This window comes from Geobacter grbiciae (genome assembly GCF_018531165.1).
Lineage (GTDB): Bacteria > Desulfobacterota > Desulfuromonadia > Geobacterales > Geobacteraceae > Geobacter > Geobacter metallireducens.
The window spans coordinates 1-57,671 of sequence record NZ_JAHDIW010000009.1 but is presented as its reverse complement, the minus strand read 5'-3'; the positions used below and the strand labels follow the sequence as shown (position 1 = coordinate 57,671).

Below are 57,671 nucleotides of genomic sequence, written 5' to 3'. Positions count from 1 at the left end.
TGAAGGGATTGATGTCAAGGTTGGCCAGGAGGTTCTGGTCATCGGGAAGATGGGAGGCGTCAATGGCGATAGAGGTGATCCCCGCCTCGAACATGGTAGGGATCTCCACCTTGGCGGCGGCCAGATCCTTGTCGTTCTTGATGCCGTAGTGGTCGGCATGAATGGCGACCGGCACGGTGATGCCGAGTTCGTTGCAGAGGGCATCCACGATGCGGGCCATGTTCCAGTAGTTGACCGCGCAGTATGCCTTCTGGCCACCTTCCGACTTGGCGATTTCGATGATGATGGGGCAGTTGGCCCGCTGGGCCGCCATGAGAGCGCCGCGGATCACGAAGTAATTCCGGCCGTTGGCGGCCATGGCTATGGCCTTTCCCTTGACGAGCATGGCCCGGTCCACCACCTTGCCGCTCACGATGAGGGCCTTGGAGTTGGGGAAAAGCTTCTGAATGTTGGGTGGGCGGCCCACCTGGAGGGCCTTCTCGAAATCTGCGGAGTACGGTGCCATTCATATCCTCCTTCAGTTTTAGTGAAATTTATTCGGCAGACAAAAACGGCATTTTATAGCATGTTAGCCGGGACTAAGGCAAGGAATAATCAACGTTTCCCGCCTATTCCGCCTCTCTCCCTCCACAAGGATGTGATCAGGTTTTCCCGGTTCGAATGAAGTGACGGAGGCCGGCACCTCTCCCGACAGCAAAGAACCTTCATCCGGGGGCGTACCGCCCCATCTGCCGCACTACAGGCACTCCGCCCCTTGCCAAAGCTCTGCCTTCCCCCGTATAATAACCTGCTTTACAAGGAGATTTCCGTGACCAGAACCATTTCATTCCATGAATCACTCCTCGACACCCATCTGGTGGTCGATGCCCGGACCCCCCTCGAATTTGAGGAGGATCACATCCCCGGCGCCATCAACGTGCCGCTCCTCACAAACGAGGAACGGGTAGAAATCGGCACCCTCTACAAGCAGACCGGCCCCCTGGAGGCCAGGCGCCGCGGGCTGGAGCTGACCGCCCACCGCTTCCCGGCCATGGTGGAGAAAATCGCCACAGCCGCTGCGGGACGTACCATCCTCGTCTACTGCTGGCGCGGTGGGCTGAGGAGTAAGACCATTACCGCAATCCTCGACCTCACCGGCTTCGACGCCGTCCAACTCGTGGGAGGCTACAAGGGGTTCCGCACCATGGTGACGGAGTATTTCGAGTCCTTCCACCCCCCTGCCCCCCTTGTGGTGCTCCACGGCATGACAGGCGTCGGGAAGACCACCTTTCTCCTCCAACTGGCCGAGGCGGGCCACTCCGTTATCGACCTGGAAGGGCTTGCCTGCCACCGGGGTTCGGCCTTCGGCTCCCTGGGGCTCTCCCAGGACCTCTCCCAGAAACGGTTTGAAACCCTTCTCTGGGATGCCTTCCGGAAACTCCCGACCGACAGGCCGATCCTCCTGGAGGGAGAAAGCAAGCGGATCGGCAGGATCAACCTGCCGGGAAACCTCTACGATGTGATGCGGGAGAGCGTGAAGGTCTGGTGCAATGCCACGGTGGAAACGCGGGTGGAGCGTCTCATCGAAGAATATGGCCTCCCCGAATATCGCCAGGGGATGTCTGAGGCACTGGAGCGTATCCGCAAGAAGCTGGGTGGCGACAAATTCGAAGAGATTTCAGGGTATCTGGAGCGATGGGAGCTGACTCCCTTTATGGAAGGGCTCATCCGGCACTATTATGACAAGCTCTACTACAAGACGCGGGAATGGACCGAGGACGCAATCGTGTCACTGGAAGACTTCACCGCCGGACGCCGGGAACTGGAGGAGTTTCTCGATGCCCGGCAGTGGCGGTTAGTGAATTGACGGAATGACAGCTACGGGGGGTAAGGAACACGCACGATTCAGTGCAAAGATCTCCCCGCAAACGTGACAAAGGCCGAAAGGAGCCCCAGAGCGAGCGCTACGGCCGTCGCCAGGATGCACCCTCCGGCCAGGAACTTGTGGAAGAGATTCTCAGCCCGCCGCTCCCGGTAGCCAAGCAGGAACCCCAGGACGATCCCCCCCACAACGCCGCCGCCGTGCCCCCAGTTATTGATCCCTGGCACGATGAGGCCGAAGAAGAAAAGCCCCACCACCCAACCCCATACTTCCTTGAAGACCGCCTGCCCGTAGACCCCGCCCCGGCTCTTGCCGTAGTAAAGCAGGGAGCCAATGAGGCCGCAGAGGGCCGCTGAAGCGCCGATGGTGTAGCCGACCCCCGCCAGGTATGACAGCACGTAGCCGCAAACTCCTCCGAGGGTATAGATGGTGAGCATCCGCGAGGTGCCGTACTCCTGGGCCACCAACGGCAGAAGCTGGCGCAGGGCCATCATGTTGAAGAAGATGTGGAGCGGCCCCCCATGGAGGTAGTTGGCGGACAGGAGCGACCAGGAACGGTCGTAGCGATCAATGGGGACAACGCCAGTGGCCCCCAGGGCCAAGAGGCTCCCCTGATCGGGCGAGAGCGCAGAGAAGAGTCCCCCGTGACCGGGAGAGTGATTGCTGATCAGCAGCGACACCAGGTACATCACCATGTTAACCGTGATGATGATGGTGACGAGCCGGTCGGCGCTCCCCACGCTCCGGGTGAGGGGGTTGTTCTTCAGCCACGAACCGGGATGGGAGGTGCCGCACCAGGGGCAAGAAGGCTCGTCGCGACTGATGAGCCTGCCGCAGTTTGGGCAGAGGATCGAGCGGCGCTCGGGAGTTGTCATGGTGACCTCATGGTAGAATGGCCATCGGCTCGTCGATATGTCTCAGACGTTTCTGTATCCTACCGCGGAGAGCTTGCCGGTGCAAGAAACCTCACGATATCGTAGAAAATTCCATAGATTTTGACCCACTCGAAGGCCGCGTCTGTGGCCGATTTCCAAGGGGGACTACTTTGACATTCCCCCCAAGGATTACTATACTGATTATGAAAGAAGTGATCTTTGACAGCTACGGTGCTTCGTGAAGCGACGCGGAATACGCAGTGCTGAATTCCATCCGCCAGGAGCGTGAAACCTCTTGAAAAAGGGGAAACGGAACGGATACCATCCGTCATGGCCCTGCAAGGAGCATGGCGGAAAGGTTCGCGATATTTCCACCGACGGATTGGAAAAAAGAGCCTCGACGAAGTACCGCATAACCAAAGCCCCGGAAGCAATTCCGAGGCTTTTTCCGTGCTTCCCTTTGCCGGGTGTCATGCCCGCGGGTTGACAGGGAACACCAAGCGCGTTTATAGTTATCGGGCCGTTAGCGGCATTGAATCCCACAGAGGAGGAGACTGGCATGCTCTACTTCGTGAAAGAAAAAACCATCCACACCTTTCCCGTGTCGAAAAGGTGCACCGTACAGCGCGAGAAGGAGCAACTGCGGGATACCATCCCCACCGACGTTGAGCAGTGCCCTTACTGCATGCACAGTTGGCCCGGCGAGAAAGAGTAACCGTCTATCCCTCTACCAGAGGGGAATGACCCATGAGCCTTGAAATCAACGCCATCGCAATCGACATTCCCGACGACTGCAACCTCATCCTCGGCCAAACTCACTTTATCAAGACCGCCGAGGACCTGTACGAGATTATCGCCACCACTGTCTCCCTGGCGCGGTTCGGCATCGCCTTTACTGAAGCGTCGGGGCCGTGCCTCATCCGCACCGAGGGTAACGACGATGAATTGACCCAGGCCTGCGTGCGCAACCTCCAGGCAATCGGAGCGGGCCACGTTTTCTGCATCCTGCTGCGCGACGCCTATCCCATCAACATCCTGAACCAGATCAAGAACTGCCCCGAAGTGTGCGGTATCTACTGCGCAACAGCCAACCCTCTCCAGGTGATAGTCGCCTCAACGGCCCAGGGGTCGGGGGTGCTCGGCGTCATTGACGGATTCCCTCCCAAAGGGGTCGAGTCAGACGATGACCGGCAGAAACGACGCGATTTCCTGCGTGCCATAGGGTACAAACGCTAGGGATTGGGCCAAAATCTCAACATTACAAGGGACATCCGCGGATATCGCGTGGTGTCCCTTTTTTATCCATCTACCGATCAACCTTACCGATGAACTCTTCCGAAAAGGTCATGAGCGCCGGATAAAACCGGCTAAAATCATCCCGCAATCCGTCATAGCAGCGCAGGAGCTCATCGGCGCCGTCAGCCAGGGGGTTCGGTCTCCCAACCCGCACCGCCATCCGGCGGAGAACCCGGTCTATGCCCTCATGCTCGGCGTAAGAGGGGAGCCACTCGCCGAAGATAGCAGGGACGACCCGCACCAGGCGTTCGGGCAGGTGCACGGCACGGCTCCGCACCACGGCCTCGGAGCAGGCGATGAATGCCTCGATGGGTTCTGCCGAGTACTGTCGCCAGTTGGCAGCAAGGAAGTGATCGTAGAAGAGGTCGACCATCACCCCGCGGTAGAGGCCGAAACGCGGTTCGATCCGCCGTCGGCTGGCCTGAAAGGCGGGATGCCGGGCGGCAAAGGAATCGATCCGGCGGTGGAGTTCCAGGCCTAGGGTAACGCGAGGGGGGAAACGCCCTTCGAGGCGTCCCTTGACGAAGTCTCCCATCATGTTGCCGGTGAGGATGTCGGGGTCGTCGCCCGACAGGTGGAGGTGAGCGAGAAAGTTCATGATAGTGGTGTACCGCTGCCCCCCGGTTGATGCAAATGAAAAAAGGCGATCTTTGAGGATCGCCCTTTTCCCGGTGACCAATTCAACACCCCAAAGGGTGGATGGAGTTACCCTTGGGACGCCGCCAATGCCTGGTCGATGTCGGCAATGATATCAGCCACCTCCTCAATGCCAATGGAGAGGCGGATATAATCCTGAGTGACGCCGCTCGCCAGCTGTTCCTCCTCGGAGAGTTGCTGGTGGGTGGTGGAGGCGGGGTGGATCACCAACGACTTGGCGTCGCCGATGTTCGCCAGGTGGGAGAGCAGCTTCACGCTGTCGATGAACCGTCTTCCCGCCTCGAGCCCCCCGTTGATGCCGAAGCCGATGATGGCGCCTTCCCCCTTCGGCAGGTACTTCCTGGCATTGCCGTGGTCTTTGTGGCTCGCAAGGCCGGGATAATTCACCCAGGAGACAAGGGGATGCTTTTCGAGCCATTGAGCAACCGCCCGGGCGTTCTCCACGTGGCGGGCCATCCGTACCGGGAGGGTTTCCAGCCCCTGCAGGAAGAGAAAAGAGTTGAACGGAGAGATGCAGGCTCCCATATCGCGCAGGAGCGTGATCCTCATCTTGAGGATGTAGGAGAGATTCCCGAGGGCTTCCCAGTAGCGGAGGCCGTGGTAGGAGGGATCAGGCTCAGTCATCTCGGGGAACCGGCCGTTATTCCAGGGGAACTTCCCGCCGTCCACCACTGCGCCGCCGATGCTCGTGCCGTGGCCGCCAATGAACTTGGTGAGGGAGTAGACAACGATGTCGGCACCGTGCTCCAGGGGCTTGAACAGGTATGACGTGGTCACGGTATTGTCGACCACGAAGGGGATGCCGGCTTCGTGGGCGATGCGGGCAATGGCCTCGAAGTCGTCCACGTTGTTCTTGGGGTTCCCCACCGACTCGGTGTAGACGAGGCGGGTCTTGTCATCGATGGCCCGCCGGACGTTCTCCGGGTCGGAGGTATCGACGAACTTCACGGTAATCCCCAGTTTGGGGAGGGTGTAATGGAAGAGGTTGTAGGTCCCCCCGTAGAGATAGCTGGTGGAGACGATGTTCTGCCCCGCCTGGGCAATATTGAGCACGGCGTAGGTGATGGCCGCCTGGCCCGAGGCGACGGCAAGTGCTCCAACCCCACCGTCCAGTTCGGCAAGGCGCTTTTCCAGCACGTCACTGGTGGGATTCATGAGCCGAGTATAGATGTTGCCGAACTCCTTGAGCCCGAAGAGATTGGCTGCATGCTCTGAACTCTTGAAGGCGTAAGACGCGGTCTGGTAGATGGGAACCGCCCGGGAAAGGGTTGTGGGGTCGGGTTCCTGGCCGGCGTGCAGGGCGAGGGTGTCGAAGCTTATTTTCGTATCGGTCATTGATGCCTCTTCTCCCGGGGTTAAGAAATATAACCCACCTTTATTGTTATATACAGTGGCTAAAAATGTAGTTAATACCTACCGCGTCTGTCAAGAACATTTATACCACGAGTAAAGCTATTCTCCCCGCTTTCTCCCAAAGAGCGTCGTCAATTCGTGGAGCCGTTCAGCATGCTTCTCCGCCAATGCCCCAGCAGTGAAGCGCCACGACCAGTTGCCGCGGGGGGTTCCCGGAAGGTTCATCCGGGCGGATCCATCGAGGCCGAGGATATCCTGAAGGGGGAAAATCGCCAGATCGGCTACCGACGCAAGGCCAAGCCGTACCAGTTCCCAGTGAATCTCCTTGCCGGAGGTACCCGTGTAGGCAAGGACACCCTTGCGGTTGTGGGGGGAAAGTGTTTTGAACCAGCCGACGGTGGTGTCATTGTCGTGGGTACCGGTGTAGGTCACGCAGCCAGGGATGTAGTTGTGGGGGAGATAGGGATTCCCCGGACCGGAATCGAAGGCGAACTGGAGGATTTTCATGCCGGGGAAACGGTATCGGTCCCTGAGTTCCTCCACTTCCGGCGTGATCACTCCCAAATCCTCGGCGATGATGGGGAGTTGCCCCAGGGCGCCGATGACGGCGTCGAAAAGGGGAGCCCCCGGCCCCTGGACCCATTGGCCGTTGACGGCGGTCTTCTCCTTGGCCGGCACCTCCCAGCATGCCTCGAAGCCCCGGAAGTGGTCGATTCGGACCATGTCGCACAGGGCGAAACAGCTGCGGAACCGCTCGATCCACCAGCGATATCCCTCGGCGGCCATGGCGTCCCAGTTGTAGAGGGGGTTGCCCCACCGCTGGCCGGTCTCACTGAAGTAGTCAGGGGGAACCCCGGCAACGACCGTCGGCTTTCCCTTCTCGTCCAGTTTGAAAAGATGGGGCGCGCTCCAGACGTCAGCCGAGTCAAAGGCGACGAAGATTGGGATGTCGCCGACGATGCCGATCCCCTTGCCGTTGGCATACTCCCTGATATGGCGCCATTGACGGTAAAATTGCCACTGGGCGTACTTCTGCTCTCCAATGGCCACACCGAGCCGAACCGAATACTTCTCCAAGGCCGCCGACTCCCTGCGGGCGATCTCCTTGGGCCAGGAGGTCCAGCTTTTCCCCCCGAAATGCTCCTTGAGCGCCATGAAGAGGGCGTAGTCGTGGAGCCAGGGGGTTGTGTCGCAGAAATGCCAGTACTCCTCCTTCCGCTCACGGTCGCCAAGGGCGTAAAAATGGGCGGACGCCGCCTTCAGCAGGGGAATTCTGTAATTTTCCGCCAGGGCGAAATCGACGTATTCCGCAGGGAACACGGGGACCGGCGCGCTTTCATCCAGGTCTCCCTCGTCCACAATGGCAGCAAGATCAATAAGAAGTGGATTCCCCGCAAAGGCCGAATAGCATGAGTAGGGTGAGTTGCCGTAAGCGGCCGGACCGAGGGGAAGAATCTGCCAGAGGCTCTGGCCGGCGGCCTCAAGGAAATCGATAAAGTGTCGGCACTCCTTGCCGAGGGATCCAATTCCCCCTGGACCGGGAAGAGATGTGGGGTGAAGGAGGATGCCGCTTTTTCGCCGGTGATACATTGGTACCTCGCTTTCTGTTAAAAGCGTTGCCAACGGGGCTCTCAATTATATACAGTAAACCTTGACAGAGTCGGGCAGGTAGTCCCATGAGCCAGTTTCAGTCGGTGCATCGAAAAAATTTCCGTCAAGGAGCACCCCTACCATGGAAACCATCAAGACCGCTCTCTTCGAAACTCTGATGGAGAGTGCCGTACCCGACGGCGACGACGGCTATATCTTCACCCTGGAAGGAAAGACCTACCGGATCAGGGACACCCTGGAGATATCCAAAATTGCCCAGGACCACGGCTACATCATTATTTACTGACGCTCCGCCAGACCGAGCAACCCATTGATCCGCTTTCCGTCGAGGGTTTCCTCCTCGATGAGGGCCTCTACGAGAATATCGAGCTTGTCCCGATTCCCAGTGATGATCTCTTCGGCTTTGGCCTCAGCCTCCTTGATGACGACAGCGATTTCCTGATCAATGAGCCACGCCATCTGCTCGGAAAAGGTCTTCTCCTCCGCCAGCTTGCGCCCGAGAAAGGGATGTTCCTCGCCGCGCCGGAAGGTCATGGCGCCGATCTTGTCGCTCATTCCCCACTGACAGACCATCTTCTCCGCCAGATCGTTCACCATCTTGAGATCGTTCTGGGCTCCCGTCGAGAGATCGCCGAAGACGAGCCGCTCTGCTACCCTCCCTCCAAGGGCCACGGAAAGCCGGTTCACGAGATACGTCTTCGAGTAGTGGTAGCGGTCATCCTCGGGGAGCTGCTGCGTTACCCCCAGAGCCTGCCCCCGCGGGATGATCGTCACCTTGTGGACCGGATCGGTGCCGGGAAGCAGCTTGGCCACCAGCGTGTGGCCCGCTTCGTGGTAAGCGGTAATCCGCTTCTCCTGGTCGGTGATGTACATCTTCCGCTCCCCACCCATGAGAACCTTGTCCTTGGCCCTTTCCAGGTGATCCATGGTAACTGTGGAGGAATTCTCCCGCGCCGCCAGTATTGCTGCCTCGTTCACCAGGTTCTCCAGGTCCGCGCCGGTCATCCCCGGCGTCCCCCGGGCAATCACCGCCAGGGACACATCTTTGTCCATGGGAATCTTACGGGTATGGACCTGGAGTATCTTTTCCCGGTCCCGCCAGTCGGGCCGATCGATCACCACGTGCCGGTCGAAGCGGCCTGGACGGAGCAACGCTGCATCGAGGACATCGGGGCGGTTGGTGGCCGCCATGACGATGACCTCGTCATGGGGATCGAAGCCATCCATCTCCGAGAGAAGCTGATTCAGGGTCTGCTCCCGCTCGTCATGGCCTCCACCGAGGCCGGCTCCGCGACTCCGACCAACGGCATCAATCTCGTCAATGAATATAATGCTCGGCGCCGACTTCTTGGCCGTGGCAAAGAGGTCCCGCACTCTCCCCGCCCCGACGCCAACAAACATCTCGATGAACTGCGATGCGGTAATACTGAGAAACGTCACGCCCGCCTCTCCGGCAACAGCCCTGGCAAGAAGCGTCTTCCCTGTTCCGGGAGGGCCGACCAGCAGAACCCCCTTCGGCACCTTTCCCCCAATCTGCTGGAACTTTTTCGGGTCCCGCAAGTAGTCGACAATCTCTCTCAACTCCAACTTGGCATTTTCCATGCCTGCCACGTCGTCGAACGTCACCCTGCTCTTTTCACCCGGGGTATACATCTGTGCTCCGGACTTGGCAAATCCCCCCATCATCGCGCCGGGGCTCTGCCCCCGCATCCCCCTCATGGCGAGCCACCAGACACCAATGATGAGAATCCAGGGGAGCAGATAGAGAAGTCCGCTCAAGAGGGGTGAGACTTCAGTTGTAATAGCAGTAACATCCACCTTCTTGCTTTGTAAATCGGCCATGAGGCTTGGGTCCTCAATGGCCGGCTTTATTGTAGTAAACTGGGTGACCTCCCGAACAACGGGCTTTCCGGAAACCGAATCGGTCAACGGCACCTTGTTCCTGAACTCTCCGCTGATCGAATTGCCCTTAAGGCTAATTTTCTTGATGTTGTCGGCGGCCAATTCATCCTTGAAACGACTATACGAAATGGAAACCCCACCCTCAGCAGTCTGCCGGGCGAAGTATCCATAGACAAAGTTGAATACAATAATGAGTGCAAATACCCATATCAGTGGTTTCCAGACAGACTGCCCCATGGGTGACTCCTTGACGCCGAAACTCGATTCTCGGTCAAGTTTCGGCAGATCATATCATTGCAATATCAGTAAAGTGGTAACACACACTCCTTGATTTGCAAGGCTTTACGGGCAATTAACACCAACAGAGAAGCGACCGAGGCCAAACGCCGCACCTTTACCCACATTAAGGAACTCACCTAAGAGCAAAAACGGGATAAATTCCTCGGGCACGCTGCTCAATACCGCCTCTCCGGTCAAGCCGGCGAGTTTTCCCCGCTGTTTGCCCCCATCCCATTCAACCCACTGAATCGAACTGCCCGATACGGTAACCGTCTCACAGAGGGACGCCAACCACCTAAAGTCCACCAAAATCTCGTCGTCGCAGTAGTAGGAGGCAAGGGATGAAATTCGTCGTATGAGGGTGCGCATAAAAAGAGGGAAAGAAAAGGTCCGACTCGGTCTGCCATCCTGCATAATCTTCAGTGGCGTGAGCAGTCGGAGGGGCACGTCGCCCGAAACGTCCACCCAACGCGTGTCACAGAGCCCCTCGGACGTCAGAAGGGTGAGGGATTCTGCAAACCCGGCCGAGTGATCTGCCGCATAAATAAGGTAAGGCTCCCCGCGATAGCCCAGGGATTCGACACGCTCCACGATAGCAGCCAATTCGTCTCTCTGGTCGTGTTTGGAGAAAAGAAGCTTAAGAGAATCCACAAACTCAGTAACGAAACGTGTCGCCGTTCCCAGGAGAGCAAGACGGATCTCGACCAGAGTGTCTGAATTCTGCTGACTGGGTATTACCGGAAATGAGAATGCAAAGGGAAGAGGGGGTTTCTGATGTCTCTTGACCGTCGCCGGATCTGAACTCAGGGCTTGGGCAAAGACGATTCGATACGGGCACTCATTACGGCGGTTGCACAGAACACATTCCTCCTCCGCGCAACCCACCACCCGCCGGAACGATCTCTGAAACCCATCACGAATGCGAAACAAAAGATACGGGTCAGATATGTCCTCGGTCAGACGGATCGTTATCCGCAGAACTGAAATGGTCATACTTACTCCCCTATCAAAAAAAATGGGGCGGATCGTTAAATCCGCCCCATCGCTCCGTGCCATTGCACGGCTTCATAATGAGTCAGGGCATCGCTAGAAGAGGGACTTCAGGTATTCCCTATTCAAGGTCGCGATGAATTTGACATTGATACCCTTCGGGCAGGCAGCCTGACACTCATAGTGGTTGGTGCAGTTGCCGAAGCCACACTCCTGAAGGGCGCCCGTCATTTCCTGAACGCGACGTTTCGCCTCGGCCTTGCCTTGGGGAAGGACCGCCAGTTGGGAAACCTTGGCAGAGGTAAAGAGCATGGCCGAACCGTTGGGGCAGCCTGCCACGCACGCCCCGCAACCGATGCACTCGGCAGCGTCCATGGCGTAGTCAGCGATATCCTTGGGAACCAGAAGAGCGTTGCCGTCGGCAACGCCACCGGTATGGGCAGAGGTGTAGCCACCAGCCTGGATGATCGTATCAAGGGCAGCACGGTCGACGACCAGATCCTTCACAATCGGGAATGCCCGGGCACGCCACGGCTCAATGTAAATGGTGTCGCCATCTTTGAACATCCGCATATGGAGCTGGCAGACGGTGGTGCGGTCCTGACCGCCGTGGGGAGCGCCATTGATGACCTGCGAGCACATGCCGCAAATACCTTCACGGCAGTCGTGGTCAAAGGCGATGGGGTCCTTGCCCGCCTTGATGAGATCTTCGTTCACCTCGTCGAGCATCTCAAGGAACGACTGATCAGGGCTGACATTCTTGGCCTCGTAGACCTCGAACTTTCCCGGATCTTTTGGGCCATTCTGGCGCCAAACATGGAGAGTAAGATTCATGGTATTATCGTGGCTCATTATTTGTAGCTCCTTATCGCCAGATGGACGTTTTCAAACTTCAGAGGTTCGATGTGGAGTTCAGGCTCTGCATTAGCCCCTTTGAACTCCCATGCAGCAGCGTGGCAGAAGTTTTCGTCGTCGCGCTTTGCTTCGCCGTCAGGCATCTGGTGCTCAACCCGGAAGTGACCACCACAGGACTCGTTACGGTAGAGGGCGTCGCGGGTCAGAAGCTCCCCGAATTCAAGGAAGTCAGCTACGCGACCGGCGTTCTCCAGATCCTGGTTGAACTGGGCGCCAGAACCGCTGACCTTGACGTTCTTCCAGAATTCTTCACGAAGTGCGGGGATCTTCTTGAGGGCTTCCTTGCAGCTCTGCTCGCTGCGGGCCATGCCGACGTTCTCCCACATGATCCTGCCCAGCTCGCGGTGGAATTCGCTGACAGTCTTCTTCCCGTTGATCGACATGAGCTTCTTCAAGTTGTTATTTACATCGTCAACAGACTTCTTGCACTCGGGGCTATCGGCCTTGACCTTGCCCGGAGCCGTCTTGGCCAGATAGTTGGCGATGGTGTAGGGAATGACGAAGTAACCGTCGGCAAGACCCTGCATGAGGGCGCTGGCGCCAAGACGGTTCGCCCCGTGAACCGAGAAGTTTGCCTCGCCCAGAACGAAGAGTCCCGGGAGGTTGCTCTCACAGTTGTAATCAACCCAGAGACCACCCATGGAATAGTGAGGAGCCGGGTAGATACGCATCGGCACCTTGTAGCCATTCTCGTCGGTTATCTTCTCGTACATCTCGAAGAGGTTGCCGTACCGCTCGCGGATCGTGTCTTCACCGAGGCGCTTGATTGAATCCGCGAAATCGAGGTAGACACCACGCCCGCCAGGACCCACGCCACGATCGTCGTCGCACTGCTCCTTAGCGGCGCGGGAGGCGATGTCACGGGGAGCCAGGTTACCGAAGCTCGGGTACTTCCGCTCGAGGTAATAGTCACGCTCTTCCTCGGGAATCTCCCCCGGCGCGCGCTTGTCGCCCTTCTTCTTGGGAGCCCAGCAACGGCCGTCGTTACGGAGCGACTCTGACATGAGAGTCAGCTTGGACTGCTTGTCACCATGCTGCGGTATACAGGTCGGGTGAATCTGTGTGTAGCAGGGGTTGGCAAAGAAGGCGCCTTTCCGGTGGGCCTTCCAGGCGGCGGTAACGCTGCACCCCATGGCGTTGGTGGAGAGGTAGAAGACGTTCACGTAGCCGCCGGTGCAGAGCACAACCGCGTCACCCACGTGGCTACGAATCTCGCCGGTCACCAGGTCACGAACCGTGATCCCCTTTGCCTCACCGTCAACAACGATCAGGTCAAGCATCTCGGTGCGGGGGAACATCTTGACGGTCCCTGCCTTGATCTGGCGGGCAAGGGCCGAGTAGGCGCCGAGCAGGAGCTGCTGCCCCGTTTGCCCCCGGGCGTAGAACGTACGGGAAACCTGGGCGCCGCCGAAGGAGCGGTTGTCCAGATAGCCGGCGTAGTCACGGGCAAAGGGAACGCCTTGGGCCACGCACTGGTCGATGATGTTGTTGGAAACCTGGGCCAGACGCCAGACGTCGGCCTCGCGGGCACGGAAGTCGCCCCCCTTGATGGTGTCGTAGAAGAGACGGTAGATGCTGTCACCGTCGTTCGGGTAGTTCTTGGCGGCGTTGATCCCCCCTTGGGCAGCGATGGAGTGGGCGCGGCGGGGGCTATCCTGGTAGCAGAAAGCCTCGACATTGTAGCCGAGCTCGCCGAGGGACGCGGCAGCGGCGCCGCCGGCAAGGCCGGTACCAACGACAAGGATCTTGTACTTACGCTTGTTGGAGGGGTTAACCAGCTTCATGTCGAAGCGGTGCTTGTCCCATGTTTTCTCAATTGGTCCAGTCGGACATTTTCCGTCGAGTATCACTTGAACCCCCTAACCTTTCAGAATGCCGGTAACGATGACAAAAGGAATGGACGCATAGCCGAGGAGAAACACAACCGCAGCGACCTTACCAATCGTGGAGAAAACCGGGCGAGATTTGTGATTGTTCCATCCCATCGTCTGGAAGAAGCTCTGGATGCCGTGGGAGAGATGAAGGAACAGCACCACCATCGCGGCGATATAGAGAACTGCGATGATGCCGTGGGAGAAGCTGTTGGTCACCATGCCAAAGACATCGACACGACCGAGAGCGTCTACTCCAACCTTTATATCGGGAGTAGCACGTACAGTGAATTGGAGGAGATGGTAAAGAATGAATGCCAACAGAAGAAGCCCTGTGTAGAGCATACTTGTGCTCGACAGGGTAGCCTCCTTGAGATTCTTGACCGCGTATGTGTCGGGGTTGGCGGCACGGTTTTCAAGGCTCAACTGGACGCCGAAGAAAATATGGATGATCGCCACACAGAGTATAACAAGGCGAAAACCCCAGACCAGGGGGGGAAGTGCGTGGAGGTGCTCGGCATATGCGTTGATGCCGCCCGGAATGAAGATGGAGGAGTTACCAAGCAGATGGACGATAATAAACAGCACCAGAAACTGGCCGGTGATCGCCATCAGAACTTTTCTTCCAACAGTACTTGTGAACAGTTGCATAATGATTTCCCTTTGCGCGTATTCGTTGTTTAGAATTCGAAACATCGCCACCTGAAATCTCAACTTCAATGAAAGACTCAAGCGGCCTTACGGAGAAAACCTTTGAACCGGTTGCGGAGGCGCCCGCCATTCCTTACAATTGTCCATAGTTCCCCCCTGCAAGGATTTATAGTGAATCACAACATTGAGAACCATCAGAACAATGTTAATAATTATTAATTTTTTTCTGTATACTGTATACTAAACGCTGTTTTAGGAAAAAGCAATAAAAAAGTAGCTCTAAGGGGGGTGCGAATGCTTCTCCCGCCTGAGATTGGAACGGCTTACAGAGATCTGAGCTGCTGGGAAGAAAGCATGATATCTGCATTCAAAGGGCCGGGACGGGATGATCTATTCGTACGTAACCCAGCAACGAATCAGAGAATTTCACGGTACAACGTGGCATTGGCCATTTGCCAAAGCGCGGTTGCTTTTTAGTGTCTGTTCTGTTAACAATGCTGGCCAACCATGCAGATAAAAACAGGTCTCAACTGAGTAACCACTAATCTTCGGGCTTTGTAATCCAATTATTCAGAAAAGGCAACATGAAATTTACCCTCAATAAAAAGGACAGGAAGACCGCTGCCCGGCGGGGGACATTGGTAACGCCGCACGGCACTATCGAAACTCCTATCTTCATGCCGGTGGGCACCCACGCAGCCATGAAGGCAATGACACCGGTACAGGTGAAGGAGACCGGCGCCCAGATCATCCTCTCCAACACCTATCACCTTCATCTCCGTCCTGGCGAGGAACTGGTGGCGAAAGCCGGCGGACTCCACAGCTTCATGGCCTGGGACGGACCTATCCTGACCGACTCCGGCGGGTTCCAGGTCTTCTCGCTCCCCAACAAGCGGATAACCGAGGAAGGCGCCTACTTCAAGCATGAGGTTTCCGGCGAGGAGGTCTTTCTCGACCCGGCCAGAGCCATCGCCATCCAGGAAGACCTGGGCGCCGACATAATCATGGCTTTCGACGAGTGCATTCCCTACCCCTGCGACCGCAAGTACGCGGCTAAATCGACCCGAAATACCCTCCGCTGGGCAGAGCAGTGCAAGAAGGCCCAGACACGGAAAGATCAGGCCCTGTTCGGCATCGTACAGGGAAGCGTCTTCGAGGATCTGCGCGCCATGTGCGCCAAAGAACTCGTGCAGATGGATTTCCCCGGCTACGCCATCGGCGGCGTCTCCGTCGGCGAGGGGCTGGATCTGCTAAAGAAAGTGGTGGAGTACACAGCGCCCTACCTGCCGGAAAACAAGCCCCGCTACCTCATGGGCGTTGGACTCCCCGAGGATATCCTCGAAAGTGTCGAGCGAGGGATGGACATGTTCGACTGTGTTATCCCAACCCGTTACGCACGCAGTGCCACCCTCTTTACAAACCGGGGGAAGATTCGCCTCACCAACCGCAAATACCGGCGCGACTTCTACCCCATCGAGCCGAACTGCACCTGTTACACCTGCCGGAACTTCACCAGGGCATACATCCATCATCTCTTCAACGCCAATGAAGTACTCTCCGCTATCCTTGCAAGCATTCACAACGTTCACTTCTATCTGAACATGATGGCGGAAATTCGCCGTGCAATCGAAGAGGGACGTTTTACAGACTATAAGCGGGAATTTCTGGAATCATACCTGAAGGGCGCTTAGAGAAGAGGTTTACATTTCAGCAATCAACGGGGCATCCAGGCGGATGCCCCGTTACGTTTCACGGACGGGAGAGAGTCACCATGAAAAACGAGGGTGCGGGATTTGAAAGAATTATGGAGATCATGCGCCGGTTGAGGGGACCAGGGGGATGTCCCTGGGATGCGGAACAGACCCATGAGTCCCTCAAACGGTATCTTTTGGAAGAGGCTTATGAGGTGATTGAGGCGATTGACGCGGGGTCGGCGGCGATGCTCCGGGAGGAGTTGGGCGATCTGCTCCTCCAACCGGTATTCCACGCGGTGGTCGCTGAAGAGCGTGGCGCGTTCTCCATGGCGGAGGTGCTTGAAACGCTGGCTGAAAAACTGGTGAACCGCCACCCCCATGTTTTCGGCGATCAGGTCATAAAAACCAGCCAGGAGCAGTTGGAGAACTGGGAGCGCCTCAAGCAGCAAGAAAAGAAAGAAGAGCGGAAGTCAGCCCTGTCAGGGGTCCCCCCTCACCTCCCGGCCCTCATGAAGGCTCAGAAGGTAACCGAGAAGGCCGCGCGTGTCGGCTTCGACTGGTCTCACGTGGATGAAGTTTTTGCCAAAGTCATGGAGGAACTGCACGAGTTCGAGGAAACCATGCTCGCCGGCGACCAGGAACGGATGGAGGCTGAACTGGGGGATCTCCTCTTTGCCATCGTGAATCTGGGGCGGTTTCTTGCCATCGACCCCGAGGAGGCGCTTCGCAAGACCATCACCCGCTTTACGGGGCGTTTCGGCCACATCGAGGAAACCCTCCACGGTCGTGGCGTCTCGCTGAAAGATGCCTCCCTGGCCGAGATGGAAGCTCTCTGGAAAGAAGCGAAACGGATGGAACGCGGGGGAGAATGAGAAGGTTGCTGCAACTCTTAGTTACGTTTTTTCAACGCTGTAACCGATTTTCCACACATTCTGTGGATAACCTGTGAACAACGGTGTTGACAATTGTATAAACGGATACAGTATCGAATGGTTTTCGCTTCTTGCCCACTTTTTAATCACACTATAACCATTTGATTTATATATACTTTCGCCTTTATGGCCACAATTCGACGCGTTAGTAAACCGAAGCACTCCGCCAAGTCCTTTTCAGCTGTGCGGCAACACTATCCCTGTTCATAATTGCGTGTAATCCCGCCTTTGCGACACGCCCCCCGGAGAGCGTCCCCGCACACGGAACGATTACCGTCCCAACCTCCTCCGGACCTGGCTCACCACCTCACGGGCCTCGTCGCACCGGAGCACGTGTGCAACCGTCATAAAAATCGCCACCCCCACGCCAATCGACCCCAGAAGCACACAAGCCTTGACGATCTTCCCTCCCGGTGCCGCCCAATCGGTCAGCCTCATCCCCCAGAAGACGACAAGCGCCATGGGAATGGCGGCCAGGAAGGCCTTGAGACCGGAGATGACGATCCTCCGCCCGCCGAAGGGACCGATCTTCCGCCGCAGGAACCAGAGGAGAAGTCCCATGTTGCCCAGGGCGGAGAAGGATGAGGCGAGGGCGAGCCCTCCGTGCTTCAACGGCCCCATGAGGAGAAGGCTGAAGGCCACATTGAGCACAAAAGCGGCAAAGGCAATGGCTACCGGCGTCTTCGTGTCCTTCATGGCATAGAAGGCGGGAACCAGTACCCGCACCAGAGCCACCAGAGACAGCCCCAGGGAGTAGTAGCAAAGGGCCTCGGCCGAACTTGACGCCTTGGCGTAATCGAACTCCCCCCCCATGAAAAGGAGGCTGAAGATGGGGGTCGCACAGACCATGAGCCCGGCGGTGGCCGGAATGGTGACGAAGAGGGTGAGCCGTACTCCAAAAGAGAGGGACTCCTTGAGCTGGTCAATCTCCCCCGCGGCTGCCTGGCGGCTCATGGAAGGAAGGACTGCCTGGGCCACGGACACGGTAAAAATCCCTTGAGGGAACTCGAAGAGACGCTGGGCATAGTAGAGATAGGAAACGCTCCCCTGGGGAAGGAGGGAGGCAAGGATGTTGCCGACGGTGATATTCAGGTAGTAGACGCCGACGCCGAAGACCGAGGGCCCCATGAGAAGAGCGATCTTGCGCACCGCCGGGTGCCCCGGGTTGAAGCGGGGGCGGATGGGGAACCCCTTGCGCCAGAGGGTCGGGAGCTGCAGCGCCAACTGGAGAAACCCCCCGATGATGACGCCGATTGCCAGGGCCGTGATGGGGACCTGGAAGCGGTCGTGGAGAAGCCACGCGCAGAGAATCATGGAGATATTGAGGAAGACCGTGGATATGGCCGGGGTGAAAAAGTGCCGGACGGTATTGAGTATCCCCATGCAGAGGGCCACGAGGCTCACGAAGAAGATATAGGGGAACATGAGCCGGTTCAGGAACACGGTCAGCTCGAACTTGGCGGGTTCCACCCTGAAGCCGGGGAACATGAGGGAGACAATGGCCGGCGAGAGGATGATGCCGGTCAGGGTCACCGCCGCCATGACAATGGTGAGGAGAGTGAAACAGGCGTTGGCCAGTTCCCGCGCCTCCTCCTCACCCTTCTGGGTGAGCCATTCGGAGAACGTGGGGACAAAGGCGGAGGTGAGGGCTCCCTCGGCAAAGAAACGGCGGAGCATGTTCGGTATCTGGAACGCGGCAAAGAAGGCGTCGGTGGCAAGGCCGGCCCCGAAGAGGCGCGAAACCACCATATCGCGCACCATTCCCATGATGCGCGACAGGATCGTGGCAAGGCCCAACACACCGGCGGCCCGGGCGATCTGCTTTTTTTCGGACATTGGTTCACCTGGATGTATGACGTCGAGGGGAGGTTATTATCACAAACAGAGCGGAGGAGTCACGGTTTTTGCTGAGGTGAAGGATAGCCCTCGTCCAGGACCCGATCGAGAATCCCCCCCAGTGCGGCAGGGGATTCGACGGGGATGTGGCAGGCACCGGCAGCGCAGACCTGGGCTGTCGCCCGCCGACCCTGGTCCGGCTCCCCTCTCAGGACAAGGCCCGGAATGAATCTTTTTCCGATCTCAGCGAGCATACCCCGAACCTCGCCACGAGATCCGCCGCTTATGGCAACCTCCACCTGCGGCCCCCGGAGGAGGTCAAGGGCCATGAGGGTCTGGAGATGGGCGACGGGCTGACGCTCGGCTCCGGCCATGAAGGCACGGATGATTTCCTCTCCCGCCTCGACGAAGCGCTCCTCGTCGGCCATTCTGCCGAGCCGGATGAGCTCGGTTGCCGCCAGGCCGTTCCCCGACGGCATGACGCCGTCATAGTCCTCCCGGCTCCGCATGAGGACCGTCTCGGCATCGTTTCCCGTATCGTAGAGCCCCCCGTCTTCGCCGGGAAAGAGCCGGAGCATGTCACGGGCCAGGGAGCAGGCCTCTTCCCGGTACCGTGGATCCAGGGTCGCGTCGTGGAGGGCCAGGAGCCCGTGAATGATGGCAGCGTGGTCTTCAAGGAAGGCCGGCACCTCCCCTTCCCCCCGGTGGATGCTCCTGAGGAGCCGTCCGTCGGCCCGGCGCAGATCCCGAAGGATACGAGCAAGCGCGGCCTCCGCCGCCACGAGGAACCGCTCCCCGCCCCCGGCAAGGAAGAACCGCGCCAGGGCCGCGATCATGAGCCCGTTCCAGGCGGTCACGATCTTTTCGTCCCTGAAGGGGCGCTCCCTTTTCGCCCGCTCCGCCAGCAGCAGTGACCGCCACCCTTCAACCTTCTCCCCAAGATTTTCGGGAGGCACTCCCTCCCGCTGCGCGAATTCGTTGAGCGGGACCGGCAGATTGAGAATGTTCGCCCCCTCGAAATTCCCCTTTTCGGCCACGTCGAACAGGCGGCAGAACATATCGCCGTCCGCTTCGCCAAGGACAGAGCGTATCTGGGCGGGGGTCCAGAGGTAGTACCGCCCCTCCTCTCCCTCCGTGTCCGCATCGAGGGCCGAATAGAAGCCCCCCTCCGGCGCAGCCAGCTCGCGAAGAGCAAAATCGCAGAGCTGCTCCGCCATCTCCCGCAAGGATTCCTGCCCCGTGGCCTGGAACGCCTCCACTGCCGCCATGGCCACCAGAGCCTGGTCGTAGAGCATCTTCTCGAAGTGGGGGACGAGCCAGCGGCTGTCGACGCTGTAGCGGTGAAGGCCGAAGCCGAGCTGATCAAAGATCCCGCCCCGGCGCAGCGCCTCCAGAGTTGCCACGGCCATGGCGGTGGCCCCGGAATCGCCGAATCGCCGACCATAGCGGAGGAGAAACGAGAGGTTGAGGGGCATGGGGAATTTAGGCGATTGACCGAAACCGGCATTGACCGGGTCGAACATGCCGGCCAGCTGGCTCCGGGCAGCCCGGAACGGCTCATCGCCGGATATCTTTCCGGGCTTCGCAACGGACAGGTTCCGGAGGCTATCGAGGATGGCGGTGCAGTTCTGGCGCACCAGTTCCCGGCGCGTTTTCCAGACCTCGGCGATGCGACTGAGGATTTCCACGAGCCCCGGCATCCCTCCCCGTGAATGTTTGGGGATGTACGTGGCGACAAAGAAGGGTTCCCGTTCGGGGGTCATGCAGACGGTGAGGGGCCAGCCGCCGCTGCCGTTCATGAGCTGGGGCACCCGCATGTAGGTGTCGTCGATGTCGGGCCGTTCCTCCCGGTCCACCTTGATGGCCACGAAGTCCCGGTTCAGCACCGCTGCCACCTCATGGTCCCCGAAGGACTCGTGGGCCATCACATGGCACCAGTGGCAGGTGGCGTAGCCGATGGAGAGAAAGACCGGTTTGTCCTCGGCCCGGGCGCGGGCAAAGGCCTCGTCCCCCCACTCGTACCACGCCACGGGATTGTCGGCATGCTGGAGAAGATAGGGGCTCGAGGCGAACACGAGCCTGTTGAACCCGGGCCCGCCGTCAGGGGGAAGGGCGTCGCGGTCCGCCGAAACTATCCGCTTGAGCCGTGCCTCCCCTCCGTTGGATGTGTGCTCCTTCATGGCACCCTCCGCAATCACCTCGTCAGAGCGTCACAAAAAACGAAAGGCGGAGTGAGCACCCCGCCTTTCCCGTCAGACCTGTCGCGGCAACTCTACCCCAGCATCCTGGCAAGCCGCGACTTTTCCTTCTCCAGTCGATCCTTCCCTTCCTCGAAGGCCTTGATCAGGTCCTTTTTCACGTCTTGGGAAATCTCTTTGCCCCGGGCCAGGATATCCTGGGTCTTGTCGTTCAGGTTATCCACCACGTCGGTGACCTTATCGGTGAAGTCCTCCACCATCTCCTCGGCCTCGCTCCGCGCCCGGCGTGCGATCTTCTTGATATCGCGGCGGGTCTTCTTTCCTGACTGGGGAGCAAAGAGCAGCGCGGCCCCGGCCCCGAGAATTCCACCGGCAATGAGCATCAGCGAGCCAACCATCAGCGTGTTGTTCTTGTCTTCGGACATGGATCATCCCTCCTTCCGGGAAATAATCTTCGTTAGAGACAATGGTACCGCACTTCAGCCATTAGTCGAGCCCACTTCCGCCCTGAGACCTTCGAGCACTGCCTGCACCTCGGCAACGGTTTCCTTGGCCTGGGGAGACTTCTCGTGCCTGAGATAGAGTTCCAGGTACCTGATGGCGTCCTTGACCCGCTCGTTATCCATATAGAGGCTGCCAAGGGTGAGATACGACATGCTGAAGGCGGGGTCGAGCCGCACGGCCTCCAGACACTCATGCTCGGCCTCATCGTGCTCGCCCAGGTCATAGTAAAGCTCACCCAGGTTGAAGTGGGCCGCGGCGTCGTCCGGGTCCAGTTCGATCCCCTTCTGGAAGGCGGCGATGGCTTTCTCGTGCTCGTCGAGGCCATACCAGGCATCGCCAAGGCCGTTGTAGGCAAAGACGTTGGCCGGGTCTATCTCAAGGGCCTTCTCGAAGGCCTTGATCGCCTCCTGGGTCCGCTCCAGGCTATTGTAAACAAGGCCGATGTTCACATGGGCATCGGAGTTGTCAGGATCGAGCGCCACCACCCGCTGGTAGGCCGCCAGGGCCTCCTTGTACTGCGCCAGCTCGAACTTGATGTCTCCCACAGCGGTGAGGGCGTCGAGGTCATCGGGAGCAAGCTTCAGCCCCTTCTCGTATTCCTTGAGGGCGTCCTGGAGCTTCCCCTCCTCGCTCAATGCTTCTCCAAGGTAAAAGTACCCCTCGGCATTGTCGGGTTCGCGCTCCACGCACTCCCTGAACTGCGCGGCGGCACCCGTGTAGTCGCCCGCCTCAGCGAGACTGATCCCCTTTGCCAGAAGTTCGTCGAACGTATCCGCCATGGTCCCTCTCCTTTTTCCCGGTATACTTGGGGCACACTATACCAGAGGAATACGGGCGGCGCCACCGCCGCAGTCACAGAAGGATGATTTTCCCAACTCCGGACTTTCCATTGACCGATTCATGGCTTATAATTAAGTCACTTTATCGTCAAGGGCATCTACATGGCCGAAGAACAACTGGAGACGACCGGTCTGCGGACACTGGAGGATATCAGCACCCTCATCCTCAAATCCCACGACCTCCCCGACACCCTCGACAACATCGTCCATCTGGTTGCAAAACGGATCGGCACCGATGTCTGCTCCATCTACCTGCTGGAAGATGACGGCAAGACCCTCCGTCTCGCGGCCAGCAAGGGGCTTTCGAAAAGCTCCGTCGGCAAGATCACCATGCAGACCTCCGAAGGTCTCGCCGGTCTGGTAATCGAGACCAAAGGCATGGTCACCGCCGACAACGCGCCGCTCCACCCCCGCTACAAGTATTTCCCCGAAACCCGCGAAGAACGGTTCAACTCCTTCCTCGGCATCCCCCTCATGCTGCGGGAGTCCCCCATGGGGGTCATCGTCATCCAGACCAGGGAATCGCGCACCTTCCAGCAGGAGGAGGTGAGCACCCTCACCACCATCGCCTACCAGATCTCCAGCATCGTCATCAACGCCAAGCTCCTGGATTCCATCCGCCTGAAGGAGGCGGAACGGGAGCGGCTCGAACGGGAACTGGAAAAATTCAAGGCCATCGGGGCGCCGGCGGGAGCGGAACCATCCGGTGACAAGCGCAAGCGGGAAAAACGTTCGCTCCTGCTGATGGGGACGCCGGTTTCAGCGGGTTTCTCCCGGGGCAGGGCCGTCATCATCGACCGCCGGGACGAACATGACGGGATGGGAGTGGCGACGGTGCGGCCGCGCCCCGAGGAGCGAAGCCGATTCCAGACCGCCCTCGAAAAGGCGAAGATAGAAACCATCTGCATGGAAAAAAGGGTAGCCGAACTCCTTTCCAAGGAGGATGCCGCCATCTTCCACACCCACCTGATGATCCTGGAAGATCGTGGGTTCATCGCCAAGGTCCACGACCTGATCGAGGAGGATTACGGTGCGGTACGGGCCGTGAATGAGGTGGTGGCCCATTACGTGAGCGCCTTCTCCCGGATGGAGGACCCTTATCTCAAGGAGCGCTCTGCCGACATGGAGGATATCCGGCGCAGGATCATCGCCTTCCTGGACGGTTCGGGCCATGCGCGGCTCAGGCTGCGGGAGAAGCGGATCCTCGCAGCCCACGAGATACTTCCCTCGGACATGGCCACCCTCGACCACGAGAAGCTCTTGGGGATCGTCACCGAAAAGGGGGATCTCAACTCCCACGCCGCCATCATGGCCAAGTCCCTCGGCATACCGGCCGTGGTGGGGGTGGAGGGAATACTCCAGAAACTGGGGCTGCGGGATGAAGTGATCGTCGACGGCAACTCGGGACGCATCTACATCAACCCGAGCGAAAAGATAAAGGGTGAGTACGAGCGGCTGGAAATCGACTTCGGGGTCAGGAGGCGGGAGCTTGAGGGGTTGCGGGACCTGCCGGCGGTGACCCGGGACGGCGTGGACGTGGCGCTCAAGGCCAATATCGGCCTCTTGAGCGACATCCGGGTGGCCCTCGCCAATGGTGCCGAGGGGGTGGGACTCTACCGGACCGAGTTTCCGTACATGACCCGCTCCGCCTTTCCGACCCGCAGCGAGCTCGTCGGACTCTACCGCAAGGTGCTGGAAGGCTTCGCTCCCCATCCGGTCACCATCCGCACCCTCGACATCGGGGGGGACAAGACGCTTCCCTACTTCCCCATGGCAGCGGAGGACAACCCCTTCATGGGATGGCGCTCCATCCGGGTGTCTTTGGAGCGGGAGGACATCTTCCGGGTCCAGTTGGCGGGGATCCTCCTGGCCTCGCTCCACGGCAAGGCCAGGATAATGTTCCCCATGGTGTCGAGCATCGCCGAGATCTGGCAGATCAAAAAGATCCTCGGGGAGGTGCGCGAGGAACTGGCCCACGAAGGGCAGACCTTCGACCCCGATATCAGCTTCGGAATCATGGTGGAACTGCCAGCTGCCGTGCAGACCGCCCACATCCTCGTGAACGAGGTCGACTTCTTCAGCATCGGCACCAACGATCTGATCCAGTACACCATGGCGGCCGACCGGAACAACCCGAAGGTGCGCCGATACTATGACTCCTGCCAGCCGGCGGTCCTCCACTCCATCAAACGGGTGGTGGACGTGGCCCTGGCGACCGGAAAGCCGGTGTCGGTATGCGGCGAGATGGCCGCCGACCCGGTCATGGCCATCCTCCTGGTGGGAATGGGCATCCGCGAACTGAGCCTGTCGGCCCCCTCCATCCCGGTGGTCAAGCAGGCCATCCGCTCCGTGGATCTCCGCACGGCGCGGGAGATGGCGGACCGAGTGCTTTCCCTCGTCAGTTCCGGCGCCGTGCGTACCTACCTGGCAGAGACCCAGAACGCCCTGGGGCTCTGACCCCCCCAAAACCACTCTCCGAACAGCAGAAAAACGCTACGTCGCCCGCAGCGCATCCACGATATTCATCCGCGCCGCCCGGAAGGCCGGCAGCAGTCCCCCCACAAAACCCATGACGAGGGAAAAGATAAGCGACTTGCCGATGATGCCGGGGGTGAGGGAGAAGGTGAAAGCCAGCTCCGAAAAGGTCTGCCAGTTCATGGTGGAGATGGTGACCAGTTGCATGAACGAAGCGAAGAAGAGCCCCACCACCCCGCCCAGGAGCCCCAGGAAGAGCGACTCCAGGATGAATGCGGCCAGAATGCTCCCCCGCTGAAAGCCCAGGGCCCGCAGGGTGCCGATCTCGGTGACCCGGTTGGCCACGGCGGCGTACATGGTGATCATGGCGCCGATGACCGCCCCGAGAGAAAAAATGATGGTGAGGGTTATCCCAAGAATCCGGAGAAACTTGGCCATGGCCTGGGACTGATCGGCGTAGAAGGTGATCTCCCGCTTCGCTTCCAGGGTCAGGCGCGGGTCGCCCTCGATCCGCTCCTTCACCCTGGCGAACTCCGACGGGTCCCGCAGCTTGAAGATGATGGACGAGTAGACCGGCCGGCGGAAGGCCTGCATGAGCTGGTCCGCGTCGCCCCAAATCTCCGACGAGAAGCCGGTGTTGCCGGCGTCGAAGATCCCCACCACGGTCCAGTCCCGCATGCCGAAGCGCAGGGTCTCGCCGATGCCACCCCCCTTGAAGCGCTTGGCAATGCTGGCCCCGGCCATGATCTCGGCCGAGCCGGGGCGCGGCATCCGCCCCTCGATGACCTTCACCTGGGGGCGCATGAGGAGCGATGTGGCACTTACCCCCCGGATAATGACGTTGGAGGGCTTGCCGCTCCCCCGCTTGGGAAGGCTGATGAGGACCACGATTTCCTTGGCGACGAGACGCTCTCCCCCCTCCACCGCGATCTCGGGCTGGGTTTCCACCACCGCCGCCTGGGAACGGTCGATGCCGCTCTGCACCTCGGTCTGGGCCGACTTGCGGATCACCACCACATTGTCGTAGGAACCGGTATCCACCAGGGTCTTCCGGAGCCCCTCGGCCAGCATGAGGGTTGCCGCAAAGACAAAGACAACCAGCGCCATGCCCGAGGCGGTGAGGACCGTGGTCAGACGCCGGGTCCAGAGGTTGCGGAAGCTGTAAGAGTAGGGGATACCCATCTACCCTATCCTCCGCAGGCCATCCGCTATTCCAATGGTCGCCCCTCGCCAGGTGGGGAAGATTCCCGCCACGACTCCCACCACGAGGGCGGCGGCCAGGTCCATCACGATGGTTTGCGGGGCAATGGAGAAGACCGGGAAGAACTGGGAGAGTTCCGTCTCGATCCAGTGGGCCGCCGGAAAGGTGCAGGCAACCCCGGCAATCCCGCCGATCATGGCGATGACGATGGATTCGCCGAAGACCACCCCCGCGATGTGGATCGCCCCGAAGCCGAGGGTCTTCAGGGTGGCGTACTCGGCGATCCGCTCCCGGGCGGTCATGGCCATGGTATTGGCCGCCACCACCATGATGATGACGATCACCACGTAGGAGACGATCTGAATGGCAATCAGGATCGCCTCGGTCATGGAGACAAAACCCATCTGGAACGCCTTCTCGGTCTCGGTCAGGGTCTCGGCCAAGGAGTTCTTGAAGATGGCATCAATCGCCAGGGAGACCTCCGCCGCCTGTTCCGGCTTGGTGAGGGAGATCATGTAGAACCCCACCTGGTCGGCCCGGCGGGCAATGGTCTTCTTGACGGTTTCGTTCAGGTAGTCCCAGTGGAAGAAGAGCTGGGTCTCGTCGGTGTTCTTCTGGGCACCCCGGTAAATCCCCCGGATCACGAAGTCCCACTGGCCGGGGAAGATGGTCCCCCGCAGCGTCACCTGATCCCCCACCTTCCAGCCGAAGCGCTCGGCGGTCTTTCGCCCCACGATGCACCCCTTGCGGTCAAGGGCAAAGGCCTTTACCTGAGTGGGGTCGATGACGTACTCCGGGTACATGGCCAGGTAGCTCTTGGGTTCGACGGCGAAGTTGGGGAAAAAGTTCTTCTCGTCCTTATAGATACCGCCGAACCAGTTCCCCCAGGAGACGTCCTTCACCCCCGGCACCTGGCGGATCCGGTCCTTGTACGAGATGGGAAGGGGAAAGACGAGGGATATGGCATTGCGGGTGATGAGGCGGGAGGCCGACGACGCCTCCACCCCCGCGTACCAGAGATCCACCAGGGTCCTCAGCAGGCCGAAGGCCACGATGGCGATGGCCACCCCCACTATGGTGAGGATGGTCCGGAGCTTGTGGCGGAAGGCGTTGCGTATGAGGAGCTTGAGAATGAACACGGTCTACCCCGCCCCGTCGGTCAGCTCCCCCTTCTCCAGGTGGAGGAGCCGGTGGGCCTGCTCGGCGGCCCGGGGATCGTGGGTGACCATGATGATGGTTTTGCCGAAACCGCTGACAAGCCGCTCCATGAGCGCGAGGATCTCCCCGGCCGAGACCCGGTCCAGGTCGCCGGTGGGCTCGTCGGCCACGAGGATCTCCGGGTCGGTGACCATGGCCCGGGCAATGGCGACCCGCTGCTGCTGCCCCCCCGAGAGCTGGGAGGGGTAGTGGTCCATCCGGTCGGCGAGCCCCACCAGGGAGAGGACCGTCTCCACATGCTCCCGCCGCTCCCGGCGGGTGAGCCCCGTGAGGAGGAGCGGCAACTCCACGTTCTCGAAGGCGGTCAGCACCGGGATCAGGTTGTAGAACTGGAAGATGAACCCCACGTTGCCGGCCCGCCAGGTGGCCAGCTCCGCCTCGGGGAGGGTGCTGATCTCCACCCCGCCAATGGTGATGGTGCCGCTGTCGGCCTTGTCGATGCCGGCGATGAGGTTCAGGAGCGTGCTCTTCCCCGACCCCGACGGTCCCATGAGGGCCAGGAACTCCCCCGGCGCGATGTCGAAGGAGATGTCCTGGAGCACCGGCACGGTCTGCTGCCCCCGCCGGTACGACTTGGAGAGGTTGCGCACGGCAACGATGGGAGGGGTGGTTTCTGCCATCTACTTCTCCGCCGTCTTGATCTTCGTCCCGTCCTTGAGCTTATCGAGGGGCTTGATGGCGATCTTGTCACCCGGCTTGGCGCCGGCGGTTATCTCCAGCATCTCGCCGATCTTCGCGCCCACGCTAACGGGCACTTCCGCCACCCGGCCACCCTTCACGAGAAAGAGCACCTTCCGCCCTCCCCGCTCCACTACCGCAGCGGGGTTCACCGCCGTCTTGGGCTTTTCCTCGCCCGGCGCCACGGGGCGCCCCAGAAACGCAACCTTGGCGCTCATCTCCGGCAGTATCCGCGGGTCGAGCTTCTCGAAGCGGACCTTCACGAGCACTGTCGCCTTGGAGCGGTCGGCGGTAGGGACCACCATGTGGACCCTCCCCTTAAAGCGCACTTCGGGAAGGGCATCCAGCTGTATCTCGCACGGTTGCCCGACCTTTACCGTCTCCAGGTTCGATTCGGAGACATCGGCCTCCACCTGGAGGGAGCCGAGGTCGGCAATGGTGACTACGGCGGCCTTGGCGTTGGCGGCGGCACCGATGGGGGTGACGATATCGCCGATATCGGCGTTTTTGGTGAGGACCACGGCGTCGAAGGGAGCACGGATGAAGGAGTATTCCAGATTCACCTCGGCCCCCCTGAGGGCCGCCTCTGAAGCGGCTATGGAGGCGTTGGCCCCGGTCACGGCCGCCTTTGCCCGGCGGTAGCGGGCCTCGGCGGAATCGTACTCTGCCTTGGCGACAATCCCCTCCTTCAGGAGTTGTTTCTCCCGCTCAAAGGCCAGGGTAGCATCGGTGAGCTCGGCCTTGGCCTGGTCGAGGCTCGCCCGGGAAGTTTTCACGGTGGCGGCGGCCTGATCCCTGGCTGCTGCGGCATCGAGGTTTTCCAGGCGGGCGAGGATTTCTCCCTGTTTCACGCGGCTCCCCTCCTCCACCCCCAGCCAGTCAAGCCGACCGGTCACCTTGGCGGCCACGGCGGCCTTGCGCTGGGCCGCCACATAACCGCTGGCGTTCAGGAGCGTGTATGCCTGGGATGGGTAGACCTGGGTCACGGTGCCCGTTTCCACGGTTACCGCCGGCGAAAGGACGCCGCTCACGAAGAGGATCAGGAGCACAACCACCGCCACAGCTGCCACAATCCAGAAGCGCGGCCGGCGCCGGCCTCCCGAACGGGCAAGGGCGCCCTTGTCGATCTTCAGCTTTCCCAGGTCTTCGTTGGCCATAGAGTTCTCCGGGGAGGATTCGTGTGAAAGTTTACTACGCGGCAATGACGTGAGAGCATAGCATTAGTAACCCATGGTGTGAAGAGGGGAAGAGGCCACAAAAAAGCCGGTCGGGACGGACTCCCTTCCGGCTTTCCTGTAAAGTGTCGGCCCGAACAGAACATCCTATCCCTTGAGCTTCTTCATGAGCTCACGCATGAAGGCGGGGATGTCCGACGGCTGCCGTGAGGTGATCAGGTTGCCGTCCACCACCACCTCGCTGTCCTCGTAGAGGGCACCTGCCTGCCTCATTTCGTCGGCGACGGACTGGTAGCAGGTGGCCCGCCGTCCCGACAGGAGACCGGCACTGATAAGGATCTGGGGGCCATGGCAGATGGCGGCAACGGGCTTGTTATGGGCAAAGAAGCTGCGGCAGATCTCCAGGGCAGCGGGTTCTTTCCGGACGGCAGCCGGCGCCTTCCCGCCCGGAAGGACAAGGAGGGCATACCCTTCGGGCTTCACCTCCGGAAGCGACTTGTCCGCCTGCACCTCGTAGCCGTGCTTCCCCGTGATGGTTCCCCGGTGGATGGATGCGATGTCCACCGGGATCCCCTCCTCCAGCAGGCGGTAGTAGGGGGCGAGAAGTTCGGAGTCCTCGAACTGGTCGGCGCTGATGATGAGTGCTCTCATAATTTTCCTCCCTGAAAACGGCGTAGGGGCAATCCATGAATTGCCCCCACGTTACATCCCGTATTGTGCCTGGTTACTTCAACCGAGCCTCGGCAGCCTTCCAGTCGATGTTCCTGAAGAACGCCTCGATGTAGTCGGCCCGCTTGAGCCCGTAGTCGAGCATGAAGGCATGCTCGAACACGTCCATGATCAGGATCGGCGCGCAACCGGCCGGATGGGCCACGTCATGCTCGTTGATCCAGAAGTTCATCAGGCGGCCCGAGGCCAAATCCTGATAGAGAACCGCCCAGCCGATGCCGCGCATGGCGCCGGTGGCCCGGAAGTCCTTCTCCCACGCCTCGACGTTCCCGAAATCGGCGGCCATTTTGGCGGCCAGCTTCCCGGCCTGGTCGACGCCCCCCTTCCCCCCCAGGTTCTCGAAGTAGAACTCGTGGAGCCGCATGCCGTTGAACTCCCACCCCAGGCGGCGCTTGAGCTCCGCGTACTCGGGGGCCGCGGTGTTGCCGGCCTTGAGCATCCCGTCGAGAATGTCGAGCACCTTGTTGGTGTTGGTAACATAACCCTGGTACAGGGTGAAATGGTTTTTCAGGAGCGCCTCGCTGAATCCCTCCATACCGAGCAGTTTCGCGTAATCCTTAGCTTCATAGGCCATGACTCTTCCTCCTTGGGGATCGTGAAATATCTTCCGGTGCCGCGGGGCACGGACATAAACTTATCACGTATCCGGCAAAGGTCAAGACAAAAAAGATAAATATGATCCTCTTTGTCCAGTTTCAGCATTCCTCGATGAGAGATGCAACGACCTCCACATCGGGCCGCTCCTCGGCGATCCACTCTTCGACCCGGTCCAGGAGATGCCGGACCCGGGCGCGGTCTCCGCCCACAGTCACGAAGGCAATGACCGTCTCGCCGTGGACATCCTGGAGATCCACCTCGGCGGCGGCGACATTGAAGTTCTGCCGCGCCCGGGCGATAAGGCTCTTCACGATCCCCCGCTTCCCCTTGAGGGAATCGGTCGGGAGGAAGATGTGGAAGCGGGCGGAGAAGACGAACATGTGCATGCTCCAAAAACAAAAACGAGGATTTTTTCGTTTTTAAAACTCCGCGTGGCGGGGAGTGCGGGGGAACGGGATGACGTCCCGGATATTCTCCATGCCGGTGAGGTACATGATGAGCCGCTCGAAGCCGAGACCGAAACCGGCGTGGGGGGTGGAGCCCCAGCGGCGGGAGTCGAGATACCACCAGAGCCCCTCGGGATTGACCCCCACCTCGGCCATGCGCCCTTCGAGGACAGGGAGCCGCTCTTCCCGCTGGCTTCCGCCGATGATCTCCCCCACCTTGGGGACGAGGAGGTCCATGGCGGCCACGGTCTTGTCGTCGTCGTTCACCCGCATGTAAAAGGCCTTGATGTGCTTGGGGTAGTTGATAACAAAGACCGGCCCCCCCACCACCTGCTCGGTGAGATAGCGCTCGTGCTCGGTCTGGAGATCGAGCCCCCACTCCACGGGGTATTCGAATGTCACGGTTGCCCTCTTCAGGCGCTCTATGGCCTCGCCGTACTCCATGATAGCGAAGGAGGAGTTGGCCACCTGCTCCACCCGGGCCATGAGCCCCTTGTCGATGTGGTCGTTGAAGAACGCCATATCCTCGCCGCAGGTGTCGAGGACATGGCGGCAGAGGTAACGGAAGAACTCCTCGGCCAGGGCCGCGTCGGCCATGAGGTCGGCAAAGGCCATCTCGGGCTCGATCATCCAGAACTCGGCGGCGTGGCGGGGGGTGTTGGAGTTCTCGGCCCGGAAGGTGGGGCCAAAGGTATAAATATCGCTGAAGGCCTGGGCGAAGAGCTCCCCTTCCAGTTGGCCGCTCACGGTGAGCCCCGCCTGGGCGGCGAAGAAGTCGCGGCTGAAGTCCACGTCCCCCTCAAGAAGCGGTGGAGCGGCCGGATCAAGGGTGGTAACCCGGAACATCTCCCCGGCCCCCTCGCAGTCACTGGTGGTGATGATGGGGGTGTGGACATAGAGGAATCCGCGCTCGGCAAAGAAACGGTGCACCGCCTGGGCCACGGAGGAGCGGACCCGGAATACGGCTCCGAAGGTGTTGGAGCGGGGGCGCAGGTGGGCGATGCTCCGCAGGTACTCGAAGGTATGGCGCTTCTTCTGGAGGGGATAGCTCTCGTCGGCGGGGCCGATCACCTCCACCTCCTCTGCGTGGAGCTCGTAGCGCTGGCCGCTGGCCGGCGAATCCACGAGGCGTCCCCGGACCGCCACGGCGGCTCCGGTGCCGATGGCGCAGATATCGGCAAAATTAGCGAGCCGCGGCTCGGCCACCACCTGGAGATTGGCGAAGCAGGAGCCGTCGTTCAGGGCCAGGAAGGCAACCTCTTTCCCGGCCCGGATGGTCCTCACCCACCCTTTTACCATTATCTCATTCCCCAGCCCTTCGCCGGCCTGGGCGCTCCGGATACGTGTACGTGCGCTCATGGTGCTGTTCCCCGTGGACATTTGACTTGGCGCGTCTCTCCGGTATAGTCAGGAAAGACGACAGCCCAATTGTACAGCAAAGGAGAACCGAGTCATGAAGAAAATATCAGCCCTGATCCTCCTTCTCATGGTCGTCCTGGCTGCGGCACCAGGCCAGGCGGCGGAAACGCCGGCCGCCGGCCAGAGCAAAGTCGACGCAACGGCAACGAAACAGCAGGCCTACCCGAAGGTCGTCCTTTACTCGGTCGCCTGGTGCCCCCACTGCAAGGAGGCGAAGGAATACTTCACGCGGAACAACATCCCCTTCATCAACAAGGACGTGGAGCTGGACGAGAAGGCCATGGACGAACTGACCAAAAAGTACAAGAGCCAGGGGGTTCCTGTCATCGTCATCGGTGACGACAAGAAAGTGCTGAAGGGGTTCAACCCCGAGCTATTCGAGAAGGCGGTCAAGGAGATTCAGTCGAAGAAATAGGCATCGCACCGTGCCAAATGAAAAAAGGGAACCGTGATTGGCTCCCTTTTTTTCTTTCCGGTCCCTGGACACGGTTTCCCGATTCCCGTCTGTCAATGGGCTCCGCTCTTGGTGATGAGCATGACGCCGACGCAGACCAGGATGGTGCCGGTCCACCGAAGGGGAGAGACCGTTTCGCCGAGGAACCACTGGGAGAGGAACGCCACGAGGACGTAGTTGAGGGCCTGCATGGGGAGGGCCACGGAGAGGTCTTCCCAGGAGAGGACCGCCAGCCAGAGGAAGAAGAAGATCGCCAGCATGGCGGTGCCGATGATCAGCTTCGGCGTAGTAAGGGCCTGGATGGCCACATTGAGGATCCCACGCAGGTTCATGGCCGAGATATCCCCCATCTCCTTCATCCCCTTGGCGAGGAGGATGTCGCCGATGGTGCCGGCAGAGACGGCCATAAGCATGATGATAAACGTTTTAAGCATACGTCTTGACCTCGCCCCGGTAGTTTTTGAGCCCGATGCCCAGATCCTTCAGGCGCCCCTTCACCCGATGGCTCGTGAGGGCCGCCAGTTCCTCCTCATGCCGGTAGTCGGGCATGCGCCGGGTGATCTCGGCGCAGGGGAGGCACCCGGGGTGGAAGTAGATCTCGGTGGCCCCCTCCTCCAGCGTTTCCAGGGCCTTGAGGAGGTACGACTCGGTCATCCGCCCCGAGCTGAGGAGCCCCTTCACCTCCCGAGTGTAGCCGATGCCGAACCGATCCAGGACGGGACGGCAGCGATTGGCAAGCTTCGAGAAGATGAAGGCGTCCGTTGCCTTGCCGAAGAGCCGGGAGCAGTCGATGGCAAGGTTCGATCGGAGGTCCTCCCGGCTGAGGCGGAAGGTGGTGATGCCGTACTTGGGCATGAGCTCGCAGAGGATATCGAAGACCACCGGGTGCATGTGGATGTTCAGGTGGCCGTCGATGTGAGACAGGGGAATGCCGGTCTGGAGGAAGCGCTCGATCTGGGCCTCGATCTCCCGGTGGAGTTGCTTGCGGAACGGTTTGATGAAATAGTAGCGCATCCCCGCATGGACCGGATCGTCGGTGAAAAGCCCTTTGGCGTCGCAGATCCGGGGGAATTTGGGATGCTCCCCCACGGCACGACCCTGGACGAGGGTGAGATGGAGCCCCACCTGGAGCCCCGGGTTGGCCTTGGCCAGGTGCACCGCCTCGTGGAAGGCATCCGCCCCGACCATGAGCGAGGCGGAGGTGAGGATCCCCTCCTGCCAGGCCTTGATGACCGCTTTGTTGACGCCGTCGGAGAGGCCAAAGTCGTCGGCATTGATGATGAGTTCTTTCATGGGATGGCGGCCGTCAGCAGGATGATCCGGCAGCTTTCCGCTTCCGCATGTACTCCAGGTACTGCTTCCCTTCCTTCAGGAGCTTCTTCCGCTCCTCGCCGTCCACGATCATCTTCATGATGCTGCGGCCGATGTACTTGGGGCGGAAGTAGAACTTGTTGTAGAAAAGCTCCACCGCGTCGAAGATCTCCTTGTTGGAGAGGTGGGGATAGTTGATGACGCACATCTGGTGGCCAGTGTCGTCGATATAGGACTCGGAGGCGATCCAACCCTCCTGCCGGCAGAGATCCCAGAACTCGGTGCCGGGATAGGGGGACGCCAGGGACGCCTGGATGGAGTTGAGGTCCAGGGCCTTGGCGTACTCGATGGTCTCGCGGATGGTGTCGCGGGTCTCGCCGGGGAGCCCCATGATGAAGGCGCCGTGGACGGAGAGGCCGAGCTTCTTGCAGTTTCTCGTGAACTCGATGGCCTGCTCCTTGGTGACCCCCTTCTTGATGTTCTTCAGGATCTGCTCGTTGCCGGTCTCGTACCCCACCACCACGTGGCGAAGCCCCGCCTCGCGCATGATCTTGAGGGTTTCGTAGTCGCAGTTGGCCCGGGCATTGATGGTCCAGGAAATCCCCAGGGGCTTCAGCTTGGCGGCCACCTCGCGGGCGTGCTTGCGGTCGGCGGTAAAGGTGTCGTCGTCAAACGAAAGCTCCCGCATCTCGGGGATATTGTCGACGATCCACTTCACCTCTTCGTAGACGTTCTGGGGGGAGCGGGTCCGCATGGCCCGGCCGGAGAAGGTCTGGGGCCAGAGGCAGTAGATGCACTTGGAGGGGCAACCGCGGCTGGAGTAGATGGAGACGTAGGGGTTCTTGAAGTGGGGGATGACGTATTCCGCAATGGGAAGATCCCGCTTGTAGACCGGCGCCACGAAGGGGAGCGCGTCCAGGTCCTGGATCGGCGGACGGTCCGGGGTGTGGTGGATCTTCCCGTCCTTCCAGAAGCTGATCCCGTCGACCTTTTCCCACTCGCGCCCCTCGCAGAGTTCCTTGGTGGTGTAGTCGAACTCGCCGCGGCAGACGATGTCAATGATCCCTTCACCCTGGCGCAGGGTCTCCTCGGGGAGAACGGAAACGTGGGGTCCCGTGAGGACCGTAACCGTGGCCGGCTTCTGCTCCTTGACGCGGCGAGCGGTGGCGATGTCGAGGGCCAGGGTCGGCGTGGAGGTGTACATCACCACCATGTCGAAATCACGGGCAATGGCCAGGCAGTCGTCGATGGTGAAGCGTTGCACCGGGGCGTCCACCACCCGGGAGCCGTCGATCATCCCGGCGGGAAAACAGAGCCAGGTGGGGTACCAGAAGGAGGTCACCTCCCGGGATGCCTGGTAGCGGGCGCCGGCGCCGCCGTCGAAATCTTCATAGGTGGGGGGATTGAGAAACAGAGGCTTCATGGAAAATCTCCCGAAAAAACGGATGCCTTCACGGGGATTTGCCCCATGAACAAACCGGCAGTATGAAGGTATGCCGACGGAAAGTCAAGGATGGAGGGGTAATGACCCGATCAGACGGCGTCATCCATGCCGTTGACCCAGTTGCAGGCTGCCAGCTGGACAGGGGCAAGGTTCGCCATGGAGAGGCTGAAGCGTGCGATGAGAGGCGAGATCTCGTCGAAATCGTCCCTCTCGATCTTTTCCACAAGCTGGAGGAGGATGCCCAGCTCCCCGTCCCGGCCCAGCAGTGCCTGCCGGACGTCCTCGTTCAGGTTGAGGGGGGCCACCACTTCCTCGATGGGCATTTTGAGCAGGGCGTCGGCAAGGGAGAGAATACCGGTCATGAAGGCCCGGTCGGGATATTCGCGGTCAAGGAGTGCGGTGGGCTGCTCCGAGATGATGAGTTCCATGAGGCGAGCCCTGGTTGCCGCCATAACCAGAAGCGGGTTATCGCCAACCGCCTGGGCGGTATTGGCGAAAAGCGCCATCATGGCCCAACGGCGCAGCTGGTGGTAGCCAAGCACCATGATCGCATGGCGCATGCTGGTGATCCTGCTCTTGAGTCCCACGGAAACGGAGTTCACCAGCCGGAGGAGGTTGATGATCAGGTTCGGGTTCTGCTTGAAGGTATTTTCCAGCTCGTCGATATCAACCTCGGCCACGAGCTGGTTGAAGAGCTTGATGATGGCGAGGCGCCCCACGTCGACGCGGGTACGGGTCAGCACAACCGGGCGGGCGAAGTAGTACCCCTGGAAGTAGGTGAAACCGAGGGACTCGCACTGCTCGTACTGCTCGACGGTCTCCACCTTCTCGGCCAAAAGTTTCGGCTGCCAGTGCCTGAAGGTCTCCAGTTCGGTTCGCAACCGCTCCATGCCGGTACGCATGAGATCAACCTTGATGACATCAACTATCTCGTAGAGGGGTTCGTAGACCGGCGCGTAGACATGGTCGTCAAGGGCGATCGAAAATCCCTTCTCCTTCAGCTCGCGGCAGCGGGATATGACCGTGTCGGTTATGGGAACGTGCTCCAGAAGCTCGATGACCACCTTTTCAGGGGGTAGGAGTTCGAGGGCCTCGCTCATGAGGACATCGGCATTGACGTTGATGAACCCCTTGTGCTTGCCGAGGATTTCACGGAGGCCGAAACTGGAGAGGGCATCGAAGATGACGCTGGCGCTGGCCTGGAGATAATCGGTGACATTGGCGTGGAGGGTATCGGCCGAACGGAAGAGGAGCTCGAAACCGTAGAGCTTCTGCTCACGGTCGAGAATCGGCTGGCGGCCGAGGAAAAACTTTTCTTCTGCCATGAACAAACTCCGCGCGAGGATAATGCAACGTCAATGCGGCAACCAGCATACTACCAGGCGGCAGCAAGTAGCAAGATAGCAAGTAGCGAGATAGCGAAATAGTTTTTTTACTCCCGTGCTCCCTAACTATCTCGCTCCCTCGCCATTCCTACCCGCACAGCCGCAGCACTTCCCGGGCAATGGCATCCAGGGGGATCACCCGGTCGGCACCACCCCGCTTGATGGCCTCGTTGGGCATGCCGAAAACAACGCAGGTGGCTTCGTCCTGGGCGATGGTGACAGCGCCGGCATCCCTCATCTCCTTCATGCCGCTGGCGCCGTCGTCCCCCATGCCGGTCATGATGACCCCCACGGCGTTTTTCCCGGCATAGCGGGCCGCCGAGCGGAACAGGACGTCGACGGAGGGGCGGTGGCGGGAGACCAGCGGCCCGTCCTTGATCTCCACGTAGTAACGGGCGCCGCTCCGCTTGAGGAGCGTGTGCCGGTTGCCGGGGGCGATGAGGGCCCTCCCCCGCATGACCGTGTCGTTGTCGGCCGCCTCCTTCACCGTGATGCGGCAGATGCCGTCGAGCCGCTGGGCAAAGGCCCGGGTGAATCCCTCGGGCATGTGCTGCACGATGACGATAGGAGGGGAATCCGCCGGGAGCGCTTCAAGGAAGACCCGCAGCGCCTCGGTGCCGCCGGTGGAAGCCCCCACGACCACCACCTTCTCGGTGGTCTGGATCATGGCCTTTGAGCCCGGCTTTTCCAGGATCACATCGGCGGAGAGCTTGGGAGCAATCTCCTTGCCGGTACGCGGCGTGATCTTGCGGAGCCTGGCCTGGCTCGCCGCCTTCACCGCGTCGCAGATCCTGACCCGCGACTCCTCCAGGAACTGCTTGGTGCCGAGCTTCGGTTTCTGGATGATCTCCACCGCCCCGTATTCCAGGGCCTTGAGGGCCGTTTCCGAACCGCTCTCGGTGAGGGTCGAGCACATGACCACCGGGATGGGGTGCTGGCTCATGATCTTCTTGAGGAAGGTGATGCCATCCATGCGCGGCATCTCGACGTCGAGGGTGATGACATCGGGGACCTGCTCCCGCATCCGCTCCGCGGCGATGAAGGGATCGGCCGCCGGCGCCATGACCTCGATATGGGGGTCCGAGGCGAGGATGTCGGCCATGGTCTGCCGGACTACAGCCGAATCGTCAACGATGAGCACCTTGATTTTCTTCATGGCGTTCCCTGGTTATGGAGTTTTCACGCCCCGTTTATTCCACCGCCCCGGCGGAGACGCTTCAGGAAGACTTCGCCGGTGTGGGCCACGAAAAAGAGCTTCCGTCCCCTCGTCCCCCCCACGTCCCGCGAAGCCACTGACAGCCCTTCGGCGGCCAGGACCTGCATCGCTATCTCCACGTTGCGCCTTCCCACGCCCACCCTGCTTCCCCCTGCGCCGAGCATATCGGCGCCGCCGAAAACCTTCACTTCGAGGCGTTGCCGGTTGACACCATGGGCCGCAAACATTTCGAGCATGTGAAGAATGGAGGAATCGACGTAACGGAAGGCATCGGACCGCGGCCCCTCCGGAAGCAACGCATGACAGATGGCGGCGGTACCACTGAGGCGATCGAACATGGTGACCGATATGCACGAGCCGAGGACCGTGGTCACTACAGCGGGGGTTGCGGCAAAGTGCAACTCTCCCGGTTTCAGATACACCTTTGGAAGGTCGGGCGCAATGGCTGTCATGGCGGTTTCCGGTAGATGGTTGAGGCCACCTGAACCAGGGGGACATCGAGCCCCGACAGGGTTTCAGAGTGACCCATGAAGAGGTAGCCACCGGGGATCAGATGGCGGCAGAACTTGTTGAGAAGCCGCTCCTGGGTCCGCTTGTCGAAGTAGATGATGACATTGCGGCAGAAGATGATGTCCATGGGTTCCCGCAGGCCGAAATCGTCGTCCATGAAATTGAGCCGGCGGAACCTGATGCGGTTGCGAAGCTCGGGTGCGATTCGCACGAGCCCCTTCTGGCCGTCCTTCCCCCGGAGAAGATACTTCCGCTTGAGGGGGAGGGAGACCGGCTCGACCCGCTCCTCCTCATAGATGGCCAGCTTTGCCTTGTCAAGGACGGTGGTGCAGATGTCGGTCGCAAGAATGCTGTAGGAAAACCCCTGGTTCTGCTCGGCGAATTCCGCAAGGACCATGGCAAGGGTATAGGGCTCCTCGCCGCTGGAACATCCCGCGCTCCAGAGGGAGAGCCCTTTGCGGAAACCGATCCCCCGCGATTCCGCCAGGTCAGGGAGGGCCTTTCCCACCAGATAGTCGAAATGGGCCGGCTCGCGGAAAAAATCGGTCTTGTTGGTGGTGACCACGTCAATGAGGTGGACGAGCTCCAGCCCTGCCCCCTCGCGGCTGAAGATGAAATCGGCGTAGTCCTGAAACCCCCTCAGGCCCAACACCCTGAGTCGTTTCTGGAGCCGCGCCTCCAGCATCGTCTTCTTGGCCGGCGGCATCTTGATGCCGCACTGGTCATAGATGAACTCGGCGAATCGCGAGAACTCCCGGTCGCTCATGGCCGCCGGGAGGTTTCGACTGTCAGTGGCTTCTGTCAACATTCGAGTAGTCAGGCCGCCTCTCCCGCCACGACGCCGGCAGTGGCAATCTCATCGCTGGTGAAGGTACGGTCGATGTCGAGGATCATGATGAACTGCCCATCATGTTTCCCCATCCCCAGAATGAAGTCGGTGTTGAGCTTGGTCCCGATCCGGGGAGACGGCTCGATCTGCTCGGGTTCCAACTCGAAGACCTCCTGCACCGAGTCGGCCAGGGCGCCGATAATGATGGTCTCGCCCTCGTGGTTCACTTCCACGACAATGATGCAGGTATTGACGGTTTTCTCCGTCACGGGCATGCCGAACTTGAGCCGCATGTCCATAACCGGCACCACGCTCCCCCGTAGATTGATGACCCCGCGCATGAAATCAGGGGTCTGGGGGACTTTCGTAATGGATGTGAACTCAAGGATTTCTCGCACCTTCGCCACATCTACGGCAAAGACCTCCTCTGCCAGCTTGAAGGTCAGATACTGTCGGGTTTCCGTTATTGCGGCAACGCTCATGGTAACCTCCTCATGGGGGTTTTTCTTCGGGTCCGGGCACAGGCGGTTCGCTCCCCTGAACCTTTGCCTCTATAGAATATATATCGACAGACCATGAAAATTCTTTAGCAGTTCAGGAATTACCTGATCAGTTCAACGAAATAGGAGGAGAAGGCGCCGCGTTCCATCGCGACGCCTTCCTGGTATCCGAGAGTTCTTCAGAATCGCTCGAACCCTGCATCGAGTCCGTCGCTGTCACTCTCCAGATCGAGGACAACACCGCCCGCCGCCACCCGAGCCGGCTTGCGATAGCCGTTGGCATAGCCATTGGCGTGGGCGATTTCCGGCTGTCCCGCGGGGATTTTCTTGATGGGAGCGGGACGGCGGACACTTGCCGAAGGAGCGTTGCGGACCGTGGCCTCCTCGCCGATCCGGAAGAAGGCGATGGTTGACTGGAGCTGCTCTGCCTGGCTCGCAAGTTCTTCCGACGTCGAGGCCATCTCCTCGCTGGCGCCGGCGTTCTGCTGGATCACCTGGTCCAGTTGCTGGATCGCCCGGTTGATCTGTTCCGCGCCGGTGTCCTGCTCCTTGCACGCCGCGCTGATCTCCTGCACCAGTTCCGCGGTCCGCTGGATGTCGGGAACCATGCGGGTCAGCATCTCCCCGGCCGCTTCGGCCACCTGAACGCTCGTGGACGAAAGTTCGCTGATCTCCGCCGCCGCATGCTGACTCCGTTCGGCCAACTTCCGCACCTCGGCGGCAACCACAGCGAACCCCTTGCCGTGCTCCCCTGCCCGCGCCGCTTCGATGGCTGCGTTCAGGGCCAGAAGATTCGTCTGGCGGGCTATTTCTTCGATAATGGAAATCTTTCCCGCAATCTCCTTCATGGCATGGACCGTTTCGGCAACGGCTTTGCCCCCTTGCTTTGCGTCATCGGCGCTCTTGACCGCGATCTTTTCGGTCTGGGTGGCGTTGTCGGCGTTTTGGCGAACATTGGAAGACATCTGCTCCATGCTGCTCGACGCCTCTTCTGCCGCGGCTGCCTGCTCCGTGGCCCCCTGGCTCATCTCCTCGCTGCTGGACGACAGCTCCTGGCTCCCCGAGGCCACGTTGTCGGCGGCGCTCTTCACATCGACAACCACTGCTGTCAGCTTCTCGACCATGTTCCGCATGGCCGAGAGAAGAGCTCCGGTCTCATCCTTGCCCGTCGACTCGATCGCCACGGTCAGGTCACCTTTGGCAAGGCGGTCGGCAACCCCAACCGCAACATTGAGCGGACGGGTAATCCCTCGGGCAATGAAAAATGCAACCGCAACGCCGATAACAATCGCCACCCCCGCCACCACGAGCATGAAGAAGCGCGCATCGGCATAGGCCGCCTGGGCCTCGGTGTGCCGCTGTGCCATCCGCTCCTCCTGATAGCGAACCAGCGTGCTGAACGCACCCTTGATCTTCATATCCAGGGGATACGCCTCCCGGTTGAACGTGGCAACGGCCTCGGCGGTCCTGCCGGAGACGGCCATCTCGATCACGTCGTTGTTGGCCTTGCGGGCCACGTCGATGGCCCCCTTGGCAGCGGCGATCAGTTCCTTCCCCTTGTCGGTGGTCTCCAGCTTCTCCAGCTTCGCCATGGCCTCCTGGTACGAGGCCCGGTGTTTTCCAACGATCTCCTTCGCCTCGACCCTGGCCGCTTGGTCCCTCACCATCATCAGCTCGATCTGTTCAATGAGGCCGCTGATCTCCGTCGTAACGTCATTGGCCAGCTTGATCTTCGCATAGTTGACATTAACGATCCGTTCAAGGTTCTCGTCGATGGTGCCCATGCCGCCTATCCCCAACCAGGTCAGCACACACAGCAGCAAAAGCGTAACGCCAAACCCCAAACCAAGCCGACTGCCAATCTTCAGATCACCCAGTTTCATAACATTTCCTCCCTCGAAAATCAGACATACAGCACATGGACACCAGGTATTTCGCGGAAGGACCAGGAATTTCCCGACCCTCACTTAAGCAGATCGGCAATAAAAAAATAAACTTTAATAGAAAAATACTAATATTTAATAAACATCATACTAAAAGATAACAATTCGGTATCATTAAACATTTACCACCGAATTGATATGGAACGACTAACAATTCAAAAAAATACAAACGGCGTTTAACAAAACAGCCCCTCCCGAATAACACGGGAAGGGCTGATTTTTTGCGTGCATGACTCCTGACCGACTCAGAATTTTTCGAATTCCTGGTCCAGGTTGTCGTGGTCGGAGCCGAGATCGAGATCGACGCCTGTGTTCGCTGCCTTCTTGAACTTCTCAGGAGCGTGATAGCCGTTGGCACTGCGGGAAGCGATGTGCTTCACCTCCACCTTGTGAGCATGGGGCTTCCTGGTATTTGCGCCCATTCCCGAAACCACGCTGCCGTCAACCTTGAAGAAGCCGATGGTCGCCTGTAACTGCTCGGCCTGGGAGGCAAGTTCCTCTGAGGTTGAGGCCATCTCTTCGCTGGCCGAGGCGTTCTGCTGGATGACGGTGTCGAGCTGCTGGATCGCCTTGTTGATCTGTTCGGCGCCGGTGTCCTGCTCCTTGCACGCCGCGCTGATCTCCTGCACCAGTTCCGCGGTCCGCTGGATGTCGGGAACCAGGCGCTCCAGCATCTCGCCCGCCTTCTCCGCCACGTCGACGCTCGTGGCCGACAGCTCGCTGATCTCGCCCGCTGCCTTCTGGCTCCGCTCGGCAAGCTTTCTCACCTCGGCCGCCACAACCGCGAACCCCTTGCCGTGCTCGCCGGCCCGGGCCGCCTCGATGGCCGCGTTCAGTGCCAACAGGTTCGTCTGGCGGGCGATCTCCTCGATGATGGATATCTTCCCGGCGATCTCCTTCATGGCATTCACGGTCTGGCTTACCGCCCTGCCCCCCTCCTTGGCGTCGGTGGCACTCTTGAGGGCGATTTTTTCGGTCTGCTGGGCATTGTCGGCATTCTGACGGATATTGGAGCTCATCTGCTCCATGCTGGACGACGCCTCTTCAGCCGCCGCAGCCTGCTCCGTTGCCCCCTGGCTCATCTCCTCGCTGCTGGAGGAAAGCTCCTGGCTGCCGCTTGCCACGTTATCGGAGGCCGATTTCACATCGGCCACGACGATTTTCAGCTTCTCCACCATGTTCGCCATTGCCTCAAGGAGCTGCCCGGTTTCATCCTTGCTGGTGACGTCGATAATCATGGTGAGGTCGCCGACGGCAAGCCTGGTGGCCACATCAACCCCCTGCTTCAAGGGCAGTGTGATGGCCCGGCTGATGAATATTCCGATCCCAAGCCCCAGTACCAGCGCCACAAGGCTCAACCCGATCATCGCCTTGACAGCCATCTGCTCATCCTTCTCCGCAGTGGCGACGGCGTCGTTGGTGAACTTCTCGACATTTTTCAGGAACGAGTCGATCACCTGCTCAAGGTCACGTCCCTCCTTTTCCACACGGTGCTCCAGTTCAGCCACCGCTCCGAACTTGCCGGCATCGAGAATAGTGAAGAGCTCCTGAGTGACTTTCTCGAAATCGTTGTATTCTTTCTCGATCAGCTTCAGGCGTTCAGCCGTTTCGGTGAACTCTTTCTGGGCAGCGGTATTTCCAGCCGTTTCCTTGAGGGCTTGTTGCACCACCTGCTCCGCCTTTTTCAGGACCACATCAAACTCCTGGGACTTTTTCCCGAACTCTTCCTCCACCTTTTTCAGCTCAACCTGCTGGTTGTTTGTTCCAAGTCGGACCGCCCGATGGAAGAGGACCATTTCATCCTTCTGAATACTTCCTACTTCATTAATCGCCTCGGTGAGAGGGATGTCCTGCTTGTCAATCCCCGCGATCTCCCCCCCAATCCCTTTCAACTTCACGACACCAAAAGCGGCTATGATCATCATGAAGGCGAGCATGAGCGCCACCAGACCGAGTACCTTGGTGCCTATCTTCATGTTTTTCATGAGCTTCATTCGTACTACCTCCTGTGTACCGAGAGTACCGCCGATAGCGTTGCGGCTTTAAAGGGAAGGATAGTCGGCCAAAAGCGCTGTCGACCGGCTTTAACAAAACATCACTCTCATATTCGTATTTTCAGCAGTCGAGTTGCCAGGTTTTCCGCATGCACTATAGGGAATTTCCTGACCCTCATAGATGGTATCGGCGATATCTGGGTAAACTTTAGAATTCTAATAAGCCAGGCCAAACAATCAGTATGGCGACAATAGTGGCCATAAAAAACGCCGTGGCACTGGCCACGGCGTCAACGACACATTTACAGTAAAGTTCAGAATTTATCGCTGTCTTTCCTGAAGAATCGGTCAGACCGCAAGGTCACAAAAACTCGGGTCTTTTCCTCCATTTTCATGAGCATCTACGCCTGCTCCCCCAGCAGGGAAGAGCAGACGCGGTTCTTGCCGCTGACTTTCGCCTGGTAGAGGACCCGGTCAGCCTCTTCGATTACATCGGCGACTTCAATTCCCAGCCGCAACGTCACCGAGGCAATACCGACACTGACCGTCGGCATGATCTTCTCATTATTCAGGGGGAGGGAAAGCGACGCCACGTTCTGCCGGAACCGCTCGGCAACCACCCTGGCGCTCTCCTGCGACGTATCGGGGAGCAGCACCGCAAATTCCTCCCCGCCGTAGCGGGAAACGACATCGGATTTCCGGAAACTGAGCCTGAGCATCTTCGCGATGGCAACGAGAACCTGGTCTCCGGCTCCGTGGCCGCAGGTATCGTTAACGCGCTTGAAGTCGTCGAGATCGATCAACAGCAGGGAAAACGGCTTGGTGGTCCGCTTCCGGGCCTCGACTTCAAGCATTGTCTCGAAAACCCGACGGTTGTAAAGACCAGTCAGATGGTCGCGCATGGAAAGGTTCCTGAGTCGATCACACTCCCGGGCAGCTGCCAGGGAGCGCGCAAAATTTTCGCCTATTCCGTTCACGAACTCGTCGGAATATTGACATTCGGCAATCGATTGACGGGAAAGGGAAAGCGTTCCCGACCCGTCGGGGAAAGGAATTGCATAGACGTCAGCGGCGTCGCTCAGCCCCTTCTGCGCAGGGTCGACAAAGAGAGGGGATGTGGCGCCATCTTGACGTTTTTTTGACAAACAGCGACCGCGCCCATCCCTTCCCCGCCCGATCGCGCCAGAGGAATAGTCGTGACAGCAAACCGAAAGCAGTTGCCACCCAAGAGTCTCGCTGAGCCATGAAGATGCGGCCTCGCACACCTCCCGCGGGTCGAGAAGCGAACCAACGACCGCGCCAAACTCCGCAACGAGAAGCAGTTCGGCAACGCGCCGCTTCATGGCGGCGGGAGATTCGTCACACCAGGAGAGTGTCGATTTCAGTTCGTGCCGTGCATGGGGCGCGCGCGCCATCCGTCCCGGCTTTACCGTGGAGTTTCCCGCCATGATGTTCGATTGCAGCATTCCGATTTCCTCCCTGAAAAAGCACAACATAATAGTTACAGTCAATTACGGGGCATTGTCGTCAAAAAGCATATTTAATGCCATCCATTAACACGATATAAAAATCATTATTTGACACCCTTCCATAATTCTTTACCACTGCGCCGCTAAACACTTTATTTTTAAAATAAAACTATGTATGATTTCTCACATCCACAGGTTTTTCCCAAGAAGTGCCAGTTGCGAATTTTGTCATGGATTGAGGTCCTTCGAGGACGTGTCCCTCTAATTTTCAGCTGTAACGAGCGTACCTGCCATGAATCCATCCCCCTCATTCTCCATACGGAAGCATATGATAATCCTGATCGTCGTCATGACGGTCGTCCCTCTCGGGATTATCCTGTATTCGGCCTTCAGGCAGCAGAACTACACTGTCAACGAAGAACGCCTTGTTGCAGAGAGGCTTGCCGACGAAATCAGTAACCATCAAGAGGTCCTTCTTTCAGGAGCCGAACAACTGCTCATAACCCTCTCCCACCTTCCAGCCATCCGGAAGCATGACGCCGAAGAGACAAACCACCTCCTCGCCGAACTCATCAAGCAGAACCCCCAGATCTCCAATATCCTGGTGATTGATCCAAACGGCCAAAACTGGGCATCGGCACTCCCGACCCGTGGCGCCATCAACGTTTCCGACCGGAGATATTTCAGAAACGCGATGGCAACCGGGCAGTTATCGTCGGGTGAATTCATTATCGGCAGGATCCTGAACAAACCGGCGCTCAATTTCGGCTATCCCATCAAAGACGCATCGGGGCGTATCACGAATATTGCCATGGTTGCCCTCTCCCTTGAAAAATACCATCAACTGCTCAATATGAAGAAAATGCCCCCACGGACGTCTCTCGTGTTGACGGACCACCGGGGAATCATTCTCTTTGATGCTGGAGCCAGGCAGAATATTGGAAGACAGGACAAGGATGACATTTTCCGGCGCATGGCTGAAGGCCCTGACGCGGGGACGTTCGAGGCGGTCGGGATCACCGGGATCCGACGGTATTTTGCCTATCAGAAAGTCCGCCTGAGCAATGAAGAGAAGCCGTACATGTATGTGCGCACCGGCATTCCGGTGGAGACGGTGGCAAGGAGAATCCGCTCGGAACTCCTGCTCCACGTGGGGGTCATGACGACCGTCATGATTATGGCCATCGTTCTGGCCGCCTACATCAGCAAACGGGGGCTCATCGACAAAGTGACCGCCCTCCGGAATGCCACGCAGAAGCTTTCCCAGGGAGATCTGACCGTCAGGGTCTCCGAACACGTCTCCGGCGGCGAACTGGGCGAGCTTGGTTGCGCGTTTGACGACATGGCACGAAAACTGGCCGAGGATAGTGCGGAACGACAGCGAACCGAACAGGCGCTTCGGGACTCGGAGCGGCGTTTTGCGGATCTGGTGAAGTTTTTGCCCGATGCCATGTTTGCCCTGGACCGCAACGGCATTGTTATCGCCTGGAACCGTGAGATGGAAGCGATAAGCGGATTACCGGCAGCAGACATTGTCGGCCGCGACAGCACGGAAGTGGGGAAGGCATTGCATGGCGAACCGCGTGGGGTGCTCGCCAACTTCATTCTTTCCCGGGACGAAGACCTTCTCCGCCGCCACTACCCGGTTGTCAAATTTGACGGGGATCACGTGGTCACCGAAGATCACCCCATGAAAACCGGAACTCGATGGGTTTGGGCCATTGCCAGACCAATGTTCGACGCTTCGGGAAACGTTGTCGGCGCCATCGAGGTAGTGCGCGACGTGACCGACCGGAAAAAGATCGAAGAGGAACTGAGGAGAAGTGAGATCCGCTATCGACGTCTCTTCCAGGGCAGTCATGCGGTCATGCTCCTTCTTGACCCGAAATCCATCTGCATCGTTGACGCAAATCCCGCGGCGGCTGCTTACTACGGGTACCCCATTGATGAGTTGCGGGGGATGTCCATGAGTACGATCAATACCCTTTCTCCCGAAAAAATCGCGGAAGAGATGGCTCTCGCCCGGAGCGAAGGGCGCAAGCACTTCTGCTTTGCGCACCGCTTGGCAAACGGAGAGGTTCATCCGGTCGAGGTGTTCAGCGGGCCAATCGAGATCGACGGGAAACAGCTGTTATTTTCCATCGTCCACGACATTACCAAGCGGAGAGAGGCGGAAGAGAAACTGCGGGTCATGAATGAAGAACTGGAGCGGCGAGTCTTGGAACGAACCGCCCAACTGGAGGCCGCCAACAGGGAACTCGAGTCGTTCAGCTATTCCGTTTCCCACGATCTGCAGGCGCCACTCCGACACATGACAGGCTACAGCAGGATCCTTCTCGACGAGTTACACGAGAAATTGGATGACGATGCGGTCGGTTATCTTGAGCGGATTGCCCAGGCAGGGGTAAAGATGGGGTCGCTTATCGATGCGCTGCTGCAGCTCTCGCGGGTCAGCAGAACGGAGATGAATGTTTGTGACGTCAATTTGACGACCCTTGCCCATGAGGTGGTCAATGACCTGCAGCAGGAAGCCCCGGAACGGGCCATTCGGGTGAGTATCGCCGACGGCCTTGAGGCCAAGGGAGACCCTGCGTTGCTCCGGTCGGTGCTGGAAAATCTGCTGGGAAATGCCTGGAAGTATACACGTCACACCGACGAGGCTGAAATCGAGTTAGGCACAGAGGAGAAAGATGGTGCTACCGTATTTTTTGTGCGGGACAACGGCGTTGGGTTTGACATGATCTACGCGAATAAGCTCTTTGGTGCCTTCCAGCGCCTTCATTCCGAGGCAGAGTTCAAGGGAACCGGTATCGGCCTGGCCACTGTCAAGCGGATCATCAGCCGTCATGGTGGGGATATCTGGATGCACGCGGAGAAGGGGAGAGGCGCAACCGTTTACTTCACGGTCGGGGGATAACCCGTTACAGCGGTCTCACTCTCGCAGGATTTAGGCGAAGGCCCCGTTTCCGGGGCCTTTTCAATTGGCAGGCGACACTAGGGCAGAGGCTCGATGAAATGCCCAGCGTCGGTGGTCAGTCTCAGCCGTTAACCGCCACCTTGTCCGGTTCGACGATGCCGGACAGCTCGTCGCCACTGAACACCCGGTCGATGTCGAGAATGATGATGAACTGCTCTCCGTGCTTTCCCATGCCCCGGATGAACGTGGTGTCCAGTTTCGTCCCGATCCTGGGCGCCGGTTCGATGTTCTCCGGCTCAAGCTCGAACACCTCCTGCACGCTGTCGGCCAGCATCCCCAGCACGAGGGTGTCATCGCCGGAGGCTATCTCCACTACGATGATGCAGGTATTGACGGTGCGCTCCGTCCCGGCCATGCCGAATTTCAAGCGCATGTCCATTACCGGCACCACGCTCCCCCGCAGGTTGATGACCCCCCGCATGAATTCGGGGGTCTGGGGGACCTTGGTGATGGCGTTGAATTCGAGAATCTCCCTAACCTTTGCCACATCCACGGCAAAGATCTCGTCGGACAGGCTGAACGTCAGATACTGCCGTGCTTCCGTTATCTCCGAAACCGCCATGGTGGCCTCCTAGAATTTCTCGAATTCGCTGTCCAGGCCGTCGTGCCCGTTCAGCTCCAGGTGAATGCCGGCATTGACCGCTGCCTTGGCCGGCTTGCTGCTCCCCTGGTGGTACCCATTGGCCTGGGCATGGCCGGCAGGTTGCTTTTTGGGTGCCCTGAGAGCAGGCACGCTCTGGCGCACGGCAGACCCGACCCCGTCGACCCTGAAGAAGGCGATGGTGCTCTGGAGCTGCTCGGCCTGGGATGAGAGCTCCTCGGCGGTAGAGGCCATCTCCTCGGCGGCACTGGCATTCTGCTGGATCACCTGATCCAGCTGCTGGATCGCCCGGTTGATCTGCTCGGCGCCGGTATCCTGCTCCTTGCTGGCGGCGCTGATCTCCTGCACCAACTCGGCGGTCCGCTGGATATCGGGGAGAATGCGGGCTAGCATCTCGCCCGCCTTCTCGGCCACCTCGACGCTGGAGGCGGACAGCTCACTGATCTCGCCGGCAGCCTTCTGGCTCCGCTCGGCAAGCTTCCGCACTTCGGCAGCGACAACCGCAAACCCCTTGCCGTGCTCGCCGGCCCGGGCCGCCTCGATGGCCGCGTTCAGGGCTAGGAGGTTGGTCTGGCGGGCGATTTCCTCGATGATGGAGATCTTCCCGGCAATCTCCTTCATGGCCGTCACGGTCTCGGCAACGGCTTTACCACCATGCTGGGCATCGTCGGCAGCCTTGAGGGCGATCTTTTCGGTCTGGGTGGCGTTGTCGGCGTTCTGGCGGATGTTGGAGCTCATCTGCTCCATGCTCGACGACGCCTCCTCGGCCGCGGCAGCCTGCTCCGTGGCCCCCTGACTCATCCCCTCACTGCCGGAGCTCATCTCGCGGCTGCCAGCGGCCACGTTGTCGGCGGCAGACTTCACGTCGGCCACCACCTCGGAGAGCTTCTTCACCATGGCCGAAAGGGCCTTCATCAGCTCGTCGTTGTCGCAGCGCTGTTTGAGCTCCACGGTAAGATCGCCGCCGGCCACCTGCTGGGCCGCCCTGACGATCCCGTTGGTGGCGTCGATGAGGGTGTTGAGGTTTTGCTTGATGAGGTTGTACTGCCCCTTGTACTCCTTGGTGATAACTGGTGGCATATCCCCCTTGCTGATCCGGTCCACATAGTCAGCCGTCACCATGAGGGGTTCGACAATGTTGGTGACGGTGTCGTTGACGCCGCCCACCAGCTGGTTCCAGCCCCCCACAAAGAGGGAGGCATCGGCCCGCTTGTCCAGCTGCCCATCGGCGGCGGCGCGGATGATGATATCGGTCTGGGCCAGGAGATCGCTCATCATCTTCACCACGGCGTTCAGGTTGTTCTTGATGACGTTGTACTGCCCCTTGTACTCGGCGGTGATGATCGGCGGGATGACCCCCTTCGCCACGTTGTCCACGTAATCGGCCGTGACCATGAGGGGATTGACGATGTTGGCGACGGTATCGTTGACCCCTTGGGCCAGGGTCTGCCACCCCCCCACGAAGAGGGCGGCGTTGGCCCGCTTGTCGAGTTCGCCGTCGGCAGCGGCCTGGATGAGAATGTTGAGCTGGCTTTCGAACTGCTTCAGGTTCGCTCTCACCCCTTCTATGGTTTCATTGATGAACGCCTTCTTGCCGGGGAACTTTTCCAGTTCGGCGTCGAAATTCCCCTTGCCGAACTCGGCGATGCAGGCCATCGCCTTTTTCTTGACGCTGATGTGCCCCATGACCATGGTGTTGATGCCTTGGGCCATGGTGCGGTAGGATCCCTGGTAGTTGTCGGCAGGGATGATGACATCGATGTCGCCCAAGTCGTGCATTTTGGACATTTCGTTCATGTCGGCGACAAGGCCGTTGAGGGTGTCGATGCACTGATTGAGGTTGTTCTTGATCTCGTTGAAGTCGCCGTTGTAGCTGTCGGTGATCCGCGGCGGGATATCTCCCTTGGAAATGCGATCCACGTACTCGGCCGCCACGTTCAGGGGGCCGATGACCGCATCGAGGGTGTTGTTGACCCCTTCCACGATCCTGCGGTAATCGCCCTCGTGCTTCGTGGCGTCGGCCCGGGTGGCGAGCCTTCCTTCCACCGCCGCCCTGGACAGCATGTTGGCATCGGCCACCAGAGAGTTCACCGCCACGATGCACTGGTTCAGGTTGTTCTTGATCTCGTTGAAGTCACCATTGTATGCGTCGGTGATCTGCGGCGGGATATCCCCCTTAGAGATGCGGTCCACGTACTCGGCGGCAACGTTCAGGGGGCCGATGACCGCATCGAGGGTGTTGTTGACCCCTTCCACGATCTTGCGGTAGTCGCCCTGGTGCTTCGTGGCGTCGGCACGGGTGGCGAGTCTTCCTTCCACTGCCGCCTGGGAGAGCATACCGGCATCCTTGGCGAGGGCGCCGATAGCCTCCACCATCTTCTTCATGGCGGCCATGACGCTCGTCGTGTCACCATTTTTCAAGGTGATCTCCCGGGAAAGGTCACCAGCACCCACAAGGTTGGCGATCTCACCCACATCCTTGGGATCGCCCCCCAGTTGCCTGCCGACGATGCCGGCAATGAACAGCCCAAGCCCCACGGATGCAAGCGCGCCAATAATCAGGGCAACGATCATGATGAGGGTTGCCTGCTTGGCCGCTGCGGAGTTTTCTTCGGAGGTCAGGTTGGCCTGCTTGAGCTTGGACTCCATCAGCTTATCGATGACTTCCTGTTCATGCATGGCGGCCTTTTTCCCCTCGCCCGTGATCAGGCTCTCGGCCTCCTGTTTTTTCCCTGCAGCAGCCAGGCTCAGCACTTTGTCTATCGCCATCCCGTACTCGCTGCGCGATTCCTTGAATTCAGCGAACAGCTTCCGCCCCTCGTCCGTGAGAATCGTCTTTTCAAAATCTTCCGCGATTTTTCCGATGTCAGCCCGTAATTTCTTCATGGCATCAACGGCCTTGGCGCGCTCCTCAGCGGTATCGGCCCCCACGGCATCCCTCAGGTTGATCCTAACGCGTTGAAACGCCACCGAAATCTCAGCCAGGTGACCGATCGGCACCGTCACCTTTTCATACAGCTTGGTGTCGGCCTTATCGATCTTGTTGATGTCATAGATCCCAACCCCGCCGATGGCGGCGGCAATAACCGCCACGATCATGAAGCCGGTGATCAACTTGGCCTTCAGCTTCAAATTGTAAAACCATTGCATACGCTCCTCCTCCTTTGGGGTAATGGTACGGTGCAGCGTGTCATGCGAAGTCCAGCAACGAGAACCACGCGAACTCCTTGGGCGACGTTCGCCGCCAATCAGCCAATCTTCTTGAACACCTGGGCATCGGGCACCACCTGCCGGAACAGGTGCGCCGCCTCGGGAGGCATCTTCTGGGTATTCTCGCAGGCGAGATACCCGCCGGGGGCCAAAGCATCGTGGAACATCCCGAGCACCTGGACGCGTTGCTCGTAGGAAAAATGGAGAAGGACGTTTTTGCAGACGATGAGGCAGTAGTCGCGCCCCACCGGCTTCAGGGAAAGGAGATCGTGGTACCGGAAGGAGACCCGATCCCGCAACAGCGGCACCACCCGGAGGTGGTTTTCGCTGTCTGCCGGCTCGAAGTACTTTTCCAAAAGCTCCGACGGCGTTCGCTTGAGCTCGTCATAGGGATAGACCGCCCGGGTCACCACGTCGCCGAAGTTGTTGGCGCTGTCGTAGTCGGTGGCGTCGATCCGAACGTTGCGGAATCCGTACTGATTCATCCGCTCGGCCATGATCATGGCGATGGTCCAGGTCTCCTGGCCCAGGGCGCAGCCGGCATCCCATACCTTGATCCGGCTGCGCCCCGTGGCGTAGTCGATCATGTGGTTCGCCGCATGCTCGAGGGTGGGTTGGTCCCGCATGAAGAAGGTAAACGCCATGGAATTGACACCTTTTTCCGAAATCACTGCCCTGCGCGTTCTGGTTACATTATTCCTCTTCGGATGTAACGATGAACGAGATATCAGGAAATCCCTTGCAACTTAAAGAAATTTTCCTTAGGCGTCTTTAAATGGATCCACTATCGCGCAAGAACTGAGGGAATGGTCGCCGGTTATGGCAAATTCGGGGAGCACAAAAGAAAAAGCCGCCTCTTCCCGATGGGAAAGAGGCGGCCTTGCCGCTGCGTGCCTATGGCGGGCGGCGGTCAGCCGTTAACCGCCACCTTGTCCGGTTCGACGATGCCGGACAGCTCGTCGCCGCTGAACACCCGGTCGATGTCGAGAATGATGATGAACTGCTCTCCGTGCTTTCCCATGCCCCGGATGAACGTGGTGTCCAGTTTCGTCCCGATCCTGGGCGCCGGTTCGATGTTCTCCGGCTCAAGCTCGAACACCTCCTGCACGCTGTCGGCCAGCATCCCCAGCACGAGGGTGTCATCGCCGGAGGCTACCTCCACCACGATGATGCAGGTATTGACGGTGCGCTCCGTCCCTGCCATGCCGAATTTCAAGCGCATGTCCATTACCGGCACCACGCTCCCCCGCAGGTTGATGACCCCCCGCATGAATTCGGGGGTCTGGGGGACCTTGGTGATGGTGTTGAATTCGAGAATCTCCCGAACCTTTGCCACGTCCACAGCAAAGATCTCGTCGGCCAGGCTGAACGTCAGGTACTGCCGTGCTTCCGTTATCTCCGAAACCGCCATGGTGGCCTCCTAGAATTTCTCGAACTGGTCGTCGAGACGGTCGTCCCCCATCTCAAGATCGACACCGCCACCCACGGCAACCTTTTTGTTCACACCGGGCTCCTTGCCATAACCGTTCGCATAGCCGTTGGCGTGGCTTGCCGCCAGGTGCTTCACCTGTACCTTGTGGGCGGTCAAGGGTTTCTTCATGGCGCTCACCCTGCCGGTAACCGTCCCGCCATCCACACGGAAGAAGGAGATGGTTGCCTGGAGCTGCTCCGCCTGGCTCGCCAGCTCCTCGCTGGTGGAGGCCATCTCCTCGCTGGCCGAGGCGTTCTGCTGAATCACCTGATCCAGCTGCTGGATCGCCTTATTGATCTGCTCGGCGCCGGTGTCCTGCTCCTTGCACGCCGCACTGATCTCCTGCACCAGCTCCGCCGTCCGCTGGATGTCGGGAACCATGCGGGTCAGCATCTCCCCGGCCGCCTCGGCCACCTGCACGCTTGAAGCAGACAGCTCGCTGATCTCGCCTGCCGCGTGCTGGCTCCGTTCGGCCAGTTTCCGCACTTCCGCGGCGACAACCGCAAACCCCTTGCCGTGTTCTCCGGCCCGGGCCGCCTCGATGGCCGCGTTGAGGGCCAGGAGGTTGGTCTGGCGGGCAATTTCCTCGATGATGGAAATCTTGCCGGCAATCTCCTTCATGGCGTGGACGGTCTCGGCAACGGCCTTGCCCCCCTGTTTGGCGTCGTCGGCACTCTTCACGGCAATCTTCTCGGTCTGGGTGGCGTTGTCGGCATTCTGGCGGATGTTGGACGACATCTGTTCCATGCTGCTGGAGGCCTCTTCCGCGGCGGCCGCCTGCTCCGTTGCCCCCTGGCTCATCTCCTCGGAGCTGGACGAGAGTTCCTGGCTTCCCGCCGCCACGTTGTCGGCGGCGTTCTTCACATCAACCACCACGACCTTCAGCTTCTCCACCATGTTCGACATGGCATCCAGGAGCTGGCCAGTCTCGTCCTTGCCTGTTGCGTGGATGGAGACAGTCAGATCGCCACCGGCAAGCTTGTTGGAGACGTCGACCGCCTCAAGGAGGGGCCTGGTGATGCTCCGCGTCAGCACCAATGCCAACCCGACACCCAGGGCTATTGCTATCCCCCCGATGATGAACATCATGTTCCGCGCTGTTTCATAGGCCGCAACGGCCTCGTCGTATCGCTCCTTGGTCCGCTCCTCCTGATAGCTGAGAAGGGCGTCCAGCCCGTCAAGCCAGGTACGTACCGCAGGCCGGGCGTCCTTCATCATGATGGCGTATGCATCATCCTCCTTGCCGGCCAAGGCGTCCTCGACGACCTTGTTGTTAAATGCGCGGGCCTTTTCCTGATCCGTCTTGATTTTAGCAATCAGATCCTGTCCCTTCGTATCATCCTTAGGGGTCAGTTCGATAAGCTTGGCGAACTCCTTGTCGTAGGAATCCCTGATCTCAGGAAGCTTCTTCGCCACCTCCTGCCGCTTTTCCTGGTTACGGTCAAGAAGCATGTTCCGAAGCTGAATCGATACCTCATTGATGGCATCGGCCATGTTTACCGCAAGGAAGGCCCGCACGTTGTTGACCTTGACAATCCGGTCGAGTTTTCCCTGAATACCCTTCATGTTCGCGACGCCGATCCAGATCAGCACCACCATCAGGATAAGCACCACCGCAAACCCGCACACCAGCTTTGACGCGATTTTCAGATTCCGAAACCATTGCATACCTCATACTCCTCCTTTATAGAGAAATCGCCGTACATAGAGCTCTCTTCGGACAAGTCGCCCTGACCGCCATCAGGGATTCCCTGATAGGCCCATCCGTTTTTCCCATCTCGTTTTAATAAATTTTTCTTTACCAAAACACAGAAAGAGGTATGGCGGAACCCGGAAACGGCTCATGGGGAAGGAATAAAAGGGAGAGAAGTCGCCTGATATCCGGCGGAAAAAGGCAACTTCTGTCGGGTGGAAGGTCAGGACATTCCGCCGACCGCCGCCTCTACCCTGCGGACTTCGCGTCGGAGTTGGGGGATGATCCGGGCGGCAGCGGCGCCGTCGCTCTTTCGAGCCGCCGTTTCCACGTCGGCGGCGCATCTGCTCACCTGGGGCGCACCGATTGTTGCCGCAGAACCCTTCACGGAGTGGGCAGCCGCGACCAGTTCAGCGTACTTGCCGGCGGCGAGGTATTCCTCCATCCGTTCGCACTCCGCCGCCGTTGACTGGGCGAAGATGGCAAGTACCTCGGCAAGGCAATCCCCGATTCCCGCGTCATGGAACTGTGACCGCTGAAATTCAAGGTCAAACGGAGAACCTTCATCGGGAGCATCATCCATCGGGGACCTCTCCTCGGGTGGCAATCCGCCCCGTTCTCCGGCGACACGAAGGAGCATCCTCTGCAACTCCCCACGGATAAGGGGCTTGGATAGGTAGTCGGACATCCCCGCGGCAAGGAAACGGTCCCGGTCATCCTTCAGGGCATGGGCAGTCAGGGCGACAATCGGAATCGTGCGAGCCTTCTCCCCCGCGTCTCCCCGGCGGATCGCCCGGGTGGCCTCGATCCCGTCCATCTCGGGCATTGAAATATCCATGAGAACCAGGTCGTACGTGCCATCCCTGAGGGCGTCAACGGCCTCCCTGCCGTTGGTGACGGCAGCGACCCGTTGCTTGAGCGCCGTAAGCAGACCAATGGCCACCGTCCGGTTCAGCTCGTTGTCCTCGGCCACAAGCACTGAGAGGCCGGGAAGTACGCTGTCGGAAAGCTCCTCGCCGACGTTTTTTGCCGCGGGAGGGCGGGCTGCAGGCCTCAGGGGGAGGAGAACACGGAAGGTCGCCCCTTTCCCCGCCTCACTCTCAACCTCGATGGTTCCCCCCATCAGTTCCACGAGACTCCGGGAGATGGCGAGCCCCAGGCCGGTTCCGCCATAGTTGCGGGTTGTGGAAGAATCGGCCTGGCGGAACATCTCGAAGATCCTCTCATGCTTGTCCTTCTCTATCCCGATGCCGGTATCGCTTACCGTGAAGAGCAGATTCCCGCCGGCAGGGTCCGCATCCGTCGCAAGGGTGACCCGTCCTCCCGTCGGGGTAAATTTGATGGCATTCGAAAGAAGATTGGTCAGTATCTGGCGGAGGCGGGCCGGATCGCCACAAATGAACTGCGGCGCCTCATCCCCCACAAGGACCGAAAGGTTGATAGTTTTTCGCTCTGCCTTCACGGCAAACAGGCGGCGGAGCGATTCGACAAAGGAGCGGAGTTCCAGTGCTTCGTCCGAAAGCTCCAGGCGCCGGGCTTCGACCCGGGAGAAATCGAGGATGTCGTTGATGATGGTCAGGAGCGATTCGGCGGCAGTGCTCGAGTCGTCCACCAGCCGGCGCTGCTGCTGAGAGAGATGGGTCTCCTGCAGCAACTGGTTGATCCCTATGATAGCATTCATGGGTGTACGGATCTCATGACTCATGGTGGCGAGAAATTCGCCCTTGGCACGGTTCGCCTCCTCGGCCTCCTTCCTTGCCTGGACGAGTTCGGCGGTCTTCTCCTCCACCTTTTCCTCCAGGTTATGGATGAAGGCGTGGAGTTCCGTCGACATGACGTTGAAAGACGCTGCGAGTTCATTCATTTCACGATCGCGGCCGAGAGGGATCTGCTCGCCGAGGTAACGGTGGTCGTGGGCGATCCGGCGGGCACTTTCGGTGACGGAAGCCAGTGGTCTTAGGACTACGCGGCCAAAGAACCAGCTCTTGATGGCGAAAAACAAAGCGATCACCGCAAGGAGCAGCGCCGACAGCTTGAGGGAAAAGCTATTGGCCTCGGCATAGGCCTCGGACAGAGGAATCCGGATGGAAATTGCCGACACGAGCTCGTTCTCATGGCGGCTGAAGCTGCGGTCGGGCCCATAGGTGCTGACCAGGCCGCCAGGCGCCTTCTCCGGGCTGCTGTGGCAGAGCAGGCAGGACTTCTCCATTGATTCGCCCCGTACCATGGAGACGAAAAACAGCTTGCCGCCAATCTTGCGCACGCCGTTGAACCGTGTCACTGTCGGGTCGTGGCCGGCCCGCTCCAAGAACTCGCGCTCGGAGGGATCGGCCTCGTTCTGGGGGTTCCGGGCATTGATGGCGCATTCCTTGTAATAGTACTCTTTATGGCGGCCCCGGTTTTCTTGGACACGAAAATGAGGTAAATCTACGTGTTCAAGGAGGTCGTCAATGGAAAAGGAT

General features: G+C 59.5%; 48 protein-coding genes (1 of these 48 running past the window's edge). 9 read left to right on the top strand and 39 right to left on the bottom strand.

The features are described from left to right. On the bottom strand, window positions 1-505 hold the 5' portion of the coding sequence (locus KJB29_RS11850; RefSeq protein WP_215734760.1) for a class II fructose-bisphosphate aldolase. 779 nt of this gene lie to the left of the window's left edge; the window shows 505 of its 1,284 coding nt (coding positions 1-505); its start codon is at window positions 503-505; its stop codon lies off the left edge, out of view. A 303-nt stretch (window positions 506-808) separates the two neighbouring features. Between KJB29_RS11850 and mnmH the strand changes: the two genes are divergently transcribed. Then, entirely contained in the window at window positions 809-1,846 is a 1,038-nt protein-coding gene (mnmH, locus tag KJB29_RS11845; RefSeq protein ID WP_215734759.1) for a tRNA 2-selenouridine(34) synthase MnmH, read from the top strand. A 38-nt stretch (window positions 1,847-1,884) separates the two neighbouring features. On the opposite strand, the gene KJB29_RS11840 is transcribed toward mnmH, so the two are convergent. Continuing rightward, window positions 1,885-2,736, bottom strand: a complete 852-nt coding sequence (locus tag KJB29_RS11840; RefSeq protein ID WP_215734758.1) for a rhomboid family intramembrane serine protease — start codon at window positions 2,734-2,736, stop codon at window positions 1,885-1,887. Between the two features lie 559 nt (window positions 2,737-3,295). On the opposite strand from KJB29_RS11840, the gene KJB29_RS11835 reads away from it, so the two are divergent. After that, complete coding sequence (locus KJB29_RS11835; RefSeq protein ID WP_004514771.1) at window positions 3,296-3,451, top strand: hypothetical protein; 156 nt, start codon at window positions 3,296-3,298, stop codon at window positions 3,449-3,451. A gap of 32 nt (window positions 3,452-3,483) precedes the next feature. Next, on the top strand, window positions 3,484-3,972 hold the full coding sequence (locus KJB29_RS11830) for an adenosine-specific kinase (RefSeq protein WP_215734757.1): 489 nt from the start codon (window positions 3,484-3,486) through the stop codon (window positions 3,970-3,972). 70 nt (window positions 3,973-4,042) lie between these two features. On the opposite strand, the gene KJB29_RS11825 is transcribed toward KJB29_RS11830, so the two are convergent. The 3 genes from KJB29_RS11825 to malQ form a co-directional block, all read right to left on the bottom strand. Further along, complete coding sequence (locus tag KJB29_RS11825; protein ID WP_215734756.1) at window positions 4,043-4,630, bottom strand: acyl carrier protein phosphodiesterase; 588 nt, start codon at window positions 4,628-4,630, stop codon at window positions 4,043-4,045. Window positions 4,631-4,737: 107 nt separating this feature from the next. Further along, complete coding sequence (locus tag KJB29_RS11820; RefSeq protein WP_215734755.1) at window positions 4,738-6,024, bottom strand: homocysteine synthase; 1,287 nt, start codon at window positions 6,022-6,024, stop codon at window positions 4,738-4,740. Window positions 6,025-6,141: 117 nt separating this feature from the next. Continuing rightward, on the bottom strand, window positions 6,142-7,632 hold the full coding sequence (gene malQ / locus KJB29_RS11815) for a 4-alpha-glucanotransferase (protein WP_215734754.1): 1,491 nt from the start codon (window positions 7,630-7,632) through the stop codon (window positions 6,142-6,144). A 142-nt stretch (window positions 7,633-7,774) separates the two neighbouring features. On the opposite strand from malQ, the gene KJB29_RS11810 reads away from it, so the two are divergent. Continuing rightward, on the top strand, window positions 7,775-7,939 hold the full coding sequence (locus tag KJB29_RS11810; RefSeq protein WP_215734753.1) for a hypothetical protein: 165 nt from the start codon (window positions 7,775-7,777) through the stop codon (window positions 7,937-7,939). On the opposite strand, the gene ftsH is transcribed toward KJB29_RS11810, so the two are convergent. The 5 genes from ftsH to KJB29_RS11785 form a co-directional block, all read right to left on the bottom strand. Beyond that, window positions 7,933-9,792 carry an ATP-dependent zinc metalloprotease FtsH gene (ftsH, locus tag KJB29_RS11805; RefSeq protein WP_215734752.1) on the bottom strand — a complete coding sequence of 620 codons (1,860 nt, stop codon included), beginning with the start codon at window positions 9,790-9,792 and terminating at the stop codon, window positions 7,933-7,935. The genes KJB29_RS11810 and ftsH overlap by 7 nt on opposite strands. A gap of 105 nt (window positions 9,793-9,897) precedes the next feature. Beyond that, window positions 9,898-10,827, bottom strand: coding sequence for a CRISPR system precrRNA processing endoribonuclease RAMP protein Cas6 (gene cas6, locus KJB29_RS11800; protein WP_215734751.1), 930 nt, complete (start codon window positions 10,825-10,827; stop codon window positions 9,898-9,900). A 93-nt stretch (window positions 10,828-10,920) separates the two neighbouring features. Further along, complete coding sequence (locus KJB29_RS11795) at window positions 10,921-11,676, bottom strand: succinate dehydrogenase/fumarate reductase iron-sulfur subunit (RefSeq protein ID WP_004512505.1); 756 nt, start codon at window positions 11,674-11,676, stop codon at window positions 10,921-10,923. After that, window positions 11,676-13,589: a fumarate reductase/succinate dehydrogenase flavoprotein subunit gene (locus KJB29_RS11790; RefSeq protein WP_215734750.1), complete on the bottom strand. Its 1,914-nt coding sequence runs from the start codon at window positions 13,587-13,589 to the stop codon at window positions 11,676-11,678. The genes KJB29_RS11795 and KJB29_RS11790 overlap by 1 nt, the downstream gene beginning before the upstream one ends. Window positions 13,590-13,598: 9 nt before the next feature. After that, window positions 13,599-14,261, bottom strand: coding sequence for a succinate dehydrogenase cytochrome b subunit (locus KJB29_RS11785; protein WP_011366047.1), 663 nt, complete (start codon window positions 14,259-14,261; stop codon window positions 13,599-13,601). Window positions 14,262-14,845: 584 nt separating this feature from the next. On the opposite strand from KJB29_RS11785, the gene tgt reads away from it, so the two are divergent. Both tgt and mazG read left to right on the top strand, forming a co-directional pair. Further along, window positions 14,846-15,952, top strand: coding sequence for a tRNA guanosine(34) transglycosylase Tgt (gene tgt / locus KJB29_RS11780; RefSeq protein WP_215734749.1), 1,107 nt, complete (start codon window positions 14,846-14,848; stop codon window positions 15,950-15,952). An 80-nt stretch (window positions 15,953-16,032) separates the two neighbouring features. Further along, window positions 16,033-16,827, top strand: coding sequence for a nucleoside triphosphate pyrophosphohydrolase (mazG, locus tag KJB29_RS11775; RefSeq protein WP_215734748.1), 795 nt, complete (start codon window positions 16,033-16,035; stop codon window positions 16,825-16,827). A gap of 330 nt (window positions 16,828-17,157) precedes the next feature. Here the strand turns inward: mazG and murJ are convergent, their stop codons facing one another. The 4 genes from murJ to KJB29_RS11755 all read right to left on the bottom strand — a co-directional run bounded on the left by murJ (window position 17,158) and on the right by KJB29_RS11755 (window position 22,204). Beyond that, entirely contained in the window at window positions 17,158-18,723 is a 1,566-nt protein-coding gene (gene murJ / locus KJB29_RS11770; RefSeq protein WP_215734747.1) for a murein biosynthesis integral membrane protein MurJ, read from the bottom strand. 59 nt (window positions 18,724-18,782) lie between these two features. Further along, on the bottom strand, window positions 18,783-20,903 hold the full coding sequence (locus KJB29_RS11765; RefSeq protein WP_215734746.1) for a thioredoxin domain-containing protein: 2,121 nt from the start codon (window positions 20,901-20,903) through the stop codon (window positions 18,783-18,785). A 92-nt stretch (window positions 20,904-20,995) separates the two neighbouring features. Then, entirely contained in the window at window positions 20,996-21,346 is a 351-nt protein-coding gene (locus KJB29_RS11760; RefSeq protein ID WP_004512498.1) for a YtxH domain-containing protein, read from the bottom strand. A 54-nt stretch (window positions 21,347-21,400) separates the two neighbouring features. Next, the gene (locus KJB29_RS11755; RefSeq protein ID WP_215734745.1) at window positions 21,401-22,204 is read right to left on the bottom strand and encodes a tetratricopeptide repeat protein; all 804 of its coding nucleotides are present in this window, start codon (window positions 22,202-22,204) and stop codon (window positions 21,401-21,403) included. A 162-nt stretch (window positions 22,205-22,366) separates the two neighbouring features. Between KJB29_RS11755 and ptsP the strand changes: the two genes are divergently transcribed. Continuing rightward, window positions 22,367-24,721 (top strand): phosphoenolpyruvate--protein phosphotransferase, encoded by a 2,355-nt coding sequence (gene ptsP, locus KJB29_RS11750; protein WP_215734744.1) that lies wholly within the window; start codon window positions 22,367-22,369, stop codon window positions 24,719-24,721. A 36-nt stretch (window positions 24,722-24,757) separates the two neighbouring features. Here ptsP and KJB29_RS11745 read toward each other — a convergent pair whose 3' ends face one another. The 8 genes from KJB29_RS11745 to asnS all read right to left on the bottom strand — a co-directional run bounded on the left by KJB29_RS11745 (window position 24,758) and on the right by asnS (window position 32,142). Then, window positions 24,758-25,921, bottom strand: coding sequence for an ABC transporter permease (locus tag KJB29_RS11745; protein WP_215734743.1), 1,164 nt, complete (start codon window positions 25,919-25,921; stop codon window positions 24,758-24,760). Beyond that, complete coding sequence (locus tag KJB29_RS11740; RefSeq protein ID WP_215734742.1) at window positions 25,922-27,079, bottom strand: ABC transporter permease; 1,158 nt, start codon at window positions 27,077-27,079, stop codon at window positions 25,922-25,924. It abuts the gene before it with no gap. A gap of 3 nt (window positions 27,080-27,082) precedes the next feature. Beyond that, window positions 27,083-27,778, bottom strand: a complete 696-nt coding sequence (locus tag KJB29_RS11735) for an ABC transporter ATP-binding protein (protein ID WP_215734741.1) — start codon at window positions 27,776-27,778, stop codon at window positions 27,083-27,085. Continuing rightward, window positions 27,779-28,993 (bottom strand): efflux RND transporter periplasmic adaptor subunit, encoded by a 1,215-nt coding sequence (locus KJB29_RS11730; protein ID WP_215734740.1) that lies wholly within the window; start codon window positions 28,991-28,993, stop codon window positions 27,779-27,781. Window positions 28,994-29,158: 165 nt separating this feature from the next. Continuing rightward, entirely contained in the window at window positions 29,159-29,662 is a 504-nt protein-coding gene (locus KJB29_RS11725) for a type 1 glutamine amidotransferase domain-containing protein (RefSeq protein WP_215734739.1), read from the bottom strand. 73 nt (window positions 29,663-29,735) lie between these two features. Further along, window positions 29,736-30,314 carry a superoxide dismutase gene (locus KJB29_RS11720; protein WP_215734738.1) on the bottom strand — a complete coding sequence of 193 codons (579 nt, stop codon included), beginning with the start codon at window positions 30,312-30,314 and terminating at the stop codon, window positions 29,736-29,738. Between the two features lie 121 nt (window positions 30,315-30,435). Beyond that, window positions 30,436-30,717: a DUF503 domain-containing protein gene (locus tag KJB29_RS11715; RefSeq protein ID WP_004512489.1), complete on the bottom strand. Its 282-nt coding sequence runs from the start codon at window positions 30,715-30,717 to the stop codon at window positions 30,436-30,438. Window positions 30,718-30,756: 39 nt separating this feature from the next. Next, entirely contained in the window at window positions 30,757-32,142 is a 1,386-nt protein-coding gene (asnS, locus tag KJB29_RS11710; protein WP_215734737.1) for an asparagine--tRNA ligase, read from the bottom strand. Between the two features lie 94 nt (window positions 32,143-32,236). Here asnS and KJB29_RS11705 point away from each other — a divergent pair, with 94 nt between their 5' ends. Continuing rightward, window positions 32,237-32,617: a glutaredoxin domain-containing protein gene (locus KJB29_RS11705; RefSeq protein WP_215734736.1), complete on the top strand. Its 381-nt coding sequence runs from the start codon at window positions 32,237-32,239 to the stop codon at window positions 32,615-32,617. Window positions 32,618-32,709: 92 nt separating this feature from the next. Here KJB29_RS11705 and KJB29_RS11700 read toward each other — a convergent pair whose 3' ends face one another. The 11 genes from KJB29_RS11700 to KJB29_RS11650 form a co-directional block, all read right to left on the bottom strand. After that, window positions 32,710-33,090: an EamA family transporter gene (locus KJB29_RS11700; RefSeq protein ID WP_215734735.1), complete on the bottom strand. Its 381-nt coding sequence runs from the start codon at window positions 33,088-33,090 to the stop codon at window positions 32,710-32,712. Further along, window positions 33,083-33,949 carry a hopanoid biosynthesis-associated protein HpnK gene (gene hpnK / locus KJB29_RS11695; protein WP_215734734.1) on the bottom strand — a complete coding sequence of 289 codons (867 nt, stop codon included), beginning with the start codon at window positions 33,947-33,949 and terminating at the stop codon, window positions 33,083-33,085. Before hpnK ends, KJB29_RS11700 begins: the two co-directional genes overlap by 8 nt. A gap of 13 nt (window positions 33,950-33,962) precedes the next feature. Then, on the bottom strand, window positions 33,963-35,390 hold the full coding sequence (gene hpnJ / locus KJB29_RS11690) for a hopanoid biosynthesis associated radical SAM protein HpnJ (protein WP_215734733.1): 1,428 nt from the start codon (window positions 35,388-35,390) through the stop codon (window positions 33,963-33,965). A gap of 110 nt (window positions 35,391-35,500) precedes the next feature. Beyond that, on the bottom strand, window positions 35,501-36,736 hold the full coding sequence (locus tag KJB29_RS11685) for an EAL and HDOD domain-containing protein (protein ID WP_215734732.1): 1,236 nt from the start codon (window positions 36,734-36,736) through the stop codon (window positions 35,501-35,503). Window positions 36,737-36,884: 148 nt separating this feature from the next. Next, window positions 36,885-37,952 (bottom strand): protein-glutamate methylesterase/protein-glutamine glutaminase, encoded by a 1,068-nt coding sequence (locus tag KJB29_RS11680; RefSeq protein WP_215734731.1) that lies wholly within the window; start codon window positions 37,950-37,952, stop codon window positions 36,885-36,887. Window positions 37,953-37,975: 23 nt separating this feature from the next. After that, window positions 37,976-38,464 carry a chemotaxis protein CheD gene (locus tag KJB29_RS11675; RefSeq protein WP_215734730.1) on the bottom strand — a complete coding sequence of 163 codons (489 nt, stop codon included), beginning with the start codon at window positions 38,462-38,464 and terminating at the stop codon, window positions 37,976-37,978. Further along, a complete protein-coding gene (locus KJB29_RS11670) occupies window positions 38,461-39,330 on the bottom strand; it encodes a CheR family methyltransferase (RefSeq protein WP_215734729.1) in 870 nt (289 codons plus the stop codon). Before KJB29_RS11670 ends, KJB29_RS11675 begins: the two co-directional genes overlap by 4 nt. Window positions 39,331-39,338: 8 nt before the next feature. After that, the gene (locus tag KJB29_RS11665) at window positions 39,339-39,833 is read right to left on the bottom strand and encodes a chemotaxis protein CheW (protein WP_215734728.1); all 495 of its coding nucleotides are present in this window, start codon (window positions 39,831-39,833) and stop codon (window positions 39,339-39,341) included. 197 nt (window positions 39,834-40,030) lie between these two features. After that, entirely contained in the window at window positions 40,031-41,734 is a 1,704-nt protein-coding gene (locus KJB29_RS11660; RefSeq protein ID WP_215734727.1) for a methyl-accepting chemotaxis protein, read from the bottom strand. 305 nt (window positions 41,735-42,039) lie between these two features. Then, complete coding sequence (locus KJB29_RS11655; RefSeq protein ID WP_215734726.1) at window positions 42,040-43,788, bottom strand: methyl-accepting chemotaxis protein; 1,749 nt, start codon at window positions 43,786-43,788, stop codon at window positions 42,040-42,042. A 401-nt stretch (window positions 43,789-44,189) separates the two neighbouring features. Continuing rightward, window positions 44,190-45,254, bottom strand: coding sequence for a GGDEF domain-containing protein (locus KJB29_RS11650; RefSeq protein WP_215734725.1), 1,065 nt, complete (start codon window positions 45,252-45,254; stop codon window positions 44,190-44,192). Between the two features lie 331 nt (window positions 45,255-45,585). Here KJB29_RS11650 and KJB29_RS11645 point away from each other — a divergent pair, with 331 nt between their 5' ends. Then, entirely contained in the window at window positions 45,586-48,174 is a 2,589-nt protein-coding gene (locus KJB29_RS11645) for a PAS domain S-box protein (protein ID WP_215734724.1), read from the top strand. A 121-nt stretch (window positions 48,175-48,295) separates the two neighbouring features. On the opposite strand, the gene KJB29_RS11640 is transcribed toward KJB29_RS11645, so the two are convergent. From KJB29_RS11640 to KJB29_RS11615, 6 genes are all read right to left on the bottom strand, one after another. Continuing rightward, a complete protein-coding gene (locus tag KJB29_RS11640; RefSeq protein WP_215734723.1) occupies window positions 48,296-48,796 on the bottom strand; it encodes a chemotaxis protein CheW in 501 nt (166 codons plus the stop codon). A gap of 9 nt (window positions 48,797-48,805) precedes the next feature. After that, window positions 48,806-51,985 (bottom strand): MCP four helix bundle domain-containing protein, encoded by a 3,180-nt coding sequence (locus tag KJB29_RS11635; RefSeq protein ID WP_215734722.1) that lies wholly within the window; start codon window positions 51,983-51,985, stop codon window positions 48,806-48,808. A gap of 98 nt (window positions 51,986-52,083) precedes the next feature. Then, window positions 52,084-52,689, bottom strand: coding sequence for a CheR family methyltransferase (locus tag KJB29_RS11630; protein WP_215734721.1), 606 nt, complete (start codon window positions 52,687-52,689; stop codon window positions 52,084-52,086). A 266-nt stretch (window positions 52,690-52,955) separates the two neighbouring features. Next, complete coding sequence (locus tag KJB29_RS11625; protein ID WP_215734720.1) at window positions 52,956-53,456, bottom strand: chemotaxis protein CheW; 501 nt, start codon at window positions 53,454-53,456, stop codon at window positions 52,956-52,958. 9 nt (window positions 53,457-53,465) lie between these two features. Beyond that, complete coding sequence (locus KJB29_RS11620) at window positions 53,466-55,184, bottom strand: methyl-accepting chemotaxis protein (RefSeq protein ID WP_215734719.1); 1,719 nt, start codon at window positions 55,182-55,184, stop codon at window positions 53,466-53,468. Between the two features lie 248 nt (window positions 55,185-55,432). Then, on the bottom strand, window positions 55,433-57,671 hold a 2,239-nt coding region (locus KJB29_RS11615; protein ID WP_246561259.1), incomplete at its 5' end, for an ATP-binding protein.

Excerpts from the sequence above, each read along its gene's own strand:
- KJB29_RS11825 (WP_215734756.1), bottom strand. The coding sequence starts at position 4,630 with ATGAACTTTCTCGCTCACCTCCACCTGTCGGGCGACGACCCCGACATC.
- KJB29_RS11830 (WP_215734757.1), top strand. The coding sequence starts at position 3,484 with ATGAGCCTTGAAATCAACGCCATCGCAATCGACATTCCCGACGACTGC.
- KJB29_RS11655 (WP_215734726.1), bottom strand. The coding sequence starts at position 43,788 with ATGAAGCTCATGAAAAACATGAAGATAGGCACCAAGGTACTCGGTCTG.
- mazG (WP_215734748.1), top strand. The coding sequence starts at position 16,033 with ATGAAAAACGAGGGTGCGGGATTTGAAAGAATTATGGAGATCATGCGC.
- KJB29_RS11785 (WP_011366047.1), bottom strand. The coding sequence starts at position 14,261 with ATGCAACTGTTCACAAGTACTGTTGGAAGAAAAGTTCTGATGGCGATC.
- KJB29_RS11675 (WP_215734730.1), bottom strand. The coding sequence starts at position 38,464 with ATGACAGCCATTGCGCCCGACCTTCCAAAGGTGTATCTGAAACCGGGA.
- KJB29_RS11820 (WP_215734755.1), bottom strand. The coding sequence starts at position 6,024 with ATGACCGATACGAAAATAAGCTTCGACACCCTCGCCCTGCACGCCGGC.
- KJB29_RS11795 (WP_004512505.1), bottom strand. The coding sequence starts at position 11,676 with ATGAGCCACGATAATACCATGAATCTTACTCTCCATGTTTGGCGCCAG.
- KJB29_RS11840 (WP_215734758.1), bottom strand. The coding sequence starts at position 2,736 with ATGACAACTCCCGAGCGCCGCTCGATCCTCTGCCCAAACTGCGGCAGG.
- KJB29_RS11715 (WP_004512489.1), bottom strand. The coding sequence starts at position 30,717 with ATGTTCGTCTTCTCCGCCCGCTTCCACATCTTCCTCCCGACCGATTCC.
- KJB29_RS11760 (WP_004512498.1), bottom strand. The coding sequence starts at position 21,346 with ATGTCCGAAGACAAGAACAACACGCTGATGGTTGGCTCGCTGATGCTC.
- murJ (WP_215734747.1), bottom strand. The coding sequence starts at position 18,723 with ATGTCCGAAAAAAAGCAGATCGCCCGGGCCGCCGGTGTGTTGGGCCTT.
- KJB29_RS11765 (WP_215734746.1), bottom strand. The coding sequence starts at position 20,903 with ATGAAGGAGCACACATCCAACGGAGGGGAGGCACGGCTCAAGCGGATA.
- hpnK (WP_215734734.1), bottom strand. The coding sequence starts at position 33,949 with ATGAAAGAACTCATCATCAATGCCGACGACTTTGGCCTCTCCGACGGC.
- KJB29_RS11755 (WP_215734745.1), bottom strand. The coding sequence starts at position 22,204 with ATGGCGGATACGTTCGACGAACTTCTGGCAAAGGGGATCAGTCTCGCT.
- KJB29_RS11670 (WP_215734729.1), bottom strand. The coding sequence starts at position 39,330 with ATGTTGACAGAAGCCACTGACAGTCGAAACCTCCCGGCGGCCATGAGC.
- KJB29_RS11640 (WP_215734723.1), bottom strand. The coding sequence starts at position 48,796 with ATGGCGGTTTCGGAGATAACGGAAGCACGGCAGTATCTGACGTTCAGC.
- KJB29_RS11630 (WP_215734721.1), bottom strand. The coding sequence starts at position 52,689 with ATGGCGTTTACCTTCTTCATGCGGGACCAACCCACCCTCGAGCATGCG.
- KJB29_RS11700 (WP_215734735.1), bottom strand. The coding sequence starts at position 33,090 with ATGCTTAAAACGTTTATCATCATGCTTATGGCCGTCTCTGCCGGCACC.
- KJB29_RS11685 (WP_215734732.1), bottom strand. The coding sequence starts at position 36,736 with ATGGCAGAAGAAAAGTTTTTCCTCGGCCGCCAGCCGATTCTCGACCGT.
- KJB29_RS11665 (WP_215734728.1), bottom strand. The coding sequence starts at position 39,833 with ATGAGCGTTGCCGCAATAACGGAAACCCGACAGTATCTGACCTTCAAG.
- KJB29_RS11725 (WP_215734739.1), bottom strand. The coding sequence starts at position 29,662 with ATGAGAGCACTCATCATCAGCGCCGACCAGTTCGAGGACTCCGAACTT.
- KJB29_RS11835 (WP_004514771.1), top strand. The coding sequence starts at position 3,296 with ATGCTCTACTTCGTGAAAGAAAAAACCATCCACACCTTTCCCGTGTCG.
- hpnJ (WP_215734733.1), bottom strand. The coding sequence starts at position 35,390 with ATGAAGCCTCTGTTTCTCAATCCCCCCACCTATGAAGATTTCGACGGC.
- tgt (WP_215734749.1), top strand. The coding sequence starts at position 14,846 with ATGAAATTTACCCTCAATAAAAAGGACAGGAAGACCGCTGCCCGGCGG.
- KJB29_RS11625 (WP_215734720.1), bottom strand. The coding sequence starts at position 53,456 with ATGGCGGTTTCGGAGATAACGGAAGCACGGCAGTACCTGACGTTCAGC.
- malQ (WP_215734754.1), bottom strand. The coding sequence starts at position 7,632 with ATGTATCACCGGCGAAAAAGCGGCATCCTCCTTCACCCCACATCTCTT.
- KJB29_RS11635 (WP_215734722.1), bottom strand. The coding sequence starts at position 51,985 with ATGCAATGGTTTTACAATTTGAAGCTGAAGGCCAAGTTGATCACCGGC.
- asnS (WP_215734737.1), bottom strand. The coding sequence starts at position 32,142 with ATGAGCGCACGTACACGTATCCGGAGCGCCCAGGCCGGCGAAGGGCTG.
- KJB29_RS11705 (WP_215734736.1), top strand. The coding sequence starts at position 32,237 with ATGAAGAAAATATCAGCCCTGATCCTCCTTCTCATGGTCGTCCTGGCT.
- KJB29_RS11620 (WP_215734719.1), bottom strand. The coding sequence starts at position 55,184 with ATGCAATGGTTTCGGAATCTGAAAATCGCGTCAAAGCTGGTGTGCGGG.
- KJB29_RS11735 (WP_215734741.1), bottom strand. The coding sequence starts at position 27,778 with ATGGCAGAAACCACCCCTCCCATCGTTGCCGTGCGCAACCTCTCCAAG.
- KJB29_RS11730 (WP_215734740.1), bottom strand. The coding sequence starts at position 28,993 with ATGGCCAACGAAGACCTGGGAAAGCTGAAGATCGACAAGGGCGCCCTT.
- KJB29_RS11680 (WP_215734731.1), bottom strand. The coding sequence starts at position 37,952 with ATGAAGAAAATCAAGGTGCTCATCGTTGACGATTCGGCTGTAGTCCGG.
- KJB29_RS11745 (WP_215734743.1), bottom strand. The coding sequence starts at position 25,921 with ATGGGTATCCCCTACTCTTACAGCTTCCGCAACCTCTGGACCCGGCGT.
- KJB29_RS11810 (WP_215734753.1), top strand. The coding sequence starts at position 7,775 with ATGGAAACCATCAAGACCGCTCTCTTCGAAACTCTGATGGAGAGTGCC.
- cas6 (WP_215734751.1), bottom strand. The coding sequence starts at position 10,827 with ATGACCATTTCAGTTCTGCGGATAACGATCCGTCTGACCGAGGACATA.
- ptsP (WP_215734744.1), top strand. The coding sequence starts at position 22,367 with ATGGCCGAAGAACAACTGGAGACGACCGGTCTGCGGACACTGGAGGAT.
- ftsH (WP_215734752.1), bottom strand. The coding sequence starts at position 9,792 with ATGGGGCAGTCTGTCTGGAAACCACTGATATGGGTATTTGCACTCATT.
- KJB29_RS11650 (WP_215734725.1), bottom strand. The coding sequence starts at position 45,254 with ATGCTGCAATCGAACATCATGGCGGGAAACTCCACGGTAAAGCCGGGA.
- KJB29_RS11720 (WP_215734738.1), bottom strand. The coding sequence starts at position 30,314 with ATGGCCTATGAAGCTAAGGATTACGCGAAACTGCTCGGTATGGAGGGA.
- KJB29_RS11660 (WP_215734727.1), bottom strand. The coding sequence starts at position 41,734 with ATGAAACTGGGTGATCTGAAGATTGGCAGTCGGCTTGGTTTGGGGTTT.
- KJB29_RS11645 (WP_215734724.1), top strand. The coding sequence starts at position 45,586 with ATGATAATCCTGATCGTCGTCATGACGGTCGTCCCTCTCGGGATTATC.